This window comes from Aeromonas sp. Marseille-Q7275 (assembly GCF_965119515.1).
The window spans coordinates 1-53439 of the sequence record NZ_CBCPLW010000027.1; the positions used below are offsets into that span (position 1 = coordinate 1).

Here is a 53439-nt window from a genome sequence, read left to right on the forward strand (position 1 = left end):
TTTCACGTAATTGAATGTGGCTGAATAGCAGCCCCGATGAGTCATCGTCGGGGTGTTTTTTTATGCGAATAGTTTAGAGTAAATGCTTTAAATTGGGCGATCTTTTGTTAGAATAGGGATGTTTCTTGAGGAAAACCAATCGTCTTTGTTCTCGAGAACTCGCTTTTTCCCAATTTTTTGAACTCATTTCTTCAGGCCGGTCCGCGACAGCGAGACTGGCCTCATTTTTATCCCTTCCTATCCCATTATTGTAATAAATTTTCAGTTTCGTTGATGTTCGGCATTATTCCCGGCTTGTCTAGCGGGAGAGCTGAAAACGGTGTCAAGGAGGGGGTATGTTAATTTTCACAACAGCCTAACGTTCTATCTCTCTGATTAGAAAGACTTATAAGAAATAGAGATGAGTTGTAACAGAAGGGGGAGTGGGGGCTGGCCCGGGCAGGGGAAAACTGAAAGTCTTTCAATCAGCGGAGGGCCAACTCCGCTCATTGCAGCAAGAAGAGGAGCGATTTACTCCTCGATCTGGTGGTCTTCTTCTGTGTCGGTTGGAGTTGCCTCGGCATTGGACAGATACCAGCCGCTCAGGGTCTGGGCCAGCTTCTCGACGCCTATGTTGTTGAGGGAAGAGAAGGCTTCAACCTGGATCTGCGGACCCAGCTCGGCTACTGCTTGGCGCACCTTGATCACCTGATTGTTGCGGGGACCCGGGCTCAGTTTGTCTGCCTTGGTCAGCAGCAGCATCACAGGCAGTTCACGGTGTGAGCTCCACTCCAGCATGTTCATGTCGGTCTCTTTGAGCGGATGGCGAATGTCCATCAGGATCACCAGACCTTTCAAGGATTCGCGGCGCTGCAGGTATTCAGCCAGTGACTTTTGCCACTTGAGCTTCATTTCCAGCGGAACCTGCGCATAACCGTAGCCCGGCAAGTCGACCAGGCGCTTGCCCGGCTCCAGTTCAAACAGGTTGATCAGCTGGGTACGACCCGGTGTCTTACTGGTCCGTGCCAGGTTCTTGTGTTTGGTCAAGGTATTCAATGCAGATGATTTACCGGCGTTGGAACGCCCGGCAAACGCAATCTCGACACCCCCATCATTTGGTAGGTGGCGGATGTCGGGTGCGCTGGTCACAAAATGCACCTTATTGAAATTCAGAGTTTGTGTATCCAACGTAAATTCCCCATAGAGATAGAGGGTTATAGAGTTACTTTTTTGTGAAATCGTGTAAAATGGCGTCGCTTAAACGCGTTTATTTTAACATGCCTTCGGCGGCATGGGATCTGGAAGCCTAATAACGAGAAAGTTGGAACGCCATGAAGAACCTAGTCATTACACTTGCTCTGATGGTTGGCGTAACTGGGATGGCACAAGCCAAGGGCGATGCCGCTGCGGGACAAACCAAGGCTGCCGTCTGTGCGGCCTGTCATGGACCGGACGGCAACAGCCCAGTCGACATGTATCCCAAGATTGCTGGTCAGCACGCATCATATATCAAAAAACAATTAGTTGAACTGAAGGCTGCAGCTTCTGGCCAAACTGGTCGGGTTGCTCCCATCATGGGACCCATGGCGTTGCCTCTGTCCGATCAGGACATGGACGACCTGGCCGCCTACTTCTCCAGCCAGAAGGTGACTCCGGTTGCCGTGCCCGATGACGTGGTTGCCGCAGGCAAGGCGCTCTATATGGGAGGCGACATGGGACGTGGTCTGGCCGCTTGTACCGCCTGCCATGGTCCGCGCGGTTCCGGCGTCGAGCAGGCCAAGTATCCCAGCTTGTCGGGGCAGCACCCTGCGTATATCAAGGCGCAGCTCACCGCCTTCCGTGCGGCAGCCCGTGACAATGACCCCAATGGCATGATGCGGGATGTGGCCAAGAAGCTGACGGATCAGGACATCGAGGCGCTCTCCAAATACGTGGCGGGTCTGCACTGATAAGGTCCTGAATCTAGCTTGTTGAAAATAACAGGGAACTATCAAGGTTCCCTGTTCTCTTTTGGGGCTTCCGGTGCCATGTCTGCAAATGCCCTGTATTGTTGTAAGAGATCCCCCATTTCCGAGTCCGGTCGGGGCTGAAACAGCGTTCGGCCTTCGACGCAGAAGCTATAACTTTCAATATGTTAAAAATGAGATGGCCACTTATCTTCGTTTGAAAGCATGCCGGGTGGATTGAGCCCCGCAGCGAAATTGTTACAGTGAGCTCATGGAACGACCGGGCGAGCTGTTGGCGTCCGGGTTGGACAGGGAGTCGGCTCAGCAGGCAAGTGATGAGCAGGAGAGTCAGAGACCAGGATGGTGACCGCCAGGGATGAGCGGGGCTGCGGGAGGCAACCACCCCAGAAAGACGACCGGATGTTGTCCGCATGGGTCAGACAAGCACACGCACATTCAGGATCGAGCAACAAGGGTCAGGAAGACCTAACGATATGATGCGCAGAGGTACGCCCAGGGATAAGGCGATTTGCAGCCAGGGAATGGGACTCGCATGACAGGATCAAGGCAGCTTCGGCTGCCTTTTTTCTGCTGGGTCATTAACCCGCCAAGGCATTCTGTGTCAAAATACCAGCAACATGCCCAGAGGATGCCGATCCTGCGGTGTTCAGCGACCGAATATGGTCGAATTGGTGCGGGATCCCACTCTTGTTCCAGATTTACTGTTCCCCGCTTCAGCATCCTCCCCGGACGAAACAATCCCGGGGGTTTCAATCCAGTTATTTGTCGGAGTCATTCATGTCGGCCAAACAACCCACCCGCAAGCCTACCGGCAAGCGCAAAGAATCAGATGCCAGTGCCCTGGAAGGCCGCGAGCGCAAACGCGCCGCCAAGCGCAAGGGCTTGAAGGCGGGCTCCCGTCAGCAAGTCGAGCAGGGCAAGAAGGGCGGCAGTGGCAAGCAGGCCAAGGATCCGCGCATCGGCTCCCGCAAGCCGGTCGTGCTGATCGTGGAAGAGAAGCAGAGCAAGCCGGTGGCGCCCAAGCCGCAAAAAGAGAAGAAGTTGGTGATGACGCCCGAGCAGGAGCTGGCCTCCATCGAGAACGATGATCGCCTGAACGATCTGCTGGATCGACTGGATGCCGGTGAAACCCTGGAAGCGGCCGAGCAGGCCTGGGTCGATCAGCGCGTCGATCGCTATCAGGAGCTGATGGACGAGCTCGGCATCATAGACACCGACGAAGATGACGACGGTGATTTTGACGAGGTCGAGTATGAAGAGCCGAGACAGCCAGCCTCCGAGGAGGAGCTGTGGGAGCGTTTCAGCCAGGTTGACTATCAGCCCGAACCCAAGCCAGAGCCGAAGAAGAAGTGATGAGTGGATGGATGCTGGCCGCCCTGCTGGGGGGCCTTGTCTTGCTGGGGCTGGCTGTCTATGCCGGCACCCTGCTGGCGCGTCTCAAGCGTCAGCACGACATGCAGCGGCAGGCCATCGCGGCCCGCAACGAGCGCATCCTCGACAGCGTCAGGGTGATCGCCCATGCGGTTCGGGATGGTCAGTGCGACTACTCGGAGGGGGCCATCCGGCTGACCAACCTGCTGGATGCCTTGCAGATCAAGGGTGGACGGGCCTTCGCCAGTGAATTCCCCGGTCTCTATGGCCTCTACGAGAAGGTGAAGGAGATGCCGACTCACGAGGCGAGGCGAGCCCTCAAGCGCAACGAAGTGATGAAGATGGATCTCGAGCGCAGCGGCTACGAGGCCGAGCTGGAGGCGCAGATCCTCAAGGATGTCGCCCGACTGAAGGACTTTCAGCTAAGCCGGTGAGCCCTGGATAACAAAGAAAGAGGAAGCAAGCGTGCAAGCAGAACAGATTGTGTGGGATCAGGCCCTGATCGAGAAATATAACTACAGCGGCCCGCGTTACACCTCCTATCCCACCGCGCTGGAGTTCAACGAGGGCTTCGGTTATCCGGACTTCGTCCAGGCCGCGGGCCAGTATCCGGCGCGCAATCTGTCGCTCTACGTGCATATCCCCTTCTGCCACAAGCTCTGCTACTACTGCGGCTGCAACAAGGTGATCACCCGTCACCAGCACAAGGCCGATCAATACCTCGATTACCTCGAGCAGGAGATCAAGGCGCAAGCCCCCCTGTTCAAGAACCGGCTGGTGACCCAGCTGCACTGGGGTGGCGGCACCCCCACCTATCTGAGCGAGGGGCAGACCCGTCGCCTGATGGCCATCTTGCGGGAGCACTTCCACTTCGCCGAGGAGGGGGAGATCAGCATAGAGGTGGACCCGCGCGAGATCGAACTCTCCATGCTGGACGTGTTGCGGGAGCTGGGTTTCAACCGCATCAGCCTCGGCGTGCAGGATTTCAACAAGGCGGTGCAGGTCGCGGTCAACCGGGAGCAGGACAACGACTTCATCCGCGCCATGCTGGAGCGCGCCCGGGCATTGGGATTCCGATCCACCAACCTGGATCTCATCTACGGCCTGCCGCACCAGAACCGGGAGAGCTTCCACCACACCCTGGAGGAAGTGCTCAAGACGGATCCGGCCCGCCTCTCCATCTTCAACTATGCCCATCTGCCGAGCCGCTTCGCCGCCCAGCACAAGCTGAAGGAGGAGGACATGCCGGCCCCCCGGGAGAAGCTGGCCATGCTGCAGGACACCATCGCCTTCCTCACCGGTCAGGGTTATCAGTTCATCGGCATGGATCACTTCGCCAAGCCCGATGACGAGCTGGCGGTGGCCCAGCGCGAGGGCAAGCTGCACCGCAACTTCCAGGGCTATACCACCCAGGGGGATTGCGATCTGCTGGGGCTGGGGGTCTCTTCCATCAGCATGATGGGAGATGCCTATTCCCAGAATCAGAAGGATCTCAAAACCTATTACGCCCAGGTGGAGACGCTCGGCCACGCTCAGTGGAAGGGGTGTTCCCTCAATCGGGACGACCTGATCCGCCGCGAGGTGATCAAGCGCCTCATCTGCGACTTCGCCCTGAATTTCGCCACCGTCGAGCAGGCCCATGGCCTGGTCTTCCGGGAGTACTTCGCCGAGGATCTCAAGCTGCTGCAGACCTTCATCGACGATGGTCTGGTGCGCCTGACAGACGACGGCCTTGAGGTGGTCTCCACCGGTCAGCTGCTCATTCGCAACATCTGCATGTGCTTCGATGTCTATTTGCGCAGCAAGGCACGCCAGCAGCAGTTCTCCCGGGTGATTTGAGCCCTCGGCCAGGTTCTCTACATAAAAAAACCGCCTTTCGGCGGTTTTTTTATTGGGCTTGCCCCTGCTCAGCGTTGAGCCGCGCGGGCGCTCAGTTCGGCCTTCTCGCCATCGCTCAGGAAGGCCAGGGTCAGGCCGTTCTGCTGGGCGGTGCGGATCTCGTTCGCCGTCATGCCGGCGGCCGGGGCGGCCACCTCGTATTCGTGGGGCAGGTCGATGCCTTCCACTGCGGGATCGTCGGTGTTGAGGCAGGCCAGCACGCCGGCGGCCAGGAACTGGCGGATCGGGTGCTCAGTCAGGCTGGCGACCGTGGTGGTCTGGATGTTGGAGGTGAGGCAGGACTCGATGCCGATGCGGTGCTCCGCCAGATAGGCCATCAGGGCCGGATCCTGGATGGCCTTGACGCCGTGGCCGATGCGCTCGGCGCCGAGATCACGAATGGCCTGCCACATGCTTTCGGGGCCCGCCGCTTCACCGGCGTGCACTGTCACCCGCATGCCCGCATCCCGCACCTTGCGAAAATGTTCGGTGAAGAGTGTGCCCGGGAAGCCCAGCTCGTCACCGGCCAGATCGATGGCGACCAGCTTGTCGCGATGGGCCAGACAGGCGGCCAGCTCCTGACTGCACTGTTCGGTGCCGAAGGTGCGGCTCATGATGCCGATGAGGTTGGTCTTGATGCCGAAGTCGCGGCTGCTGGCGGCCACGCCGTCTATGATGGCTTCCACCACGCCCTGCGGGTGCAGCTTGTGGGCCATCGCCATGTAGGCGGGGCTGAAGCGCAGCTCGGCATAGTCGATACCGGCACGCAGCAGATCTTCCACGTTCTCGTAGGCGACCCGGCGGCAGGCATCGTAATCGGCCAGCACGGCCACCCCCCAATCCAGCTTCTTCAGGAAGGCCACCAGACTCGGCTCGTTCTCGACGATCTGCACGTGAGGGCGCAGGGCTTCCAGCTCATTGGCCGGCAGCTGGATGTTGTGCAGGCGACCCAGCTCGAGAATGGTCTGCGGACGGATGTTGCCATCCAGATGGCGGTGCAGGTCGGTCAGGGGGAGGGATCTGTCAATCATGGTGGCGCCTTCTGCGAGTCGGGTTGGAAAGCCTGTCATTCTAGGCGGGGATCTTGAAAAAGATACCCCGTTTGCAGGCAAACGGGGTCTGATTGGTCAGGCTTTCCCTCAAGGCGTGATGGGAATCGTTTTTCCCGCAGACTCAGGGAATGTCGAGTTCCTTGAGCTTGCGGGTCAGGGTATTGCGACCCCAGCCAAGCAGGCGGGCGGCCTCCTGCTTGTGGCCATGGGTGTGCTCCAGCGCCGTCTCCAGCATGATCCGCTCGAACTGGGGCAGGGCATCCGCCAGGATGTCGGTCTCCCCCAGCACCAGCTTGGCGGCCACCCAGTCCTGCAGTTGTTGCTGCCAGCCACCGGTCAGAGCGGGGTGGCCGGGCTCCGCCGTGCTGGTGATGGGGGTCAGCAGCTCGGTGGGCAGATCGCCGACCAGCACCTCCTGACCGGAGGCCATCACGGTCAGCCAGCGGCAGACGTTCTCCAGCTGGCGCACGTTGCCTGGCCAGGGCAGGCGGCTGATGTAGGTCTGGGTATCCGGGTGCAGGCTCTTGGCCTCCACGTTCAGCTCCTTGGCGGCTCTCAGCAGGAAGTGCTGGGCCAGCTGGGGTATGTCCTCCCGGCGCTCCTTGAGGGCGGGGATATGGATGCGGATGACGTTGAGGCGGTGGAACAGATCCTCCCGAAATTCGCCGTCGGCGACCCGTTTTTCCAGATTCTGGTGGGTGGCGGCGATGATCCGCACATCCACCTGCACCGGTTGATGGCCGCCGACCCGGTAGAACTGGCCGTCCGCCAGCACCCGCAGCAGCCGGGTCTGGACGTCCAGGGGCATGTCGCCTATTTCGTCGAGAAACAGGGTACCGCCGTCGGCCTGTTCGAAGCGGCCGTGACGTATGTTGTTGGCGCCGGTGAAGGCCCCCTTCTCATGGCCGAACAGTTCGGATTCGATGAGATCCTTGGGGATGGCCGCCATGTTGAGGGCGATGAAGTTCTTGTGGGCGCGCGGGCTGTGCTTGTGCAGGGCATGGGCGACCAGCTCCTTGCCGGTGCCGCTCTGGCCGTTGATGAGCACCGAGATGCTGGAGCGCGACAGCCGGCCTATGGCGCGAAACACCTCCTGCATGGCGGGAGCCTCACCGATGATCTCCGGGGTGGTGGTGGCCTCCTGCTGGCGCGCCTTGCGCTTGGTGCGCTGCTCTTTCAGATGATTCTCGGCGCGGCGCACCAGGGTGACCGCCTCGTCGATGTCGAACGGCTTGGGCAGGTATTCGAAGGCGCCGCGCTGGTAGGCGTTGACCGCGCTGTCGAGATCCGAGTGCGCCGTCATGATGATGATGGGCAGATCGGCCTGGCGGCGGTGGATCTGCTCCAGCAGGCTGAGGCCGTCTATGCCCGGCATGCGGATGTCGGAGAGGATCACGTCCGGTGAGCGCATCTCCAGCGAGCTCAGCAGGGCTTCGCCATCGGCAAAGCTCTCGCATTCGAAGCCTTCGCTGCCAAGGGTGCGCTCCAGGACCCACCGGATGGAGCTGTCGTCATCGACGATCCACACTTTTGCTGTCATGAGGTTCCCTTATTTGCGAAGTGGTAGGTAGATGGTGAATTCGGTGTGGCCGGGCCAGCTGATGCAATCTATGCGTCCCTTGTGCTGATCGATCAGGTTCTGGGCGATGGAGAGGCCGAGGCCTGTGCCCCCCTCCTTGCCGGTGATCATGGGGTAGAAGAGGGTGTCGCGAATGGCATCGGGAATGCCGGGACCGTTGTCGACGATCTTGATCTCGGCGGCCAGGCGGTAGCGTTGACCGTGGATGGTGATCTGGAAGGCGGTGCGGGTCTTGATGCGGATGAGCCCGGTCTGATCGCCGAGGGCTTCGGCGGCATTGCGAACTATGTTGAGAAACGCCTGCTGCAGCTGGTCCGGCTCCATCTCGAACTCGGGAATGCTGGGGTCGTAATCCCGCTCGATGCGGATCTGGGGCGGCAGCTCCAGATCCACCAGACGGCGCACCTGCTCCAGCACCGAATGCACATTGTGCATCTGATGGCGTCCCGGTCGCTGGGGGCCGAGCAGACGATCGACCAGTACCCGCAGGCGATCGGCCTGCTCTATGATGATGCCGGTATATTCACGCAGGGCTGGGTCGGGCAACTCCTTTTGCAGCAGCTGGGCGGCGCCGCGCAATCCCCCGAGGGGGTTCTTTATCTCGTGGGCCAGCCCGCGCACCAGCTCCTTGGCGGCCTGCTGCTGGGCATGTTGCTGCAGCTCCTGGCTGATCTTCTTCTGCTGATCGATCTTGCGCAGCTCCACCACCATCAGCCGCTGCTCGTGGTCGGCCATGGGGCTCACGCTGATCTCCACCAGCCTGGGCTCTCCCTCCACCACCAGGGTGACTTCGCTGTCGGTGAAGCCCTGCCCTGAAATGAGGCACTGCTTGAATCGTTGCAGGTCGAGGGAGATGTGCTCCAGCAGATGGGGCAGTTCGATCCCGATCAGTCGCCGTTCGCTGAGGGAAAGCAGCTGTTCGGCCGCCGGGTTGACGAATTGAATGCAGAGCCGCTCATCCATCAGGATGACGGCGGTCAGCAGGTTGTCCAAGAGTGTCTTGGCGTGATCCAAGCGGGTTGGCACAGGTTTCTCCCTAAAACGGTGCTTTACACCTGTTATGCACCGATATGGTGCATTGAGTTTACCCGCATCGGTGCGTCACATCACCCCTAATTGGCCTTGGGGGTGGCTTTGGGAGCCTGATTCACAGTCGTTCTATGCAGGTAAAAGGTGGCTGCTTTGGATTTAGCAAGGATCGTACCGTCTTTGGCGAGCAGCTCGAGCCGCGCCTCGTAGGCGCCGCGAGGGAGGTTCTCCACCCGGATGGCCAGGCTGTTGTGAACGAGGGGAATGGCCTTGTCGTTCAGCAGCAGGCGCACGTCATATTGCACCGGCGCCTGGGGATGGACCTGGGCCTGGAAGACGATGTTGCCCGTGTTGTCGCGCAGTGTGCTGCCCGGCTCGGGGGAGAGCAGTTCTATCTCCAGGGGGGCGGCCTCCAGGGCCTTCCTGGCATCGACGCCGGTCAGGCTGTTGAAGTCGTCGACCTGGACCGAGTGGGGCGAGGTGCCGATGAGGGGGGAGACCCGCAGGTCTATTTCCCTGGCGTTCTTGCCGGGGGGAGGGGCGTCTGTGTAATGGGTCACCCCTTGGGGATCTATCCAGGAATAGACTCTGGCCGCCTGGGCGGTGCAGGAGATCATCAGCAAGAGGCCCAGCGTCCATGTCGGGTGTACTGTTTTCATCCATCTCTCCTTGACGGGGTTCACCTTAATCCTATCAGAGAAAAAAATGTCGGGCTTATTGTCGGATCCGCGGTGAAGAATGGGCTCGACGAGCCGTATGCCCCATGCTGTGTGAGGCCATGGGTCATGATATTTCAGCCCCTTAGATAAAAAACCCGCCAGATGGCGGGTTTGTCATGATGAAGCAAGGACACCGGATTAGACGGAGTAGTACAGCTCGAACTCCAGCGGGTGCGGGGTCATGCGGACACGATCCACGTCATGCTGCTTCAGCTCCAGGTAGGAGTTGATGAAGTCGTCGCTGAAGACGCCGCCACGGGTCAGGAACTCGCGATCAGCATCCAGTGCGGACAGGGCCTCGTCCAGGGAACCGGCAACGGTCGGCACTTCTGCGGCTTCTTCCGGCGGCAGGTCATACAAGTTCTTGTCCATGGCATCGCCCGGATGGATCTTGTTGATGATGCCGTCCAGACCGGCCATCAGCTGGGCTGCGAAGGCCAGGTAGGGGTTGGCAGCCGGATCCGGGAAGCGCACTTCGATGCGGCGGGCTTTCGGGCTCGGCACAACCGGGATACGGATGGAGGCAGAGCGGTTGCGGGCGGAGTAGGCCAGCATGACAGGGGCTTCATAGCCCGGCACCAGACGCTTGTAGGAGTTGGTGGTCGGGTTGGCGAAGGCGTTGATGGCCTTGGCGTGCTTGATGATGCCGCCGATGTAGTGCAGCGCCATCTCGGACAGACCGCCGTACAGGTCGCCGGCGAACAGGTTGACGCCGTTCTTGGCCAGGGACTGGTGGCAGTGCATGCCGGAGCCGTTGTCACCGAACATGGGTTTCGGCATGAAGGTGACAGTCTTGTTGTAGGCGTGGGCCACGTTGTGGATCACGTACTTCAGCACCTGCACTTCATCAGCTTTCAGCGTGAGAGTGTTGAAGCGAGTGGCGATCTCGTTCTGACCGGCAGTGGCCACTTCGTGGTGGTGAGCTTCAACGACCTGGCCCATCTCTTCCAGCACCAGACACATGGCAGCACGGATGTCCTGGGAGGAGTCAACCGGCGCAACCGGGAAGTAACCACCCTTGACGAAGGGACGGTGACCCTTGTTGCCGTGCTCGTACTCGGTACCCGAGTTCCAGGCAGCTTCTTCGGATTCGATCTTCACGAAGCTGTGGCCCATGGTGTTGGAGAAGGTGATGTTGTCGAACATGAAGAATTCCGGCTCCGGCCCGAACAGCACGGTGTCAGCGATGCCGCTGGCTTTCAGGAAATCTTCGGCACGCTTGGCGATGGAGCGCGGATCGCGGTCATAGCCTTGCATGGTGGCAGGTTCAAGCACGTCACAGACGATGTTCAGCGTGGTCTCTTCGGTGAACGGGTCCAGTTTGGCGGAGGCCGGATCCGGCATCAGCACCATGTCAGACTCGTTGATGCCCTTCCAGCCGCCGATGGAGGAGCCATCGAACATCTTGCCGTCTTCGAAGAAGTCTTCGTCGACCTGGTGGGAAGGAATGGATACGTGCTGCTCTTTACCCTTGGTGTCGGTAAAACGCAGATCAACAAACTTGACTTCGTGTTCCTGGATCAGGGCCAAAACGTTCTGGGCTGACATGCTAAGTAACCTCCGGTGTTAAAACTCTTTGGGTGAATGCGTCATCACATTCACATAAGCCAGTATCGTGCCAAGTTTGTGACAGCTTGATTTCAGGGCATTTGCACCCTTTCAGGCTGTCGGGACACCCGCTTTCATGCTTGGCTGCGCCTCAAAGTGGTGCAACCTTGGATCGTTTTGGTGCACCATCGTGGTGCGCCAACGTGCCAAGGCCATCTAAGCAGGCTTTTGGCGCGGGGTCCATGATCCAGATCCCCTGTTGTACGCGAATGGTCTGCAATTCTGCTAGGCAGATCACAAAGGCGAGAGTACAATTAGCGCCCAATTTTACCCGGTGATTTGAGGCGAGAATGTTAGAGAATTTACGCAATATTGCGATTATTGCGCACGTTGACCACGGCAAAACGACTCTGGTTGATAAGCTGCTGCAGCAATCCGGCACTCTGGATCGCACCAGCGAAGGTCAGGAACGGATCATGGACTCCAATGATCTGGAACGGGAACGTGGCATCACCATTCTCGCCAAGAACACTGCGATCCGCTGGAACGACTACCGCATCAACATCGTGGATACCCCGGGTCACGCCGACTTCGGTGGTGAAGTTGAGCGCGTGCTCTCCATGGTTGACTCCGTGCTGCTGCTAGTTGACGCCGTTGACGGCCCGATGCCGCAAACCCGTTTCGTGACCCAGAAGGCATTCGCCCAGGGTCTGAAGCCCATCGTGGTCATCAACAAGATCGACCGTCCGGGTGCTCGTCCTGACTGGGTAATGGATCAGGTCTTCGATCTGTTCGACAACCTGGGTGCCACCGATGAGCAACTGGACTTCAAGGTTGTTTACGCCTCTGCACTGAACGGTTGGGCCACCCTGGACCAAGACGTACCGTCCGACAACATGGAACCCCTGTTCCAAGCCATCGTCGACAACGTCGAAGCCCCTGCTGCGGATACCGAAGGCGGTTTCCAGATGCAGATCTCCCAGCTGGACTACAACTCCTACGTGGGCGTCATCGGCATCGGCCGTATCACCCGTGGTCGCGTCAAGACCAACCAGCAGGTCACCATCGTGGGTGCCAACGGCAAGAACCGTACCGGCAAGGTCGGTCAGGTGCTGGGTTACCTGGGTCTGTCCCGTACCGAAGTGGCCGACGCGCAAGCGGGCGACATCATCGCCATCACCGGTCTGGGCGAGCTGAAGATCTCCGACACCATCTGTGACAACAATGCCGTCGAAGCCCTGCCGCCGCTCTCCGTTGACGAGCCGACCGTGAACATGACCTTCCAGGTCAACACCTCGCCGTTCGCCGGTAAAGAAGGCAAGTTCGTCACCTCCCGCAACATCCTGGAGCGTCTGAATCAGGAACTGGTCCACAACGTGGCCCTGCGCGTGGAAGAGACCGAAGATCCGGACAAGTTCCGCGTCTCCGGCCGTGGTGAACTGCACCTCTCCATCCTGATCGAAAACATGCGTCGCGAAGGCTACGAGCTGGCGGTATCCCGTCCGGAAGTTATCCTGCGTACCGTTGACGGCGTTCTGCAAGAACCGTTCGAAACCGTTACCGTCGACGTGGAAGAGATCCACCAGGGTTCAGTGATGGAGCAACTCGGCCTGCGTAAGGGCGAGATGACCAACATGACCCCGGATGGCAAGGGCCGTGTCCGTCTGGACTTCATGATCCCGAGCCGTGGCCTGATCGGCTTCCAGACCGAGTTCCTGACCATGACTTCAGGTACCGGCCTGCTGTACCACACCTTCGACCATTACGGTCCGCACAAGGGTGGCAGCATCGGTGAGCGTCAGAACGGCGTGCTGATCTCCAACGCTACCGGCAAGGCCCTGACCTTCGCCCTGTTCGGTCTGCAAGACCGTGGTCGTCTGTTCATCGGTCACGCGACCGAAGTGTACGAAGGCCAGGTGATCGGGATCCACTCCCGCTCCAACGACCTGACCGTCAACTGCCTGAAAGGCAAGCAGCTGACCAACATGCGTGCCTCCGGTACCGACGAAGCCCAGGTGCTGACTCCGCCGATCCGCATGACCCTGGAGCAGGCTCTCGAGTTCATCGACAACGATGAGCTGGTCGAGATCACGCCGAAGGCCATCCGTATCCGCAAGAAACTGCTGACCGAGATGGATCGCAAGCGCGCCGGTCGTGCTTGATCGATAGCTGTTCATCGACAGACCAAAGAGAGGCCTTATGGCCTCTTTTTTTATGGTCGCGCGGCGGTCTCTTGCTCCCGTATGGTCGATGCGATGGTCGCGAGCTGGCTGATGGGTGGTCAGATGGGCACCCTATCTGACACAATATCTGCATGATGACGCTTACGAGAATCAAGATGCAGCAGCAAATCCGCGGCCGCCTGGCCCACGCAGTCTCCTTCTTGCGCCACGATGGTGCCCATTTCGCCCAGTTTGTCTGGGGTCGTTTCCAGCAGGACAGGCTGACGGTCACCGCCGGCTACCTGGCCTATGTGACCCTGCTCTCCCTGGTGCCCATGGTGGCCGTGGTGTTCGGCATGATGTCGGCCTTTCCGGTGTTCCAGACCCTGAAACAGCAGATGGAACAGTTCGTCTATCACAACTTCGTGCCCACCGCCGGCGAGATGCTCAAGGAGTACATAGACGGCTTCGTGGCCAATGCCACCAACACCACTGCGGTCGGCATAGGTGCCCTGATAGTGGTGGCCCTGATGCTGATCTCGGCCATCGACAAGAACCTCAACTACATCTGGCGCTCGACCCAGAATCGACCGCTGGCCCAGGCCTTCGCCATGTACTGGATGATCCTGACCCTGGGCCCCGTGCTCATCGGGGCCAGCCTCGCCATCTCCTCCTACATACTGTCGCTGAAGCTGTTTGCCGCTGACAGCCTGTTTGGCGCCGGCTACCTGGTGTTGCGCAGTCTGCCGTTCCTGTTCTCTGTGTTCGGCTTCCTGCTTATCTATACGGTGGTGCCCAACTGCAAGGTGCGGCTGACCCACGCCTTGATCGGCGCCCTGGTGGCGGCCACCCTGTTCGAGCTGGCCAAGCGTGGCTTCTCCATCTACATCACCAACTTCCCCTCCTATCAGGCCATCTACGGTGCCCTGGCGACCATCCCCATTCTGTTCGTATGGGTCTATCTGAGCTGGTTGGTGGTCTTGTTGGGGGCAGAGACCACCGCCTGCCTGGGGGAGTACGAGAAGCCCGGCAATGAGGAGCTGGGCTGATCCCCTCGCTTATTGCTAACATCAACGACCGCCTTCGGGCGGTCGTGCGTTTCTGACAAGACAAAGGAGTTGCGGGTGATTGCATTGATCCAACGGGTATCCGAGGCCAGCGTGACCGTCGAGAGGGAGGTGACCGGGGCCATAGAGCAAGGGCTGCTGGTACTGCTCGGGGTGGAGCAGGGGGATGACGAGGCCAAGGCCGACAAGCTGCTGCACAAGGTGAGCGGCTATCGCATCTTCTCCGATGAGAACGGCAAGATGAACCTCAACGTGAGCCAGGTCGGTGGCAGTCTGCTGGTGGTCTCCCAGTTCACCCTGGCGGCGGATACCGGCAAGGGGATGCGACCCAGCTTCTCCGGTGGTGCCCACCCGAGCGATGCCGAGCGGCTCTATGACTACTTCGTTGCCCGGGCCAGGGAGAGCGGCGTGCCGACCGAGACGGGGCGCTTTGCCGCCGACATGAAGGTCAGGCTGCTCAACGACGGTCCCGTGACCTTCTGGCTGCAGGTGTAGGGCAACAGTAACAGCTCGCCAAGGGGCGTTAAGCCCCCTGGCTGATGGCGTGCAGTATGACGTTGCGATAGCCCGGCACCCCGTGGGCGCTGGTGGGGCCGATCCACTCCTCGGCCAGCCTTTTGGCCTGTGCCAGTTCGAGATGGGTCCGTGGCAGCAGGTTGACGATGAGGGTGCCGTGCAGGCATCTGGCCAGCGCCTGATAGATGGGAGCCTGGAACAGCAGCAGGGGATTGCCGTCCTGGCTGAACAGGTCCAGCAGCACCAGGTCGTACTGTTCCCGACTCTCCAGCAGGAAGTGCAGTGCATCGGCGTGGTGCAGCCGTGGCGCACCTCCAGTCGAGGGCAGGAAAAACTGCTGGAACAGGGTGAGGATCTCGGCGTCCAGATCCACGCAGTCGTGGCGGGCTTCGGGCCAGCGCGCACCCAGATGACGGGTGAGATCCCCCCCTCCCAATCCCAGCTCCAGGATCCGGCTCGCCTGTGCGGGCAGCCGCTCGGCGATGCTCTGCTGATGGGGCAGGCAGAGGTGTTCCGGTTGGCTCAGGCTCATGGCGGATTGCACCACGCCGTCCATTTCCAGCCAGCGGTGGCGGGCATTTTCCAGGATGGAGAGGCGGCGTTCGGGTTTGGCGCTGAGGTGCAATAAGTGATCGGCTTGGTACGCTTGCAGATTGAAGTCCATGAATTTGCACGGCAAGATGGCTTTCGACCAGTGTAACTCAAGGACGTCGCTATGTACCGGGTGGTCACCCCTCAAACGCCAGCGGAGCTGGATGCCAGCTACCCGCCGCGCCGGGAGGCATTGATGCGCAAGCCCTTCAATCTGGCCGTCGGCGCAAACTCAAGGATCGCTTTATGCATCGGGTAGTCACCCCAGAAACGCCAGCGGAGCTGGATGCCAGCTACCCGCTGCGCCGGGAAGCATTGGTGCGCAAGCCCTTCCATCTGCCCGTCGGCGCAAACTCAAGGATCGCTTTATGTATCGGGTAGTCACCCCCCAAACGCCAGCGGAGCTGGATGCCTACTACCAGTTGCGCTGGGAACTACTGCGCAAGCCTTTCAATCTGCCCGTGGGCTCCGAGCGTGACGAATACGATACCGTCGCCATTCATCGGCTGATGCTGGCCGAAGACGGCACCCCCATCGCCGTCGGCCGCCTCTTCATCGGGGGTGACGAGGCCCAGATCCGCTTTATGGCGCTTCGTACAGAGTACCGTGGTCAGGGGCTGGGGGCCCGCATGGTGGAGGATCTCGAACAGCTGGCCCGGGACGAGAAGGTGAAACGGCTGGTGATGAACGCACGCCAGGAGGCGGTGGAGTTCTATCGCAGGTGCGGCTTTCTCGAGGTGGGCGAGGGGCCCGTCTCCTTCGGCCGCATTCCCCATCGTCAGATGATCAAATCCATCAGTCCGCTGCAGACCATACAGTATCGCCCCGAGTGGTGTCAGGATCTCACCACCCGCTGGTCGAGGGGGATCCCCATCAGCGAGAAGATGGGGGTGCACATCACCCACTACGACGGCCAGACCTTCCACCTCAAGGCCAACCTGGCGGCCAACCTCAACGTCCACGACACGATGTTCGCCGGCAGCATTTACAGCCAGTGCGTGCTGGCGGGCTGGGGCCTCATCTGGCTGCAACTCAAGGAGGCCGGTCTGGGCGGGGATACTGTGCTGGCGGAGGGCAACATCAAATACTACAGACCCGTGAGCGAGGAGCCTGAGGCCAGGGTCGCCCGGGAGGGGATGCCCGCCGTGCTGGCGCCGCTCAAGAGCGGGGAGTCCGCCAAGTTCAGCCTGCGGGTGCAGCTGTTCAGCGGCCGCAAGCTGGCGGTGGAGTTTGTCGGCCAGTACGTGGTGCTGCCCATCAAGCGGGCGGGACACTGACCCCCTCGTCGGGCATCCGATAGCAATAAGGCCTCATGATGAGGCCTTGTTCGTCATTGCGCCGCGGTGGCGGGGGGCGTCTGGGGTCGCCGGAGCGTGCCGCTGCGCCCCTGGGCCGGGTAGCGTACGCCAGTCTCCCAGTCGCAAGTGGCTTCCCCGCTCGGGAAGCGCCATTCAAGGGTCGGGCTCTCAAGGGGGCCGCGCCAGCGCGCCAGCAGCTCGGCGCAGCGCCGCTTGTTCAGCACGCCGAGATCCAGCTGCCACTGGTCGCTGGCGAGATCGACCCCGCCCTGCAACCCGAGCAGGTGGGTGATGGTGGAAGCCCCGCCCTGCTCGATCTGCAGCTTGCCCTGCTCAGCCCTGGCCTTCAGCCTGATGTGGTAGAAGGGGGTATCCCCCTGCTGCAACGCCTGCCACAGGGTCTCGGGGGTCAGGGTGGGCGGGGTCGCTTCCTTGAACCAGTTGTCCAGCAGCGGGTCTATCCCGACCTTGTCCCAGAAGGGATCCCTGGCCTCCAGGCTCAGGCTGCCCTGCAGGGTGCGGCGCCAGTTGCCGGGGGCCTGCTCCGGCTGCGGGGCCAGATCGGCTTGCAGATCCGTCTCCAGATCCACCTTGCCCGCCAGCGAGACGGGGGCATGGAGCAGTTCGCCCCACTTCTCCAGATCCAGCTGCTTGCCCTGCAGTTGCAGGCGGCTCTCCTGCCCGGGCACCTTGCCCCATTGGCCGCTGAGGCTGAGGGAGCCCTCATCCGGCAGCTCGCTGCTGAGCCTGTTGAGCTGCCAGGCGCTCGGGGTCAGCTCCCCGTCCAGCACGCCGTTGCGGGCACTCAGGCCATCCCACACCAACTCGAACCACTTGCTCTCGATGCGGGCACGGCCGAGCAGCGGACCCGGCTGGTTGTTCCTCAGGCTGAGATCGCTCAGATAGAGCTGCCAGCCAGTCAGGGAGAGGGGCAGGGCGTCGTCGAAGGAGAGCACCTTGAGCCTGTCGAAGGCCAGCTTGCGCACCTCGATCTGCTGCGGGCGCCAGCCCTGCCACTCCTGCCACCACCTTTCCGGCAGGCTGATGTCCATGCCGCTCAGGGCCATGTCCTTGAGGGTCAGCTTTTGCAGTTGGGTGTCGAGGGCAAGCTCGACATTGAACTCCCCTTCGTATGCCTTGCCCTGCAGCTCGGCCTCGATCTGCCGGGGGGAGAAGGCGAGCTTGCCCTCGATGGCTTCCAGCTGGAACAGGCCGCGGCCCAGATCCGCCAGGGTGCCGGAGAGATAGCCGCTTGGCTGGCTGCCCGCCTGCCAGTCGAAGGCGGTGAGCTGACCGCTGAAGTTGTTGAGGGAGAGCTCCTGCTCTATGGCATTGACGCTGACCCGATCGAGCTGGCCCCGATCCAGGGTGATGCGGCGCAGGGGGAGCTCGCCAGGGGGGATGTCCCCCAGCTCGACCCGCATGCCACGGGCCTTGAGAGCGTGCAGTTGCAGGCTGCGATCCGGCCAGTTCAGCACCATGCCGGTCTCCAGCAGACCCTCGAACAGGTTGGTGGTCAGCTTGTCCGTGCTCAGCACCTGTCCCTCCAGTCGCCCCTTGAGGCTGAGGCGGGCCAGGGTGAGTTGCGGCGTCTCCAGCTGGTTGATGCCCAGGGTCAGGTTGGCCTGGGGCTGGCGTTTCGGATCGATCAGCTCCCAGTCGCTCAGGGTGGCGCTCAGGCCGCGCAGGGTCAGGGCCTCGCTGTACAGGCTCAGGTTGTCTATGGTGCTGTCGCTGATGGTGAGGGAGTGCACCGGCAGGGTCGGCAGCTGGTTCGGCAGCGGCAGCTTGATGACGGGGCGGATGAGATCCAGGTGGGCGATGCGCACGTCCCGGTTCAGCCAGTCGATGTTGTCTATCTCCAGATAGATCTTCTCCAGCTGCACCGCATCCCCGTATTGCACCTGCTCCGCCAGCAGGGTGTAGGGGTGAAGCGGGTTGAACACCAGCCGGCCTATGGTGACAGGCACGCCGGTCTGCTGGCTGATCCAGTTGGCGATGGGGCCCTTGGCCCGTTCGGCATCGAACAGGCCGAGGCCGACCCAGACGAATAGCAGCAGGAAGGCAAACAGATAGAGCAGGGCGCGTAGCCAGGAATTCATGGATGCTTTCCTCCTGTTTTGGGGTGTGTTGTCAGGCGTTTGAGTAGTGGTCCCGCAGGCCGAGCCAGCGGCGGATCAGTGGTTCGACATGGTTGGGATGACGGTCCATGAGGACATGTGCCCATCTTCTGCATCTACCTCGATCAGGCATTGGAATAGTGATCCCGTAAGCCGAGCCAGCGTCGTATCAAGGGTTCGACATGACTCGGATGCCTATCCATGAGGAAGCGCGCCATCTTCTGCACCTGGGGAATAAGCGGCTGATCCCGCACCAGATCGGCGATCTTGAGATCCGCCAACCCGGTCTGGCGGGTGCCGAGCAGTTCCCCCGGGCCGCGCAGCTCGAGATCGCGCTGGGCGATCAGGAAGCCGTCGTTGGTCTCCCGCAGCACCCCGAGCCGGCTCTGGGCCGTCTTGGAGAGGGGGGCATGGTAGAGCAGCACGCAGTGGGAGGCCACCGAGCCCCGGCCGACCCGGCCGCGCAGCTGGTGCAACTGGGCCAGCCCCAGCCGCTCCGGGTTCTCGATGATCATCAGGCTGGCATTGGGCACGTCCACCCCCACCTCGATGACGGTGGTGGCGACCAGCAGTTGCAATATGCCTGCCTTGAACTCCTCCATCACCCGCTGCTTCTCGATGGGGCGCATCCGGCCATGGACCAGGCCTATGTGCAGGCCGGGCAGCCGGGCTTGCAGCTCGGCTGCCGTGTCCTCGGCGGCCTGGCACTCCAGCACTTCGGACTCCTCGATCAGGGTGCAGACCCAGTAGGCCTGCTTGCCCTCCTCGCAGGCGAGTTTGACCCGCTCGATCACATCCTGACGGCGGCTGTCCGGCAGGGCGACCGTGGTGATGGGGGTACGGCCGGGCGGCAGCTCGTCGATGACGGAGGTGTCGAGATCCGCATAGGCGGTCATCGCCAGGGTACGGGGAATGGGGGTGGCAGTCATGATGAGCTGGTGGGGATGCACCCCCTCCCGCTCCCCCTTCTCGCGCAGGGCGAGGCGCTGGTGCACCCCGAACCTGTGCTGCTCGTCGATGATCACCAGGGCCAGGCGCTGGAACACCACCTGCTCCTGGAAGATGGCGTGGGTGCCCACCACCATCTTGACGCTGCCGTCGGCAATGGCGGCCAGCGCCTCCTCCCGCGCCTTTCCCTTCTGCTTGCCCGCCAGCCAGCCCACCTTGATGCCGAGGGGGTCCAGCCAGTGGGCGAAGTTGATGGCGTGCTGTTCGGCCAAGAGTTCGGTCGGCGCCATCAGCCCCACCTGGCAGCCGTTGCCTATGGCTTGCAGCGCCGCCAAGGCCGCCACCAGCGTCTTGCCGGAGCCCACGTCCCCCTGCACCAGCCGCATCATGGGGTGGCTGCGTTGCAGATCCTGGCTTATCTCCGCCACCACCCGGTTCTGGGCGCCGGTGGGGGTGAAGGGCAGGGCGCTTAGCAGCTTTTCCACCAGAGCCGGGGCCGGCTTGAGGGTGCGGGCCAGCTGGGTCTGTGCCTGGGCGCGGACCTTGAGGACGGAGAGGTTGTGGGCCAGCAGCTCTTCCAGCACCAGTCGCTGCTGGGCCGGATGCTGGCCGCTCTCCAGCAGGGCCAGCGCCACCGAGGGGGGCGGGCGGTGGAGCAGACGCAGGGCGGCGGCCAGCTCGATCTGCTGGGGGTAGAGACCGGCGGGCAGCAGCTCCTCGACGCCATAGAGGTCGAGCTGGGCCAGCGCCTGATCCGTGAGGCTGCGCAGGCTGAGCTGGCGCAGGCCTTCGGTGGTCGGGTAGACGGGGGTGAGCGCCTCTTCGGTCTGGCCGGCCTGCTCCTCGCCGAGCAGCTTGTACTCGGGGTGGGCCATCTCCAGCCCGTACTTGCCGGGGCGAGCCTCGCCGAAGCAGCGGATCAGGCGGCCCTGGGCCATGCTGTTTTTCTGGGCGGCGGTGAAATTGAAGAAACGCAGGGTCAGGCTGCCGGTGCCGTCGCTGATGCGGCACACCAGCATGCGGCGGCGCCCCATGACCAGCTGGGTGTCCTGGATTTCGCCCTCGACGGCGCCGTGCAGCCCGGGGGGCAGATCGCCGATGGGCCACACCTGGGTGCGGTCCTCGTAGCGCAGGGGTAGGTGGAACAGCAGATCCTGTACCGTGGCCAGCCCCAGCCGCTCGAGCTTCTCCAGCATCTTGCTGCCGACGCCCTTGAGGCTATCGAGAGGAATTTTATCCAATTTCATCAATTAGATGCCCGAAAACACTGTAAATATGTCCAGATGATAGGGGTTGTTGCTGCCTCGATGCAAGCCGCGTTGCAGCGGCAGGGGCTCCCTGGGCGGGGCGAGAGGGCGCATACGACAAAGGCCTGCCGAACACGGGAGGCCTTTGGAGGGGCAGAGAGGGGAGGCGGACAGGGCTTAGATGATCCGCTTGAGCAGGATATGGGCCCTGACCCTGTGGATCCTGGCAAGCAGCTTGCGCACCTGCTCGGGGTAATCCTTGATCTGCTCGATCTGATCGAAATGGCTGATGCGACGGGTGTGGGCCAGGATGCAGTCGCGCTCCTCCTGGAAGCGCTCGCGCAGATGGTGGTGGCGGTCATGGACCAGCAGGCCGTTCTCCAGATCCAGCGCCCAGGCGCGGGGATTGAGGTTGTTGCCGGTGAGCAGGGCCCACTCCTGGTCCACGAAGATCCCCTTGAGGTGATAGGAGTTCTTGTCGCAGCACCAGAGCATCAGATTGAGACGGCCGCTGTCGATGTGGTGCTGGTTGCGCTCGGCAAACTTGCGCAGGTTGGTCTCGTAGAGATAGGGCAGGCCGCCTATGGTGGAGAATTTCTCCTCCGGCGGGATGAAGAAGTCGTTGGCTGTCTTGTCGCCCACCACTATGGTCACCTTGCAGCCGCGCTTGAGCAGGGCTTCCACGTCCTTGTTCAACTCCTTGGGGGGGTTGAAGTAAGGGGTGCAGATGAAGATCTCCCGCTCGGTGGCCCGCACCAGGTTGCGGATCATCCGGTTGAGCTGGTTGCCGCGCTTGCCCAGGCCCACCATGGGGGTGATGGCGATCTCCTGGCTGTTGGCCGGTATGCTCTCGAATCGGTACTGGCTGGTGCGCAGGTTGTGCTTGAAGCGGCGGATCTGCCCCTTGAGCTGCTTGGTGCCCGGGATGCCGGGGCGATCCAGCCGCTGCACGGCCTCGCTCTTGAGGAAGACGTCATCCACGTAGTTGACCATGCTGCGGGTCAGGGCCTGGCTGTGGATCTGATGATAGCGATCGAAGCGGTAGCGCTCCTGCTGGTGCAGGTAGATGTCGTTGAGGCTGGCACCTGAATAGAGCAGGATGTCGTCGAAGATGAAGCCCTTGAGGTGCAGGACGCCGAGCAGCTCGCGGCCCTTGACCGGCACGCCGTAGATCTCGATCTGGTGTTCATGGCGGGCGGCCATGGTCTGATACATCAGGTGGTTGCCCCCCTGTTTGCCCTTGCCGATCAGGCCGCGCTGGGCGCGGTGGAAGTCGACGAAGACCTTGATGTCGAGGGCGGGGTTGCGCTGCTTGGCGGCGTAGAGGGCGGAGAGGATCTCCCGTCCCGCCTCGTCATCCTGCAGGTAGAGGGCGATCAGATAGATACGCTGGGTCGCGCCCGCGATGAGCGAGAGGATACGGCTCTTGAAATCCTTGGCGCTGTTGAGTACCTGGAACTGATCTGCGGCAACCGCGATCTGGGGTAAACGTGCCAGCAACTGTCGATAATGTGCCGATGAATGCATAGAGAAGCCTGAAATCACGGGATGAAGCGTTCCACTCGGGGCGATGAATAGGCAATTCTAGCAATCTGTGGCGACGGGCCCAAGCAAGAATCCGTAAAAATGTCGATGGAACGCCATATCGGGGCCGCCGGATGGGGCCCCGATATGGGGGAGTTAGAAGACGATGCTTGCCATGGCAACGATGAGGAAGGCGATGGTACCGAGCAGTGTCTCCATCACGGTCCAGGTCTTGAGGGTGGTCTTCTCGTCCATGTTGAGGAAGCGGCTGACCAGCCAGAAACCGGAGTCGTTGAAGTGGGAGAGCACGGTCGCCCCACCGGCGATGGCGATGACGATGAAGGTCAGGTCCAGATCGCTCAGCCCGGCCGTGGCCGCGACCGTCGGCGCCATCAGGGCGGCCGTGGTGGTCAGGGCCACGGTGGCAGACCCCTGGGCCACCCGCAGAGCGGTGGAGACCAGGAAGGCGGCCAGGATCACCGGCATGCCGGTGTCGGAGAGCACGTCGGCCAGGGCCGTGCCGATGCCGCTGGCGCGCAGCACGCCGCCGAACATGCCACCGGCACCCGTCACCAGGATGACGGCGCAGACCGGGGCCAGGGCGTCGTTGCAGAACTTCTCGAGCTGCACCTTGCCCTGGGTCTGACGGAACAGCCAGAGGGCATAGAGCACTGTGATGAGCAGGGCCACCGGGGTCTTGCCGACCATGCGCAGCACGTTGACCCAGTCCGCACCCTTGTCGATGACACCCATGACGCCCAGGGTATTGAGGCCGGTATCCATGAAGATGAGCACCAGCGGCAGCAGCAGGATGGAGATCACCTGGCCAAAGCTCGGCGCCTTGTCGGAGAGTCGCTCTGCGGTCTCGGTGACGCTCGGGGGCAGGGGCAGCTCAAACTTCTTGCCGGACCAGAGCCCGAACAGATAGGCACCCAGGTACCAGGTCGGCAGCGCGACCAGCAGACCCACGACGGTGAGCAGCCCTATGTTGGCACCCAGCAGTTCGCTGGCGGCCACCGGGCCCGGGTGCGGCGGCAGGAAGGCGTGCATCACCGCGAAGGCACCGGCGGAGGGCAGGGCATATTTGAGGACTGAGCCGCCGAACTGCTTGGCCACGCTGAAGATGATGGGCAGCATGACGATGAGGCCGGCATCGAAGAAGATAGGGAAGCCGAACAGCAGGGAGGCGATCCCCAGCGCGAAGGGGGCGCGGTGGGAGCCGAAGCGGTTGATCAGGGTGTCGGCAAGCACCTTGGCGCCCCCCGTCATCTCCAGGATCCTGCCTATCATGGCCCCCAGGCCGACCAGCAGCGCGACCGAGGCCAGGGTGCCGCCGAAACCGGTCAGCATGGTGGGGATCACCTGGTCATAGGTGACCCCGGTGGCCAGGGCCGTCAGCATGCTGACCAGGGTCAATGCCACGAAGGCATGTACCTTGAATCGCATGATCAGCACCAGCAGCATGACGATAGCGCCAGCGGCTACCGAGAGCAGGTAGGCGACATCGGGTGTGTTCATCGCTCCGTCCATAAAATGTCCTCAAATGGTTCTAGTAGTTGTTCTGCACATTTCTGTGCTCCACTTCACATTGCGCAACGTTACCGGTAACATGTTACCGGTAACGTGCTAACTTAGAACCCATCAGGTAAACGTTTTTTGAAAAGTGAGAGAGAGGTCAAATAATGGCGGGCAAGAGCATTATCGTGATGGGTGTGTGTGGCAGTGGCAAGTCCAGCATAGGCCTCAAGGTGGCCAGCGCCCTGGGCGCCAAGTTCATCGACGGTGATGATCTGCACCCCCGCGCCAACATCCAGAAGATGGCGGGCGGCAACCCTCTCAACGACGAAGACAGGGCGCCCTGGCTGGAGCGGATCCGCGATGCGGCCTACAGCCTGGAGCAGAAGAACGAGCTCGGCGTCATCGTCTGCTCGGCCCTCAAGAAGCAGTACCGCGATCAGATCCGCGAGGGCAACGAATCGGTGCACTTCCTGTTTCTGGACGGCAGCCAGTCCCTCATTCTCGACCGGATGCGGGCACGGCAGGGCCACTTCATGCGGGAAGGCATGGTAAAGAGTCAGTTTGAGACCCTGGAGCGGCCGGATGGCGAGGCCGGTGTGTTTCGCGTCGACATAGATGGCACCTTCGAACAGGTGGTCGACCGCGCCGTCACCGCCCTGGCGCAGGTGCAATGAGCCATTTCGCGCGCCCGGCCCCGGTCGATCGCGTCCGTATTTCCGTGCTGGAGACAATCCTATGACCCATCCCGTGATCACCGAAGTGACCAACCGCATCCGTGAGCGCAGTGTCGCCCGCCGCCAGGCCTTCCTGGCCCGCATCCAGCGCCAGGCCGAGCAGGGCAAGACCCGCGCCTCCCTCTCCTGCGGCAACCTGGCCCACGCCGTGGCCGCCTCCAGCTGTGACGACAAGGGGCGCATCCTCGACATGACCCGCGCCAACGTGGCCATAGTCACCGCCTACAACGACATGCTGAGCGCCCATCAGCCCTATCAGGGCTACCCGGACATCATCAAGGGGGCGCTGGCCGGGCTCGGCCACAGCGCCCAGGTCGCCGGCGGCGTGCCCGCCATGTGCGACGGCGTGACCCAGGGCCAGCCGGGGATGGACATGTCCCTGTTCTCCCGGGATCTCATCGCCCAGGCCACCGCGGTCTCCCTCTCCCACAACACCTTCGACGCCACCCTGCTGCTCGGCATCTGTGACAAGATAGCCCCGGGCCAGATCATGGGGGCCCTCTCCCACGCCCACCTGCCCACCGCCTTCGTGCCCGCCGGCCCCATGGCGAGCGGTATAGGCAACGACGAGAAGGTCAAGGTGCGCCAGCAGTACGCCGCCGGCGAAGTGGGCCGCGATGCCCTGCTGAAGATGGAGTGCGGCGCCTACCATTCGGCCGGCACCTGCACCTTCTACGGCACCGCCAACACCAACCAGCTGGTGTTCGAGGCCATGGGGCTGATGCTGCCGGGCTCCGCCTTCGTCCACCCCCACAGCGAGCTGCGCCACGCCCTCACCGAGGAGGCGGCCCGTCGCATCAGCGCCATGATCCCGGGCTCCCCGGCCTACCGCCCCCTGAGCCAGGTGCTGGACGAGCGCGCCCTGGTCAACGGCCTGGTGGCCCTGCTCGCCTCCGGCGGCAGCACCAACCACAGCATCCACATGGTGGCGCTGGCCCGCGCCGCCGGCCTGGAGCTGACCTGGGACGACTTGAGCGATCTCTCCGACGTGGTGCCGCTCTTGGTACGCATGTACCCGAACGGCCCGGCGGACGTGAACGCCTTCGAGCAGGCGGGGGCCGTGCCCGGCCTGATGCGCCGCCTGGCCGAGGCGGACCTGATCCACCTGGATGCCACCCCGGTGTTTGGCGAGATGCAGGATTACCTCAGTCGCCCCGCGCTGGTGGAGGGCAAGCTGGTGTGGCAGCCGGTGGGGGAGAGCACGGATCCGAGCGTGTTGTCCGTCGCTGGCAGCGTGTTCCAGGCCACCGGCGGCACCAAGCTGCTATCCGGCAACCTGGGCCGCGCCGTGGTCAAGGTCTCGGCGGTCGCCCCCGAATACCGGGTGATTGAAGCGCCGGCCCGGGTCTTCTCCTCCCAGCACGCGGTGGAGGCGGCCTACAAGGCCGGTGAGCTGAACCAGGACGCCGTCATCGTGGTGCGCCACAACGGTCCGGCGGCCAACGGTATGCCGGAGCTGCACAAGCTGATGCCGGTGCTCGGCAACCTGCAGAAGGCGGGTCACAAGGTGGCTCTGGTCACCGACGGCCGTCTCTCCGGCGCCTCCGGCAAGATCCCGGCCGCCATCCACGTCACCCCGGAAGCGCTGCACGGCGGGGCCATAGGCCTGCTTGCCGATGGCGATCTGCTGCGGGTGGACGCGGTGACCGGCAGCCTCGACTGCCTGACCGATTTGAGCGGCCGCACCCAGGCCGAGATCGACCTCACTCTGGAACAACAGGGGTGGGGCCGTGAACTGTTCAGCGTGATGCGTCGCGCGGTATCGAGCGCCGAGTGCGGCGCCACCATCTTTGACTGAGGAAGAGCTATGCAGAACTGGAAAGTGACCCCTGCCGAGGTGTTTGCCGCCTCCCCCCTGGTGCCCGTGATGGTCATCAACGACCTGGAGCAGGCCCTGCCGATGGCCAAGGCCCTGCTCGATGGCGGCATCTCTGTGTTCGAGATCACCCTGCGCACCCCGGTGGCCCTCGATGCCATTGCCCTGATCGCCAAGGCGATGCCGGATGCCATGGTCGGTGCCGGTACCGTGCTCAACTGCGCGCAGTTTGACGCCGCCGTGGCCGCCGGTGCCCGCTTCGTCATCTCCCCGGGGATGACCCCGGCCCTGCTGGCCCATGCGGCCAACAGCACGGCGCCGTTGATCCCGGGGGTGGCGACGCCGTCCGAGGTGATGCAGGCGCTGGAAGCGGGCTACGACCACCTGAAATTCTTCCCGGCCGAGGCGAACGGCGGCACCAAGGCGCTCTCCGCCATTGCCGCCCCCCTGCCCCAGGTACGGTTCTGCCCCACCGGCGGTATAGGCCCGAAGAACGTCGCCGACTACCTGGCGCTCAAATGCGTGGCCACGGTCGGCGGCTCCTGGATGCTGCCCGCCGATGCGGTCAAGAGCGGCAACTGGGAGGAGGTGACCCGCCTCTCCCGGGAAGCGGTTGAAATGGTTAAACGCTAAGCGCCCATCGTCTAGATAAATTGAACAGGCCACCCTTGGGTGGCCTGTTGTTTTTCCGCCTCCGGAAGGCCATTTACACTGAGCCGCCGGCTGGCTTAAGGTCGGGGGCCTGTCCTCCACGCTGCCGCCCCTTATGAGCTTTCTTCATCACGCCTACCCGCTAGGGCACCTCACCGCGCTGCACAGCCACCCCCAGGCCCAGTACTGCTAACCTGCACCAGGGCGGTGGCGTCATCACAGGCTGCGACGGCGGCGGCTTGCTGGTGGCCGGCCAGCTCTGCCTGATCCCCGCCGGCTGGGCACACGAGTTTCGCGTGCTGCGCCACTCCCGGCTCTCGCTGCTCTACACCCCGCAACCGGCATCTACCACTTTCAGCCAGTTGCAGGTGAGCCCCATGCTGGTGGACCTCTTCGCCCGTCTGCCCGAGCTGGAGGAGGGGGAGGCGCGGGACGCCTATCTGAAGGTGCTGCGCCACGAGCTGGCACTCGCCGCTCCGCTCGCGGGGCAGCTCCCCCTGGCCGCGGATCTGGATCCGCGCCTGCTGCGGGTGCTGGAGAGGCTGTGTCAGGCCCCCTCCGTCAAGGTGACGCTGGAGGCGCTGGCGGTCGATTGCGGCGCCTCGGTGCGCACCCTCAATCGCCTCTTTGCCCGGCAGCTGGGGTGCAGTTTTCGCCAGTGGCGGGAGCGGGTGCTGATGGGGCGGGCCCGTCAGTTGCAGCACCAGGGGATGGTGCCTGCCGAGATTGCCGGGATCCTCGGCTATGAGGATCCCGACGCCTTCTCGGCGGCCCTGGCGCGGGTGATGGGCCGCGGCTCAGCGCCGTGAGCCTATGTCTGCGTCCCCCTTGCCCCCCGCCAGCAGGCAAGTGACCTCCTCGGTGTGACAGAGCCGGCCCTCGCGAAAGGTGAAGAGGCCGCTCACCTTGCAGGCCAGGGTGCCGCCATCCTGGCGGGTGGCTCGAACCAGGTGGGTGGAGTGGACCCGCTCCCCCAGCTCCAGGGTGGCGACAAACTCGATGGTGGCCTCGGCCAGATGGTTTCTCAAGGCGGCGATATGCTGGCGAAAGGCGGCGTAGTCGAGGGTCTCGCCATTCACCTGCTGGCAGTAGTCCGGGCTGAACCAGGCGTCGAGCTCGGCCAGGGTGAAGTCGGGATCGCAGATGACGCGCTGCAGGCAGGTCTTCAATCGTTCGGTGTGGTTCATCTTCTGCTCCTGAATGTGGGACAAGCTGCCCCAGCATAAGTCAGTGAACAGGGAGGATCCCGGGAGGACGCGCCATCATGGCGGCCACAGGCGCCAAGGTGGCGCCGGGGGGATGAAGGGGCGGGATCAGCCCAGGCTCTCCCCCTCATAGAGGGAGAAGCCCATGTCCTTGCGGTGCTCGGCCTGGGGTTGCCCATTGAGCCTGGCCAGCAGCATGGCGGCCGCTTCGCGGCCGATGGCCTCGCGCGGGGTGCTGATGCTGGCGAGCTTGGGGGTCATGGCGTGACCGATGTCGAGGGCGTTGCAGCCGGCGATGGCGATCTGCTGGGGCACGGGTATCCACCTGGCCTGGCACTGCAGCAGGGCACCGACCGCCACGTCGTCGTTGGTGCAGAACAGGCCGTCCAGATCGGGATAGCGGGCCATGGCCTGCTCCAGCAACTGGCCCCCCAGGGTGAAGCTGGAGGACTGCTCGGTCAGCAGGTGCTGGCCATCCAGGCCGAAGTCCGCCATCGCCTGGTAGTAGCCCTCCATCCGCAGTTGGGTACGCACGTCGAGGCGCGCCCCCAGGTAGACCACCTTGCGCCGTCCCCGGCGCAGCATCTCTGTTACCATGGCCCGGGCGGCGGCCCGGTGATCCATGCCCACCACCATGTCGATGGGGGAGAGCGGCAAGTCCATGGTCTCCACCACCGGAATGCCGGCGGTGGCGATCATCTTGCGGGTGCGATCCGTGTGCTGGGTATCGGCGAGGATGAGACCATCCACGTTGTAGGAGAGCAGGGAGGCGACCTGCTCCTCCTCTCGCTCCGGGCTGTAGCCGTAGTGGGCGAGCAGGGTCTGGTAGCCGGCGGGCCGGGTCACCGCCTCTATGCCGTGGATCACCGCCGAGAAGACCTGGTTGGAGAGGGAGGGGATCAGTATGCCGATCGCCTTGCTGGTGGCGTTGGAGAGCATGTCCGGCGCCCGGTTCGGGATGTAGCCGAGCTCCTCCACCGCCGCGGCGATCCGTTCACGGGTGCCTTCGGCCACGGCGGACGGGTCACGCAGGTAGCGGCTGACGGTCATCTTGGTGACCCCGGTCAGGTCGGCGATGTCCTGCAGGGTGGGGCGGCGCTTGCGGGTGTCGTTCATCTCGGGGTCCGGCAAAGAATGTTACAGGTAACATTACCGTTTTCGCGCAACAAAGTCAGCATATGACGCCATCACAGGAGAGGCTGGGGATGATCAAGGGCAAGTGCTTCGAGGGGAAAAGGTTCGAGCAGCAGGAGGTGGCCGAGCAGCAGTTCGAGGGTTGCCGCTTTATCGACTGCAACTTCTCCTGGCTGGATCTGGGGGAGAGCCGCTTCGTCGACTGCAGCTTCTTTGATCGGGAGCGCGAGCTCGGCTGCCAGTTGCAGGGCTGCGATTTGCGGGAGGCGAGCTTCCTGCGCTGCGATCTCACCCTGGCTGACCTCAGCCGCAGCCAGTGCCTGGGGCTGGAGATGCGCGACTGCCAGGCCATGGGCATCAACTTCGCCCACGCCAGTTTTGCCAACCAGATCACCGTCAAGAGCTACTTCTGCGAGGCCCATCTTACGGGAAACAATTTCAGCTACGCCAACTTCGACGGCTGCCTGCTGGAGAAGTGCGAGCTCGGCGGCAACCGCTGGCAGGGGGCCAGCCTGCTGGGGGCCTCATTGGCGGGATCCGATCTCAGCGGCTCCGAGTTTGGCCAGATCGACTGGACCAGCTTCAACCTGCAGGGCTGCGATCTGCGTCAGTGCGATCTGCCCGGGCTGGATCTGCGCCGGGTCAACCTGGACGGCGTGCTGATAAACGAGGAGCAGCAGCAGGGGCTGCTGGAACAGATAGGGCTGGTGGTCTTCCCCTGAGCGGGGTGGAAAAGAGGTAAGTTTTCATCAACGGGGGAGCGGTTGACCTGAGGGTATGCCGCCATTCGCTCCCTTCTCCCCTCGCGGGAGAAGGGCTGGGGATGAGGGGGCGCTGGCTCAGCGTCTGGCCAGCCACTTGGTCGGGTTGATCGCCTCGCCCTGATAGCGGATCTCGAAGTAGAGGCCGGAGCGCTCTTGTCCGCCGCTGTCGCCGACCAGGGCCACGGGTTCGCCCTGCTCCACCTTCTGGCCCACCTGACGCAGCAGCGACTGGTTGTGGCCGTAGAGGCTCATGTAGCCGCGGCCGTGGTCGATCACCAGCAGCATGCCGAAGCCGTCCAGCCAGTCCGCATAGACCACCTGGCCCGGTGCCACCGCCTTGACCTGGGTTCCCTCGCTTGCGCCTATCAGGGTGCCCTTCCACTTGAGCTCGGCGGTGCGCGGCGAGCCGTAGGAGATGAGGATGGGGCCCTGTACCGGCCAGCGCAGGTTGCCACCCGTGCTCAGACCGCCGTAGCCGTTGCTGCTCGCCTTGGCGCTGCTGCGGGCGGCGGCTTGCTGCTTCGCCACCCGGTTCTGCTGTTCGGTGACTCTCTGCTGCTCGGCGGCGAGCCTTTGCTGTTCGCCGGCCTGGCGCTGCTGGGCCGCGATCCGTTGCTGCTCGGCAATCCGCTTCTGCTCCGCGGCCAGGCGCTGGGCCTCCAGGCGACGCTGGCGCTCCTGCTCGGCCTTGATCTTGGCGAGGCGCTCCCGCTCGGCCCGTTCGCGCCGTTCCTGCTCTTCCCGCTGGCGGCGCAGCTCTTCCAGCCGGGCCTTCAGGGCCTTCTCCGCCTTGACCAGCTTGGTGAGCTTCTGCTCGTCGTTTTGCACCGATTGCTGCAACTGGTTGCGCACCTTGGCCCGGCTCTGCTGGCTGGCCAGCAGGCTCTGGTGATGCTGCTGCTGTTCGCCGAGCAGGGTCTGCAGCCGGGTCTCGGTCTCTTTGGTGGCCAGCTGGTTTTTCGCCAGCTTGTTGCGGGTGGCGCGCAGGGCGTCTATGGCCTCGATACGGGCCTTGTTGAGATAGTCGTAGTAATCGAGAGAGCGGCTCAGCTTGGCCGGATCCTGCTGGTTGAGCAGCAGCTTGAGGTAGTCGTGGTTGCCCGCCTGGAAGGCGCTTTCCGCCTGCTTGGCCAGCAACTGTTTCTGGTGTTTCGCTTGTTGTTCCAGCGCCAGCTTGTCCTGCTGCAGCTCGGCCAGCTTCTGCTGGTTCTGCTTCAGTTGCAGTCTGGTCTGATCCAGCTTGGCGGCGGCGGCCGAGATGGCCTGCTCGTCAGCCTTGAGCTGGGTGTTGAGCTTGGCAAGCTCCTGCTTGCTGAGCTTGAGGGTCTTCTGCTGTTCCTTGATCTCGGACTGCATGGCCCCCAGCTGCTGGTTCGCAGCCTGGGCCGTGCCGGCACCGCCGACCAGGCAAAAAAACAGCGCGCCGGCCAACAGGCCGACGCGACTGGTTTTCTGTGAAATAACTTCGCATCCCCGCATGGGGCAGGATTATTTCAGAATCATCAGGGGCTTGCCAGTCATTTCCGGCGGGACGGGCAGACCCATAAGAGTCAGCATGGTCGGGGCCAGATCGGACAGTTTGCCCCCTTCCAGCACCTCGGCCTTGCGACCGAAATAGATGAGGGGAACCGGCAGATTGGTGTGGGCGGTGTGCGCCTGACCAGTCTCTTCGTCCAGCATCTTCTCGGCGTTGCCGTGGTCGGCGGTGATCAGGCATTCGCCACCCACTTCGGCCAGGGCCTCGGTGACGCGACCGATGCAGTGGTCAACGGCTTCGCAGGCCTTGACGGCCGCATCGAACACACCGGTGTGGCCAACCATGTCGCCGTTCGGGTAGTTGCAGATGATGACGTCGTACTTGCCGCTCTTGATGGCACCGACCAGCTTGTCGGTCAGCTCTTCGGAGCTCATTTCCGGCTGCAGGTCATAGGTGGCCACTTTCGGGCTGGCGACGATCTCGCGGTCTTCGCCGGTGAAGCAGGACTCTTCGCCACCGTTGAAGAAGAAGGTGACGTGAGCGTACTTCTCGGTCTCGGAGATGCGCAGCTGGGTCTTGCCCTGCTTGGCCAGCCATTCACCCAGGGTGTTGACCAGGGCTGTGGGCGGGTAGGCGCAGGCAGTCTTGATGTCGGCCGCGTACTCGGTCAGCATCACGAAGTTCAGCGCCGGGGTGGCGGCACGGGCGAAGCCGGTGAAGTCGCTGTCGACGAAGGCGCGGGTGATCTCGCGGGCGCGGTCGGCACGGAAGTTCATGAAGATCAGCGCATCGCCATCTTCCATCGGTGCAGCGTCGCCGATGCGGGTCGCCTTGACGAACTCGTCGTTCTCGTCGCGGGCATAGGCGGCAGCCAGGGCTTCGCTGGCGCTCTCGGCGGTGAACTCGCCCTTGCCCTGGGTCATCAGGTCATAGGCCTGCTGCACGCGATCCCAGCGGTTGTCACGGTCCATGGCGAAGTAGCGGCCGATCATGGAGGCGAAACGACCCTTGCCCAGACGGGCGAACAGGGCGTCGAACAGCTCGATGGAGGACTGGGCGGAGCGCGGCGGTACGTCGCGGCCATCCAGGAAGGCGTGGAAGTAGATCTTCTCGGCGCCACGTTTGGCGGCCATCTCGATCATGCCCATGATGTGCTCTTCGTGGCTGTGTACGCCACCCGGGGACATCAGGCCCATGATGTGCACGGCCTTGCCCTTGCTCACGGCGGCGTCAACAGCCTTGCCCAGCTCGACGTTCTGGAAGAAGTCGCCGTCCTGGATGTCCTTGGAGATGCGGGTCAGCTCCTGATAGACGATGCGACCGGCGCCGATGTTGACGTGGCCCACTTCGGAGTTGCCCATCTGGCCGTCCGGCAGACCCACATCCAGGCCGGAGCCGGAGATCAGGGTGCTGGTGTAGTCGCGGGCCAGGCGGTCCAGGTTCGGGGTCTTGGCGGCGGCAACGGCGTTGTGCTCTTGCTTGGTGCTGTAGCCCCAACCGTCCATGATGACCAGAACCAAAGGTTTCTTAGCTGTTGACATAAGACTATGTCCTCTCGGATAGGAATGAATTGCGGGAAGTGAAACTAGCGTAATATTACTACATCTGCCGAAATAGTCACCTGATAGCCAAGTCCTTCTCTAGCCTCGTTTTTTAACTGTTATCCCACTGTTTTCGGCATGTTACCGGCTTGTCTTTGTGCACGATTCTCCCCCTGGCGCCTCTCTCCCGAGGCGGGTGGCGGCCCCTTCCCCAAGGCGGTCTGGGGACGGGCAATCCCTGATGGGAGCTTGCTCTCGCTTTGCCGCCAAGATGGCTGATCTTATCAAGGGCCCCATGTATACTCGGGCCCTTGTCTTGGTCCCTGGATAGTAGAAGATGCAAGAGTATTTGGATTTTGCGGCCCGCAACCCGCTGCTGACCGCAGCCTGGTTGGGCCTGGCAGGCACCCTGGTGTATACCACTGTGCGTGCTCGTTTTTCTCCGGTGAAGGCGGTGAACAATCACGGCGCCACCCTGCTGATCAACCGTGAAAATGCCACTGTGGTGGACATTCGCAGTCAGGATGAGTTTGCCAAGGGTCATCTGGCCGGCGCCCATCACCTGCCCCTCACCCAGATCCAGGCGAACAATCTGGGGCCGGTTGAAAAGCACAAAGATGCCCCCATCATAGTGGTGTGCGAGTCGGGGATGACCGCTGGTGGCGCGGGTCGCCAACTGAGCAAAGCCGGTTTCAAACAGGTATATGTGCTCAGCGGTGGCATGGCCCAATGGCGTGCAGATAATCTGCCGGTGACCAAAAAACGCTGATTTAAGGGCCTGCGCCCACTCATTTTCTTAAAAAGGAATCAAACGAAATGGCTGACGAAATCAACAACCAGGAAGTGCAACCGGAATTCCACATCCAGCGTGTCTACACCAAGGATGTCTCCTTCGAAGCCCCGAATACTCCGCACATCTTCCAGAAAGAGTGGCAGCCGGACGTCAAGCTGGACATGGACACCAAGACCAATGTCCTGGCTGACGGCGTGTACGAGGTCGTGCTGACCCTGACCGTGACCTGCAAGCTGGAAACCGAGACCGCCTTCCTGTGTGAAGTGCAGCAGGCCGGTATCTTCACCATCGGCAACCTGCCGGAGCCGCAGCTGGCACACTGCCTGGCCGCCTTCTGCCCGAACATCCTGTTCCCCTATGCCCGCGAAGCCGTGGCCAATCTGGTGAGCAAGGGTTCCTTCCCGCAGCTGAACCTGGCACCGGTCAACTTCGACGCCCTGTTTGCCCAGCACATGGCACAGGTTCAGGCCCAGCAGGCGACTGCGGAAGCCTGATAATGGCCGACCAGATCGCAATCTCGGTCTTGGGGGCGGGGTCTTATGGCTCCGCCCTTGCCATTTCTTTGGCGCGCAACGGCCATCCGACCCTGCTGTGGGGTCACGATCCCGCCCATGTCGCCGAGCTGGAACAGGATCGCTGCAACAAGGCGTTTCTGCCTGATGTCCCTTTCCCCGCCGATCTGCAGCTGACTGCGGATCTGCAGGCGGCGGTGCAGGCCGCACCCGTGCTGCTGCTGGTGGTGCCGAGCCATGTGTTCGGTCAGGTGCTGGCCCGGGTCAAACCCTTCCTGCGTCCCGATACCCGTATCGCCTGGGCCACCAAGGGGCTGGAGCCGGACAGCGGCCGCCTGCTGCAGGACGTGGCCCGTGACGTGCTGGGGGAAACTATCCCGCTGGCGGTGATCTCGGGTCCGACCTTCGCGAGGGAGCTGGCCGCCGGCCTGCCGACCGCCATCTCGGTGGCGTCGACCCACGACGACTTCGCCGACGATCTCTCGCAGCTGCTCCACTGCGGCCGCTCGTTCCGGGTCTATACCAATCCGGACTTCATCGGTCTGCAGCTGGGGGGGGCGGTCAAGAACGTCATCGCCATCGGCGCCGGTCTCTCCGACGGGCTGGGCTTTGGCGCCAATGCCAGGACTGCGCTCATCACCCGGGGTCTGGTGGAGATGCAGCGCCTCGGTGCCGCCCTCGGGGCCGATGCCAAGACCTTCATGGGGATGGCAGGGCTCGGAGATCTGGTGCTGACCTGTACCGACAACCAGTCCCGCAACCGTCGCTTCGGTCTGGCCCTCGGGGCCGGCAAGTCGGTAGACACCGCCATGACCGAGATAGGTCAGGTGGTGGAAGGCTATCGCAACACCAAGGAGGTGCATCTGCTGGCGGCCCGTTGCGGCGTCGAGATGCCCATCTGCGAGCAGATCTTCAAGGTGCTGTACGAAGGCAAGAACCCGAAAGAGGCGGCCATCGCCCTGCTGTCGCGAGACAAGAAGGACGAGTGATCTGCCCGCCGCAGCATGCAAAAGGCCCCGCCAGTTGGCGGGGCCTTTTCTTTGCCGCAGGGCAGCAAATCAATAGTAGGAGTGATCGCCACGCTGGTGCTCGGTGGCATCCTTCACGCCGTTGAGCTCACCGGGGAACTTCTCCAGCAGCTGCTTCTCGATCCCCTCTTTCAGGGTGTAATCCACCTGAGAACAGCCGTTGCAACCACCACCAAACTGCAAAATCGCCAGCTTGTCGTCGGTAATGTCAATCAAGGTCACCTTGCCACCGTGACCGGCCAGCATGGGGTTCACTTCAGACATCAGCACGTACTCGATGCGGTCGGCCAGGGGCGCATCGTCGGCCACCTTGCGCATCTTGGCATTCGGCGCCTTGAGGGTGAGCTGGGAGCCCATCTGATCGGTAACGAAGTCGATGGTGGCATCGACCAGGTAAGGGGCGCTCAGGGGATCGACCAGGCAGTCGAAGCCGCTGAAGGGCAGGTGTTGATCTTCCGGATCGACCGCGTCGGGTGGGCAATAGGATACGCCGCACTCGGCATTCTGGGTTCCCGGATTGACCACAAACACCCGGATGTTGGTGCCATCAGGCTGCTTTTCCAGCAACTTGCGGAAGTGGGCCTGGGCGGTGTCGGAAATGCTGATCATCACTATCCTCATAAACCTGAGTGTACGACTAGGGTATTCATGATAACTCGCTTGGCGGGGCTTGGGTAGCGTGTCGATGGCGAGCTTGTGAGCCCGGGCGTATCGGAATCATGCCGCCATCGGCCTGCTTGGCCGGATCCCTGCCCGGTCATTTGAGGTGTCTGAGGGTACGGCAGATGGCCCACACCTCCACCTCTGTTATGCCACTCTCATGAAGCAGGCGGGTGAGCTGACCTGCGGTGGCTCCCGTGGTGACCACGTCGTCGAGCAGGGCCACGTGGCGGTAATGGTGGGGGGCTATCTGGAAGGCGCCGCGCAGGTTGCGCCGCCGCTGGCTGGCACTGAGCCGGGTTTGCTGCGGAGTGGCCCTGATCCTGCGCAGCAGCCGGGTGTCGCAGGGGATGCCGGTGAGCTCGCCGAGGGCGGTTCCTATCTCCTCTGCCTGATTGAACCCGCGCCACCACTGGCGCCACCAGTGCAGGGGGACGGGGATGATGGCCTCGGGAGGATCGTCTCCCTCCAGATGGTCGGCCAGCAGGCGAGCGAGCAGCGGCGCCAGCAGGATCTGGCCCGAGTATTTCAGCCGGGGAATAAGCAGGGAGTAGGGGATCTGATAGTCACCTATCACCTGCAGCCGCTCCCAGGGAGGGGGCCTGCGCTGGCAGCGTCCGCACAGCAGCTCGTTTCCTGCCTGGTGCTCTGGCAAGGGGGTCGCGCACAGCCTGCATTTGCGGCAAGGCTGGTACAGGGACTGCTGACACCAGCGGCACAGCAGAGGCTGATCATCACAGGGCTGGCGACAGAGCAGGCAGAGGCCGAGCCAGTCGGACCGGCTGCCGAGGATCGGACTTGCTTTGGCGAGCAGCCGCTTTAACATGCAGGCTCCAAGCAGATGAACAGGGATCTTGAGTCTAGATGAGCGTATCGGTTGAGCGGTTTGGCCAGGGTCAGGACCTGGTGTTGTTGCATGGCTGGGGCATGAATGGTGCTGTCTGGCACGGTATTGCCCAGCAGTTGGCGGCCCACTATCGGTTGCACCTGGTGGACTTGCCCGGGTTTGGCAACAGCCCCCTGCAGGAGGGGAGTGACTACTCCCTGCCCTGGCTGGCGGAGCAGGTCGCCACCGTCCTGCCGGAAAAATGCCATCTGCTTGGCTGGTCCCTCGGCGGCCTGGTGGCGAGCCAGCTGGCCCTGACCCGGCCCGAGCGCCTCCACTCCCTCATCACGGTCGCCAGCTCCCCCTGCTTCATGGCCCGGGATGAGTGGCCGGGGATAGCCCCCAAGGTACTGACCGGCTTCAACCAGATGCTGGCGGGGGACTTCATGCAGACCATAGAGCGCTTCCTGGCGATCCAGGCCATGGGCAGCGAACATGCCAGAAACGACATTCGCCAGCTGCGCCACTGGCTGGCGGAGCGTCCGGCCCCCCGGCTTGCGGCGCTGGAGGCGGGTCTCGGCCTGCTGGCCGACGTGGATCTGCGGGATGCGCTGGTCGGCCTGGATCTGCCCTGGCTGCGCATCTATGGCCGGCTGGATTCCCTGGTGCCCAAGGCGGCCATACCGCTGCTGGACGAGCGCTACCCCGCGAGCCGCAGCCTGGTGCTGGAGAAGGCCTCCCACGCCCCCTTTATCTCCCATCCAGAGCCCTTCATCACCCTGTTGCGGCAGTTCATTGGCTGATCCTTGAGCGACATGCTTCAATAACGCTTCGAGGTGGTGGATAATCAGCCAACCATGAAAGGAGTGAGCCGATGCGTATCGATTCTGCCATGACCACGGGCGTACAGGGATTCCAGCGGGCCGAGCAACTGGCCGGCCAGGCATCCGGCCAGCTTGCCCGCCTCAACACCCCGTCGGGCGACCAGGTACAGGTGACGGACGAGCTGGTGAATCTCAAGGTGGCCGAGCTGCATGCCGGCGCCTCCGCCAAGGTGATCCAGACCGCCAGCGACATGCTGGGCACCCTGATCGACATCAAGGTGTGAGATGAACGTCAACGTCGCTCTGCCGTCCTTCATCCTCCATCGTCTGCAACCGCAGGCTGACATGGTTGGGGAGCTTGATCGACATCAGGGTATGAGATGAACATCAACGTCGCTCTGCCGTTCTTCATCCTCCATCGTCTGCAACCGCAGGCTGACATGGTTGGGGACCTTGATCGACATCAGGGTGTGAGATGAACATCAACGTCAGTCTACCGCCCATCATTCCGAATCAACTGCAGCCGCAGACGGAATCGGCGCAGACTGACAACCGCCGCGCAGAGCTGGTGCCTCCCAGCCGCCAGAGCGAGGCGTCCAACGCCGAGTCCGGCGTCGCCTCCCAGAAAGACAAGTCCAGAGCCGCCCAGGCCAATTCCAATCCGCCTGCCGCTTCGACCCGGGATAACGCGCAGGCCGGCCCGACGACCCCGTCCCATCGCTTCGTCGAGGCCACGGGGGAGGAGAGCCAGCGCCGGCAGCAGCAGGATCCCGAACAGCAGGAGCAACAGAGGCAGCAACGCCAGCTGGCCGCGCTGGTGGAGCGGGATCTCGAGGTGCGCAAGCACGAGCAGGCGCACCAGATGGCAGGCGGCGAGCATGCGGGCAGCCCCAGCTACCAGTTTTCCCAGGGGCCGGATGGCAAGCGTTACGCCACCGGGGGTGAGGTGGCCATCGATATCGGCACCATCCCGGGCGATCCGGCTGCCACCCTCGCCAAGATGCAGCAGGTGCGTGCCGCCGCCCTGGCACCGGCAGAACCCTCGTCACAGGATCTGAGCGTGGCCCGCGCCGCCTCTGCCAAGGAAGCCCAGGCCCGCAAGGAGCTGATGACCCTCAGGCAGGAAACCACAGGTCCGCTCGGTGCCTATATGGACAACCGAAATCAGGTGATTGCCAGGCACTATCAGCAAGCGGTGAGGCCGGCTTCCCCACATAGCCTGAGTCAGGACGTCTGATCCCGTCCCGTGCCAACGCGGTGCAGACAAGAAAAAGCCCCTTTCGGGGCTTTTTGCATTGTCGGGATCTTATTTCTTCAGCTTGGAGAGGGCGGCGGCGAAGGCGTTGCCCATGGCACCACCGGCAGGGGCGCCCTGTTTCGGCTCCTGTCTGGATCTGGCGCTGCCTGTACCCGATGGGCGGGATTCCGCCAGCTTGCGGGCGGGTTGTCCCGCTTTCTCGTCGAGGCGCATGGTCAGGCTGATGCGCTTGCGCGGTGCATCCACCTCCAGCACCTTGACCCTCACTATGTCTCCCGCCTTGACCACCTCGCGGGGATCCTTGACGAAGCGGTCGGTCAGGGAGGAGATGTGCACCAGGCCGTCCTGATGGACGCCGATATCGACGAAGGCGCCGAAGTTGGTGACATTGGTGACCACCCCTTCCAGCACCATCTCGGGCACCAGGTCGCTGATTTTCTCCACCCCTTCCTTGAAGGTCGCGGTCTTGAACTCGGGGCGCGGGTCGCGGCCCGGCTTGTCCAGCTCGCCGATGATGTCGGTGACGGTAGGCACGCCGAACTGCTCGTCCGTGTAGTCGGCCGGTTTCAGGCTGCGCAGCAGGCTGCTGTTGCCGAGCAGGCTCTCCACTGTCTGTTCCAGCTTGGCGAGGATCCGCTCCACCACCGGATAGGACTCCGGGTGTACCGCCGAGCCGTCGAGGGGATTGCTGCCGCCGCGAATGCGCAGGAAGCCGGCGCACTGCTCGAACGCCTTGGGCCCGAGCCGGCTCACCTTCAGCAACTGCTGACGGCTCTTGAAGGCGCCGTTCTCATCCCGGTAGGCGACTATGTTCTGAGCCAGGGTCTGGGAGAGGCCGGAGACCCGGTTGAGCAGGGCGACCGAGGCGGTATTCACATCCACACCGACCGCGTTCACGCAATCCTCGACCACGGCATCCAGTCGGCGGGCCAGCTGGCTCTGGCCGACGTCGTGCTGATACTGGCCCACCCCGATGCTCTTGGGATCGATCTTGACCAGCTCGGCCAGGGGGTCCTGCAGGCGACGGGCGATGGAGACGGCGCCACGGATCGAGACGTCGAGATCCGGGAACTCCTGAGAGGCGAGCTCGGAGGCGGAGTAGACAGAGGCCCCCGCTTCGCTCACCACTATTTTCTGCGCCTTGGCGGCGGGGTAGCGCTCGAACAGATCGCTCACCAGTCGGTCGGTCTCCCGGGAGGCGGTGCCGTTGCCTATGCTGATGAGCTCGACCTTGTGCTTCTGACACAGCTCGCTCAGGGTCTTGAGGCTCTGATCAACCTGGCGCTTGGGTTCGAACGGATAGATGGTGGCGTGATCGACCAGCTTGCCGGTGGCATCCACCACGGCCACCTTGACCCCGGTGCGGATGCCCGGGTCCAGCCCCATGGTGCAGCGCATGCCGGCCGGAGCCGCCATCAGCAGATCCTTGAGGTTCATGGCGAACACCTTGATCGCCTCGTCCTCTGCCGATTCGCGGATGCGGCCGATAAGCTCGGTCTCCATCTGGAGCGACAACTTGATCTTCCAGGTCCAGCTCACCACCCCTTGCAGCCATTTGTCGGCCGGGCGGTTCTGCAGATTGAGCCTGAGGTGGTGGGCGATGATCCCTTCGCAGGGACTGGCACTCTCATCGTCACCGGCAACCAGCGCCAGGTTAAGGATCCCCTCGTTGCGGCCGCGCAGCATGGCCAGCACCCGGTGGGAGGGAGCCTTGTGCAGGGGCTCGTCGTGCTCGAAGTAGTCCTTGAACTTGGCCCCTTCCTGCTCCTTGCCCGCCACCACCCGGGCGCGCAGGGTGGCGTTCTGCCACAGGTAGTCCCGCAGCTTCTCAAGGAGATCCGCCTGCTCGGCGAAGCGCTCCATCAGGATGTAGCGGGCGCCGTCGAGGGCCGCCTTGCTGTCGGTGATCCCCTGTTCGGCATTGAGGAAGCGGGTCGCCGCTTGCTCCGGATCCTGCATGGGGTCGGTGAGCAGCAGGTTGGCCAGCGGCTCCAGCCCGGCTTCGATGGCCATCTGCCCCTTGGTGCGACGCTTGGGCTTGTAGGGGAGGTAGAGGTCTTCCAGCCGGGTCTTGCTGTCGGCGCCGTTCAGCTCGCGGGCCAGCTCGGGAGTCAGCTTGCCCTGCTCCTCGATGGAGCGAATGATCACCTGGCGGCGATCTTCCAGCTCACGCAGATAGCCGAGGCGGCTCTCCAGGGTACGCAGCTGACTGTCGTCCAGACCGCCGGTCACCTCCTTGCGATAACGGGCGATAAAGGGAACGGTCGAGCCTTCATCCAGCAGGCGCACGGCGGCCTGCACCTGTTCCGGACGGGCATTCAGCTCACCGGCAATCTGTCTCTCAATTACATGGCTGTGCATCTGGGGTCTCTGTGGTCGGGTCTGTCCAACGGGCCGGCAGTGGCTGGGAATGGTCGCGGCGGGCTCGCCAGCTGACTCCCGGTGTGCCTCTGCGGCCGGTGTGCGCCTTGCGGCGCCGGGTGTGAGCACTATATGAGGTCGATGCTGGGGATGCCACCCCGGGCAAGGGAGTCAGTCTGGACTCTAGGGTACAGGCTGGCCCGCTCTCCCCGGCAGGATCACTTGGGGTAGCTGATGTCGTTGACATACCAGCAGGCGTCACCCACTGGCGTACGCACTATGGCCTCGTCGCCGACCTCTTTCTTGAGCAGGGCGCGGGCCATGGGGGAGTCGATGGAGATGTAATCCTTGCGACCGAAGATCTCGTCATAGCCGACGATGCGAAAGCGCTTGGTCTTTCCCTCTTCACTCTCCACCTCGACCCAGGCGCCGAAGAACACCTTGCCCTCCTGGGAGGGGGAGTAATCGACTATGGTCAGCTCCTCCAGGCACTTGCGCAGGTAGCGGACCCGGCGATCTATCTCCCGCAGCCGCTTCTTGTTGTACTGGTAGTCGGCGTTCTCGCTGCGATCCCCGAGGCTCGCCGCCCAGGCCACCTTCTTGGTGACCTCGGGTCTCTCCTCGCGCCACAGGGTGTCGTGTTCCTGCCGGAGCTGGTTGTAGCCTTCACGGGTGATGAGTTTGGTTTTCATGGGCTTATCAGTCCCTGCTGCCTGCGTGGCGGGTTGCGTCGTCTTGCTCGGGATCTTAGCCATTGGCGTCTGAGTGTCGAGCAGAAATGCATGACAAGCGGTTCGTTCGGCACCGCACCATCCCCGGGATCCCCAGGCCAAGGGTAATAACCGGTAACATATTTATGCTTTGTGGTTGCCAGAGCGGGCCCTAGTATTGGGAGGAGACAGAGAGGAGAGGCGGCAATGAGTCAGCAATACAAGGTCCTGGTGGTCGACGACGACCTGAAACTACGCTCCCTGCTGGAGCGTTACCTCACCGAACAGGGATTTGTGGTGCGAGGCGTTGCCAACGGGGAACAGGCGGATCGTCTGCTGACCCGCGAGAACTTCAGCCTGATGGTGCTCGACCTGATGCTGCCGGGGGAGGACGGGCTCTCCATCTGCCGCCGTCTGCGGGAGGCGGGCAACCAGATCCCGGTGCTGATGCTCACCGCCAAGGGAGACGAAGTGGATCGCATCGTCGGGCTGGAGATGGGGGCCGATGACTATCTGCCCAAGCCGTTCAACCCCCGTGAGCTGCTGGCCCGGATCCGCGCCGTGCTGCGCCGTCATACCGTCGAGCTGCCCGGTGCGCCGTCCACCGCCGAGAAGATGGTGAGCTTTGGCGCCTATCAACTCAACCTGGCGACCCGCGAGCTGAGCCGCGACGGGGATCCGGTCGCCCTGACCAGCGGCGAGTTTGCCGTCCTCAAGGTATTGGTGAGCCACCCTCGCGAGCCGCTCTCCCGGGACAAGCTGATGAACCTGGCCCGGGGGCGGGAGTACACAGCCACAGAGCGCAGCATAGATGTGCAGGTTTCCCGCCTGCGCCGCCTGCTGGAACAGGACCCGGCCCAGCCCCGTTACCTGCAGACGGTGTGGGGCCTGGGCTATGTCTTCGTGCCGGACGGTGACGGGGAATGAAAAAAGTGGGCAGCATGTTCTCCCGCATGCTCTGGTTCCTGGCCGCCGTGCTGGTGGTCTATCAGGTCGTCTCCTACGCCACCTTCTACAACTATCTGCTGGCGCCCACCGTCAAGCAGATCAGTCACCTGCTGGCCAATCAGGTCAAGCTCATCTTCCCGGTCGACAGCAACCAGCTTGCCCTGAGCGAGGATGCCGAGGCGCTGGTCTATGTGACCACGGGCAGCGACATCTACACCCAGAGCGAGGCGGAGCAGCACGGACTCAAGGAGTCCAAGCCCTACCCCTATCTGGAGGAGAACATCAGTCGGGAGCTGAAGGGGGAAACCAGGGTCAGGGTCGAGATCCAGGACCACTACATCATCTGGATCCAGCCGCCCCAGGCTAGCCAGATGTGGGTGCGCATCCCCCTGACCGAGATAGAGGATGACGACATAGAGCCCCTCATCATCTACATGAGCGTGCTGCTGGTGGTGACCCTGTTTGCCGCCTGGCGTTTCGCCCGCCAGCTGGTGCGGCCGCTGGAGGATCTGGAGGCGGGGGCCGTGGCGGTGGCGCGAGGCAACTTCCCCGATGCCCTGGGAGAGCACGGTTCGCGGGAGGTGCGCCGCCTGACCCGCACCTTCAACCACATGTCGCACTCCATCAAGGGCCTTATCGAAGAGCGTAACCTGATGATGGCCGGGGTCTCCCACGATCTGCGCACCCCTCTGACCCGTATCCGGCTGGCGACCGAGATGATGTCCTCCGGGGATGAGTATCTCAAGGAGAGCATCAATGCGGACATCGACGAGTCCAACGGCATCATAGACCAGTTCATCGACTATATCCGGCCGAACGAGGGGCTGGATGCCCAGCCCATCGATCTGACCCAGCTCATCCACGATGCGCTGCTGATGCAGACCGATCAGGGGCTGGAGGTGGAGCTGCTCCTGCCGGAGCAGGCGGTGCGGGTGGCCTGCCATCCCATCAGCATACGGCGCATCCTCAACAACCTGTCGGGCAATGCGGTGCGCTACGGCGCGACCCGGCTGCAGGCCGAGCTGAAGGACGATGGTCACTGGGTCAGGTTGCGGCTCTCCGACAATGGCCCCGGGATAGCAGAGCAGGACTATTCCCGGGTGCTCAAGCCCTTTACCCAGGGCAATGTGGCGCGCACCGGCGGCGGCAGTGGCCTGGGGCTGGCCATAGTCGCCAAGATAGTCTCCCAGCACCACGGCACCATCAGGCTGGGCCGCTCCGAGCTGGGAGGCTTGCTGGTGGAGATCCGGCTACCCAAGCACCAGCCGCTGGAGTGGATGGATTGAACGAAGGGCGCATCTGTGGATGCGCCCTTCTGCATTGTCAGGCTTGTGGCTCGGCTGTCTTGCGGTAGCGCTTGCCGTATTTGAGTTGCTGGATCAGCAGGGCGGCGACGATCAGCGCCAGCCCTATGGGAGTAGCCGGGTGGATGCTCTCGCCGATCAACAGGTTGAGCAGCACCAGCGAAGCAAACGGCGAGATGAAGATAAGGTTGCTGATGGGGGCGGTGTTGGTTGCGTGGCGCAGGGCCATCAGCCAGAGCACGAAGCCGAAGCCCATCTCGAACAGCCCCACATAGATGGCACCGAGCCAGCCCTGCCAGGCGGTCATGGCAAAGTCGGCGAGCAGCCAGGTCGCCACCACGATGAAAGGCAGGCTGATGAGGAAGCCGAGCAGCAGGCTGACGATGGGATCCCCCTGATTGCGGGTATTGAGGATCCAGTAGCCCGCCCAGATGAGGGTCGAGACCAGGGCCAGCGTCACGCCGAGCGGGCTGTCGAATTGCAGGCCGAACACATCCCCCCTGGTGGCGATCACCAGGGCGCCGAAGTAGCCCAGCACTATGGCCACGCCGTCACGGCGACGGAGCTTCTGGCCGAGGAAGGGGACGGCCAGCAAGCTCAAGGTGATGGCCCAGGTGTAGTTGAGGGTCTGGGCCTGCTGGGCCGGCAGCAGATCATAGGCCTTGAACAGCAGCAGATAGTAGAGGAAGGGGTTCAACACTCCCAGGGCCAGATAATAGAAAGGGCGGGCCCTGAGATAGCTCAGCAGCAGGGGCAGCTTGCCCTGGATCGCCACGATGGACCCCAGGGTCAGGGTCGAGGTGATGGCGGCGACCAGCAGCAGCTGCACCGGCTCGAAATAGGTGAGGGAGATCTTGAAGGCGGTGGCCACCGTCGACCAGAGGGCGACGGCGCAGAGTCCGTATTGATAGGCTTTCTTCTGATTCTTGAGCATCGGGGTCGTTCCGCTGACTGAGGCAAGGGGGCAGTCTATCAGCCTGTTTGCAACATTGTCGTTACCGCTTTGTGGCGGGCAGGGGAGCTATCGCCGGCGAGATCCATCCGCCACACAAAATTGCGCACAATCTGTCCGCCTTCTCTTGCGCGAATTGAAAAAATCCGTATAATCCCCTCCGCTTGCCCATGAGGCATGCCAGACGATATGTCTGCTTGCTGAGCTTCCCGTTTACGAGTCGCCAGCCATACAGTCCTCCCGATATGGGGGGAAACGTGAAAAATCGCACCTCTGGCGGGAGTATTCCCGGTCGGGCGGTGTTGATTTATGTTCTTTTATCTATTGGAGCTCTGTCAATGCAGAACCAAAGAATCCGTATCCGCCTGAAGGCTTTTGATCATCGCCTGATCGATCAATCCACTGCGGAAATCGTTGAAACTGCAAAGCGCACCGGCGCGCAGGTTCGCGGTCCTATTCCGCTGCCGACTCGCAAAGAGCGCTTCACCGTCCTGATCTCCCCGCACGTCAACAAAGATGCGCGTGATCAGTACGAGATCCGCACTCACAAGCGTCTGGTAGACATCGTTGAGCCGACTGACAAGACCGTAGACGCCCTGATGCGTCTGGATCTGGCAGCTGGTGTAGACGTCCAGATCAGCCTGGGTTAATTACGGAAAGAGGTTGATAACAATGACAATCGGTCTTGTAGGTCGCAAAGTGGGTATGACTCGCATCTTCACTGAAGATGGCGTTTCTATCCCGGTGACTGTTATCGAAGTTGAAGCTAACCGTGTAACTCAGGTCAAATCTGTAGAAACCGACGGCTACAACGCTATTCAGGTTACCACTGGCGCCAAAAAAGCCAGCCGTGTGACCAAGCCGGAAGCTGGCCACTTCGCCAAAGCTGGTGTAGAAGCCGGTCGCGGTCTGTGGGAATTCCGCCTGAACAACGGTGAAACTTTCACTGTTGGTAGCGAGCTGAAAGTAGATCTTCTCGCTGACGTTAAGCTGGTAGACGTTACCGGCACATCCAAGGGTAAAGGTTTTGCCGGTACTGTTAAGCGCTGGAACTTCCGCACCCAGGATATGACCCACGGTAACTCCCTGTCCCACCGTGTACCTGGCTCCATCGGTCAAAACCAGACCCCGGGCCGTGTATTCAAGGGCAAAAAGATGGCTGGTCACATGGGTGCTGAGCGTGTAACGACTCAGAACCTGGAACTGGTTCGTGTTGACGCTGAACGCAACCTGCTGCTCATCAAAGGCGCAGTACCGGGTGCAACCAACGGCAACGTGATCGTCAAACCTGCCGTCAAAGCGTAACGTCTGAGGAGATAGTAATGGAATTGGTAATGAAAGACGCCAAGAGCGCTCTTGAAGTTTCCGAGACTACCTTCGGGCGCGAATTCAACGAAGCTCTGGTTCACCAGGTCGTCGTTGCATATGCCGCTGGTGCCCGTCAGGGTACTCGTGCGCAGCTGACTCGCTCTGAAGTGTCTGGTGGCGGCAAAAAGCCGTGGCGTCAGAAGGGTACTGGTCGTGCCCGTGCTGGCTCCATCCGTTCGCCCATCTGGCGTTCCGGTGGTGTGACCTTTGCTGCTAAGCCGCAAGATCACAGCCAGAAAGTAAACAAGAAGATGTACCGCGGCGCTATCCGTAGCATCCTGTCCGAGCTGGTACGTCAAGAGCGCCTGATCGTTGTCGAGAAATTCGGCATCGAAGCGCCGAAGACCAAAGAACTGATCGCCAAGCTGAAAGAAATGGAACTGACTGACGTTCTGATCGTGACTGCTGAAGTCGATGAGAACCTGTTCCTGGCTGCTCGCAACCTGTACAAGGTCGACGTGCGTGATGTTGCCGGTATCGACCCGGTCAGCCTGATCGCTTTCGACAAGATTCTGATGACTGCTGACGCAGTTAAGCAAATCGAGGAGATGCTGGCATGATCCGCGAAGAACGTCTGTTGAAAGTTCTGAAGGCTCCGCACATCTCTGAAAAGAGCACCATGGTCGCAGAAAAGCAGAACACTATCGTGTTCAAAGTTGCTGTTGATGCCACCAAGGCGGAAGTCAAAGCTGCAGTTGCGAAACTGTTCGAGGTCGAAGTTGAGACCGTCCGTACCCTGAACATGAAGGGTAAGACCAAGCGCTCAGGTGCGCGTGTAGGCCGTCGTTCCGATTGGAAAAAGGCTTATGTGACCCTGAAAGCTGGTCAGGACATCGACTTCATGGGCGCAGCCGAGTAAGAGGAGTTCTCAAAAATGGCAATCGTTAAGTGCAAGCCTACTTCTCCGGGCCGCCGCCACGTCGTCAAGATCGTCAACCAAGAGCTGTACAAGGGCAAGCCCTTCGCCGCTCTGCTGGACAGCAAAAGCAAGTCCGGTGGTCGTAACAACAACGGCCGTATCACTACCCGTCATATCGGTGGTGGTCACAAGCAACACTACCGTATCGTCGACTTCAAACGCGACAAAGACGGCATTCCGGCCAAAGTAGAGCGTCTGGAATACGATCCTAACCGTACCGCAAACATCGCCCTGGTGCTGTATGCAGACGGTGAGCGTCGTTACATCCTGGCTCCGAAAGGCCTGAAAGCAGGTGATGCTATCGCTTCTGGTGCTGATGCTGCGATCAAGGTAGGTAACTCCCTGCCGATGCGTAACATCCCGGTTGGTTCTACCGTTCACGCCGTAGAAATGAAGCCTGGTAAAGGTGCTCAGCTGGCTCGTTCCGCTGGTACTTTCATCCAGATTCTGGCTCGTGAAGGTAACTATGTAACTCTGCGTCTGCGTTCCGGCGAAGTACGTAAAGTTCTGGCCGAGTGCCGCGCCACCATTGGTGAAGTGGGTAACTCCGAGCACATGCTGCGTCAACTGGGTAAAGCCGGTGCAAACCGCTGGCGTGGTATTCGTCCGACCGTTCGCGGTATGGCGATGAACCCGGTTGATCACCCGCACGGTGGTGGTGAGGGTCGTAACAAGGGCATGCAGCCTGTGTCCCCATGGGGCCAGAAGGCTAAGGGCTTCAAGACCCGTAAGAACAAGCGTACCGACAAGTACATCGTACGTCGTCGTAACAAGTAATTGTTAACATAGAGGAATCACCATGCCACGTTCTCTCAAGAAGGGTCCATTTATTGACCTGCACTTGCTGAAGAAGGTAGAGAAAGCGGTGGAAAGCGGGGATAAAAAGCCGGTTAAGACCTGGTCCCGTCGTTCAATGATCATCCCGAACATGATCGGTTTGACCATCGCTGTCCATAATGGTCGTCAGCACGTTCCGGTTTTCGTTACCGAAGAAATGATCGGTCACAAACTGGGTGAATTCGCACCGACTCGTACTTATCGCGGCCATGCTGCTGATAAGAAGGCTAAGAAGCGCTAAGGGATAAATGATGGAAGCTATCGCTAAACACCGTTATGCCCGTACTTCTGCCCAGAAAGCTCGTCTGGTAGCCGATCAAGTACGTGGTCTGTCCGTAGACAAGGCTCTGAACATCCTGACCTTCAGCCCGAAAAAGGCTGCGGTTCTGGTGAAGAAAGTGCTGGAATCTGCCATTGCAAACGCTGAGCACAACGAAGGCGCCGACATCGACGCCCTGCGTGTTGCCACCATCATGGTAGACGAAGGTCCCTCCATGAAGCGCATCCGCCCGCGTGCCAAAGGTCGCGCGGATCGTATCCTCAAGCGTACCGCTCACATCACTGTAGTGGTATCCGACGCTAAGGCTGGGAGATAAGCAATGGGTCAGAAAGTACATCCTAATGGCATTCGCCTGGGTATTACCAAGCCTTGGAATTCTACCTGGTTCGCGAACACCAAAGACTTCGCTGACAACCTGTACAGCGATTTCCAAGTACGCCAGTTCCTGACCAAGGAGCTGAAAAACGCTTCCTTGTCCAAGATCACCATCGAGCGTCCGGCCAAGAGCATCCGTGTGACCATTCACACCGCTCGTCCGGGTGTCGTGATCGGCAAGAAAGGCGAAGACGTTGAGAAACTGCGCAAAGCTGTAGCCGCTATTGCTGGCGTGCCTGCTCAGATCAACATTTCCGAAGTCCGCAAGCCGGAGCTGGATGGCAAACTCGTTGCCGACAGCATCACTTCTCAGCTGGAACGTCGCGTAATGTTCCGTCGCGCTATGAAGCGCGCCGTACAGAACGCCATGCGCCTGGGTGCCAAGGGCATCAAAGTAGAAGTGTCCGGTCGTCTGGGCGGCGCTGAAATCGCGCGTACCGAATGGTACCGTGAAGGTCGTGTGCCTTTGCACACCCTGCGTGCCGACATCGACTACGCAACTTCTGAAGCCCACACCACTTACGGTGTGATCGGCGTCAAAGTTTGGATCTTCAAGGGCGAAGTTCTGGGCGGTCTGGCTGCTGTTAACGCTGCCGCTGCTCAAGAGCAAGCTCCTGCAAAGCCCAAGCGTGACAACAAGCGCCGCGCTGCTAAGTAAGGAGATTCGGTAAATGTTGCAACCTAAGCGTACTAAATTCCGCAAGACCCATAAGGGTCGTAACCGCGGTCTGGCCAACTCTGGTAACGAAGTATCCTTCGGTACCTTTGGCCTGAAGGCGACATCTCGTGGTCAACTGACTGCTCGTCAAATCGAAGCAGCCCGTCGTGCCATGACCCGTCACGTAAAGCGTCAAGGTAAGATCTGGATCCGTGTGTTCCCGGACAAGCCCATCACCGAAAAGCCCCTCGAAGTTCGTATGGGTAAAGGTAAGGGTAACGTGGAATATTGGGTCTGCCCGATCCAGCCTGGCAAGGTTCTGTACGAGATGGATGGTGTACCTGAGGCTCTGGCGCGTGAAGCGTTTGCCCTGGCCGCAGCTAAGCTGTCCGTTCAGACCACTTTCGTAATTAAGACGGTGATGTGATGAAAGCCCAAGATCTGCGTCAAAAGAGCGTCGAAGAACTGAACCAGGAGCTGCTGGGTCTGCTGCGTGAGCAATTCAACATGCGCATGCAAGCTTCCACCGGCCAACTGGCTCAGACTCACACTCTGAAACAAGTGCGTCGTGACGTCGCACGTATCAAGACTGTACTGACTGAGAAGGCAGGTGCGTAATGACTGACAAGATCCGTACTCTGCAAGGTCGTGTAATCAGCGACAAGATGGACAAGTCCATCACCGTCGCTATCGAGCGCAAGGTAAAGCACCCGATCTACGGTAAGATCATCAAGCGCACTACCAAGCTGCACGTACATGACGAGAACAACGAGTGTAAAGCTGGCGACCTCGTGGAAATCCGCGAATGCCGCCCGCTGTCCAAGACCAAGTCCTGGACCCTGGTTGCTGTCGTAGAAAAGGCCTAATTCGGTACTTTCTAGCCCAAACGGCCCCCCATAGGGGCCGTTTGTTTTTTAGGCTACCTTTTCAAAAATACCTGTGTTATAGTTTCGCGCCTTTTGAAGGCAGCCAGATCCCATCAGGGATAAGAAGTAAACAAAGCGGAGCACTAAGATGATCCAGATGCAAAGTATGCTGGGTGTTGCCGACAACTCCGGCGCTCGCAGTGTAATGTGTATTAAGGTTCTGGGTGGTTCGCACCGCCGTTATGCCGGCATCGGCGACATCATCAAGGTTTCCATCAAGGAAGCTATTCCTCGCGGTAAAGTGAAGAAAGGTGATGTGTATAACGCGGTGGTCGTACGCACCCGTAAAGGCGTTCGTCGTCCGGACGGCTCTGTCATCCGTTTCGACAACAATGCGGCTGTGTTGCTTAACAACAACCAACAGCCAATCGGTACTCGTATTTTTGGCCCGGTGACCCGTGAACTCCGTAATGAGAAGTTCATGAAGATTGTGTCCCTGGCACCCGAAGTACTGTAAGGAGTCGAACGATGGCAGCTAAAATCCGTCGCGAAGACGAAGTAATTGTTCTTACCGGCAAAGACAAGGGCAAGCGTGGCAAAGTCACTCAAGTCCTGATTGCAAAAGGTAAGGTAATCGTGGAAGGCATCAACCAGGTGAAGAAACACCAGAAGCCGGTACCCGCACTGGGTCAGGCTGGCGGTATCGTCACCAAAGAAGCCCCCATCGATGTATCTAACATCGCGCTGTTCAACTCTGCCACTGGCAAGGCTGACCGCGTTGGTTTCCGGATTGAAGACGGCAAGAAAGTCCGTTTCTTCAAATCCACCGGCGAACTTGTGAAGTAATTGGAGTTTAACGATGGCGAAACTGCATGATTACTACAAATCCGATGTAGTAAATGAACTGTCCAAGCAGTTCGGTTACAAGACTATCATGCAAGTCCCTCGGATCGAGAAAATCACCCTGAACATGGGTGTTGGTGAAGCGATCTCTGACAAGAAGTTGCTGGAAAATGCTGCTGCCGATATGGCTGCCATTTCCGGTCAGAAACCGCTGATCACCAAAGCACGCAAATCTGTTGCGGGCTTCAAGATTCGTGAAGGCTACCCGATAGGTTGTAAAGTAACCCTGCGTGGCGAGCGTATGTGGGAGTTCCTGGAACGGCTGATTTGCATCTCCGTACCGCGTATCCGTGACTTCCGTGGTCTGAACGCCAAGGCGTTCGATGGCCGTGGTAACTACTCCATGGGCGTGCGTGAGCAAATCATCTTCCCGGAAATCGACTATGACAAGGTCGATCGCGTCCGTGGTCTGGATATCACCATCACCACTTCCGCGAATACCGACGAAGAAGGCCGTGCTCTGCTGGCTGCCTTTAACTTCCCATTCCGCAAGTAAGGTTAGGGTTATGGCTAAAACATCCATGAAAGCACGTGAAGCAAAGCGTGCGAAGCTGGCAGCCAAGTTCGCGACCAAGCGTACCGAGCTGAAAGCTATCATCGTTGATATGAACGCTTCTGAAGAAGCGCGTTGGGATGCTGTCTTGCAACTGCAACAGCTGCCCCGTGATTCCAGTCCGTCCCGCCAGCGTAACCGTTGCAACATCACTGGTCGTCCGCACGGTTTCCTGCGGAAGTTTGGCCTCTCTCGCATCAAGGTGCGTGAGCATGCCATGAAGGGCGAAATTCCGGGCCTCAAAAAGGCCTCTTGGTAAGAATCTCGGGAGTTAGACTATGAGCATGCAAGATCCGATCGCGGATATGCTGACCCGCATCCGTAACGGTCAGGCGGCGAGCAAAGTTGCGGTTTCCATGCCTTCTTCCAAGCTGAAAGTGGCTATCGCCAAAGTGCTGAAGGAAGAAGGTTACATCGCTGGCTACAACGTAGCTGGTGACGTGAAGCCGGAACTGGAAATTGAATTGAAATATTTCCAGGGCAAGCCGGTTGTAGAACTGATCCAACGCGTGAGCCGTCCCGGCCTGCGTATTTACAAGCGCACTACTGATCTGCCGAAAGTCATGGGCGGTCTCGGTGTTGCTATCGTGTCCACGTCTAAAGGTGTGATGACCGACCGTGCTGCTCGCAAGGCAAGCATGGGTGGTGAGATCATCTGCTACGTCGCTTAATAGGAGGTCGGAAATGTCTCGCGTTGCTAAGGCACCCGTCACTATTCCTGCTGGCGTAGAGGTGACTCTGAACGGTCAGGAACTGTCCATCAAAGGTGGTAAAGGTTCTCTGGTTCGTTCCATCCACGCCGGTGTAGAAGTGACCAAAGAAGACAATGTACTGAAGTTCGCCCCGCGCGACGGCATCGCTGGTGCTGACGCTCAGGCCGGTACTGCCCGTGCATTGGTCAACAACATGGTAGTCGGTGTTACCCAAGGCTTCGAGCGCAAGCTGCAGCTGGTTGGTGTAGGTTACAAAGCCTCCATCAAGGGCAATGCTGTCGCGCTGGCTCTGGGCTTCTCTCACCCGGTTGAGCATGCGCTGCCGGCTGGTGTCACCGCTGAATGTCCGTCCGCCA

58 protein-coding genes and 1 pseudogene (1 of these 59 only partly in view) are annotated in these 53439 nt (G+C 61.5%); 39 read left to right on the forward strand and 20 right to left on the reverse strand.

The window, feature by feature from the left end:
- Positions 1-510: 510 nt before the first annotated feature.
- Complete coding sequence (gene yihA, locus ACWPWQ_RS19345) at positions 511-1167, reverse strand: ribosome biogenesis GTP-binding protein YihA/YsxC (RefSeq protein ID WP_202047937.1); 657 nt, start codon at positions 1165-1167, stop codon at positions 511-513.
- A 143-nt stretch (positions 1168-1310) separates the two neighbouring features.
- On the opposite strand from yihA, the gene ACWPWQ_RS19350 reads away from it, so the two are divergent.
- The 4 genes from ACWPWQ_RS19350 to hemN all read left to right on the forward strand — a co-directional run bounded on the left by ACWPWQ_RS19350 (position 1311) and on the right by hemN (position 5156).
- Positions 1311-1928, forward strand: a complete 618-nt coding sequence (locus tag ACWPWQ_RS19350; RefSeq protein WP_139437652.1) for a c-type cytochrome — start codon at positions 1311-1313, stop codon at positions 1926-1928.
- Between the two features lie 795 nt (positions 1929-2723).
- On the forward strand, positions 2724-3299 hold the full coding sequence (yihI, locus tag ACWPWQ_RS19355; RefSeq protein ID WP_139437654.1) for a Der GTPase-activating protein YihI: 576 nt from the start codon (positions 2724-2726) through the stop codon (positions 3297-3299).
- Positions 3300-3310: 11 nt separating this feature from the next.
- Positions 3311-3751, forward strand: a complete 441-nt coding sequence (locus ACWPWQ_RS19360; RefSeq protein ID WP_043133237.1) for a DUF2489 domain-containing protein — start codon at positions 3311-3313, stop codon at positions 3749-3751.
- A gap of 31 nt (positions 3752-3782) precedes the next feature.
- Positions 3783-5156, forward strand: a complete 1374-nt coding sequence (gene hemN / locus ACWPWQ_RS19365) for an oxygen-independent coproporphyrinogen III oxidase (protein ID WP_454010557.1) — start codon at positions 3783-3785, stop codon at positions 5154-5156.
- 68 nt (positions 5157-5224) lie between these two features.
- Here hemN and add read toward each other — a convergent pair whose 3' ends face one another.
- The 5 genes from add to glnA all read right to left on the reverse strand — a co-directional run bounded on the left by add (position 5225) and on the right by glnA (position 11122).
- On the reverse strand, positions 5225-6226 hold the full coding sequence (add, locus tag ACWPWQ_RS19370; protein ID WP_454010558.1) for an adenosine deaminase: 1002 nt from the start codon (positions 6224-6226) through the stop codon (positions 5225-5227).
- Positions 6227-6368: 142 nt separating this feature from the next.
- Positions 6369-7787, reverse strand: a complete 1419-nt coding sequence (gene glnG / locus ACWPWQ_RS19375; RefSeq protein WP_454010559.1) for a nitrogen regulation protein NR(I) — start codon at positions 7785-7787, stop codon at positions 6369-6371.
- 9 nt (positions 7788-7796) lie between these two features.
- The gene (gene glnL / locus ACWPWQ_RS19380; protein ID WP_139437660.1) at positions 7797-8852 is read right to left on the reverse strand and encodes a nitrogen regulation protein NR(II); all 1056 of its coding nucleotides are present in this window, start codon (positions 8850-8852) and stop codon (positions 7797-7799) included.
- Positions 8853-8938: 86 nt separating this feature from the next.
- Positions 8939-9514, reverse strand: a complete 576-nt coding sequence (locus tag ACWPWQ_RS19385; RefSeq protein WP_139437662.1) for a DUF4124 domain-containing protein — start codon at positions 9512-9514, stop codon at positions 8939-8941.
- A gap of 198 nt (positions 9515-9712) precedes the next feature.
- The gene (glnA, locus tag ACWPWQ_RS19390; RefSeq protein ID WP_025325354.1) at positions 9713-11122 is read right to left on the reverse strand and encodes a glutamate--ammonia ligase; all 1410 of its coding nucleotides are present in this window, start codon (positions 11120-11122) and stop codon (positions 9713-9715) included.
- A gap of 350 nt (positions 11123-11472) precedes the next feature.
- Here glnA and typA point away from each other — a divergent pair, with 350 nt between their 5' ends.
- The 3 genes from typA to dtd all read left to right on the forward strand — a co-directional run bounded on the left by typA (position 11473) and on the right by dtd (position 14846).
- Positions 11473-13284 carry a translational GTPase TypA gene (gene typA, locus ACWPWQ_RS19395; RefSeq protein WP_139437664.1) on the forward strand — a complete coding sequence of 604 codons (1812 nt, stop codon included), beginning with the start codon at positions 11473-11475 and terminating at the stop codon, positions 13282-13284.
- Between the two features lie 176 nt (positions 13285-13460).
- Positions 13461-14333 carry a virulence factor BrkB family protein gene (locus tag ACWPWQ_RS19400; RefSeq protein WP_247627704.1) on the forward strand — a complete coding sequence of 291 codons (873 nt, stop codon included), beginning with the start codon at positions 13461-13463 and terminating at the stop codon, positions 14331-14333.
- 75 nt (positions 14334-14408) lie between these two features.
- On the forward strand, positions 14409-14846 hold the full coding sequence (gene dtd / locus ACWPWQ_RS19405) for a D-aminoacyl-tRNA deacylase (RefSeq protein ID WP_454010560.1): 438 nt from the start codon (positions 14409-14411) through the stop codon (positions 14844-14846).
- Between the two features lie 28 nt (positions 14847-14874).
- On the opposite strand, the gene ACWPWQ_RS19410 is transcribed toward dtd, so the two are convergent.
- On the reverse strand, positions 14875-15531 hold the full coding sequence (locus ACWPWQ_RS19410; protein WP_139437669.1) for a spermidine synthase: 657 nt from the start codon (positions 15529-15531) through the stop codon (positions 14875-14877).
- Between the two features lie 51 nt (positions 15532-15582).
- Between ACWPWQ_RS19410 and ACWPWQ_RS19415 the strand changes: the two are divergent.
- Positions 15583-15687: pseudogene (locus tag ACWPWQ_RS19415) on the forward strand (GNAT family N-acetyltransferase); the annotation flags it as partial.
- Between the two features lie 139 nt (positions 15688-15826).
- Positions 15827-16735, forward strand: a complete 909-nt coding sequence (locus ACWPWQ_RS19420) for a bifunctional GNAT family N-acetyltransferase/hotdog fold thioesterase (RefSeq protein WP_454010561.1) — start codon at positions 15827-15829, stop codon at positions 16733-16735.
- Between the two features lie 53 nt (positions 16736-16788).
- Here the strand turns inward: ACWPWQ_RS19420 and ACWPWQ_RS19425 are convergent, their stop codons facing one another.
- The 4 genes from ACWPWQ_RS19425 to ACWPWQ_RS19440 form a co-directional block, all read right to left on the reverse strand.
- Positions 16789-18858 carry a membrane assembly protein AsmA gene (locus ACWPWQ_RS19425; RefSeq protein ID WP_454010562.1) on the reverse strand — a complete coding sequence of 690 codons (2070 nt, stop codon included), beginning with the start codon at positions 18856-18858 and terminating at the stop codon, positions 16789-16791.
- A 143-nt stretch (positions 18859-19001) separates the two neighbouring features.
- The gene (gene recG, locus ACWPWQ_RS19430) at positions 19002-21071 is read right to left on the reverse strand and encodes an ATP-dependent DNA helicase RecG (protein ID WP_454010563.1); all 2070 of its coding nucleotides are present in this window, start codon (positions 21069-21071) and stop codon (positions 19002-19004) included.
- A 177-nt stretch (positions 21072-21248) separates the two neighbouring features.
- A complete protein-coding gene (gene pssA / locus ACWPWQ_RS19435; RefSeq protein ID WP_454010564.1) occupies positions 21249-22598 on the reverse strand; it encodes a CDP-diacylglycerol--serine O-phosphatidyltransferase in 1350 nt (449 codons plus the stop codon).
- A gap of 153 nt (positions 22599-22751) precedes the next feature.
- The gene (locus ACWPWQ_RS19440) at positions 22752-24113 is read right to left on the reverse strand and encodes a GntP family permease (protein WP_454010565.1); all 1362 of its coding nucleotides are present in this window, start codon (positions 24111-24113) and stop codon (positions 22752-22754) included.
- Between the two features lie 164 nt (positions 24114-24277).
- On the opposite strand from ACWPWQ_RS19440, the gene ACWPWQ_RS19445 reads away from it, so the two are divergent.
- From ACWPWQ_RS19445 to ACWPWQ_RS19460, 4 genes are all read left to right on the forward strand, one after another.
- On the forward strand, positions 24278-24787 hold the full coding sequence (locus tag ACWPWQ_RS19445) for a gluconokinase (protein WP_005328545.1): 510 nt from the start codon (positions 24278-24280) through the stop codon (positions 24785-24787).
- A 61-nt stretch (positions 24788-24848) separates the two neighbouring features.
- Positions 24849-26645 (forward strand): phosphogluconate dehydratase, encoded by a 1797-nt coding sequence (edd, locus tag ACWPWQ_RS19450; RefSeq protein WP_454010566.1) that lies wholly within the window; start codon positions 24849-24851, stop codon positions 26643-26645.
- 9 nt (positions 26646-26654) lie between these two features.
- Positions 26655-27296, forward strand: coding sequence for a bifunctional 4-hydroxy-2-oxoglutarate aldolase/2-dehydro-3-deoxy-phosphogluconate aldolase (locus ACWPWQ_RS19455; protein ID WP_265435577.1), 642 nt, complete (start codon positions 26655-26657; stop codon positions 27294-27296).
- Between the two features lie 263 nt (positions 27297-27559).
- Entirely contained in the window at positions 27560-28123 is a 564-nt protein-coding gene (locus ACWPWQ_RS19460; protein ID WP_454010577.1) for a helix-turn-helix domain-containing protein, read from the forward strand.
- Here the strand turns inward: ACWPWQ_RS19460 and ACWPWQ_RS19465 are convergent.
- Positions 28112-28501, reverse strand: a complete 390-nt coding sequence (locus ACWPWQ_RS19465; RefSeq protein WP_454010567.1) for a nuclear transport factor 2 family protein — start codon at positions 28499-28501, stop codon at positions 28112-28114. The genes ACWPWQ_RS19460 and ACWPWQ_RS19465 overlap by 12 nt on opposite strands.
- A gap of 126 nt (positions 28502-28627) precedes the next feature.
- A complete protein-coding gene (locus ACWPWQ_RS19470; RefSeq protein WP_202047949.1) occupies positions 28628-29635 on the reverse strand; it encodes a substrate-binding domain-containing protein in 1008 nt (335 codons plus the stop codon).
- Positions 29636-29724: 89 nt separating this feature from the next.
- Between ACWPWQ_RS19470 and ACWPWQ_RS19475 the strand changes: the two genes are divergently transcribed.
- A complete protein-coding gene (locus ACWPWQ_RS19475) occupies positions 29725-30375 on the forward strand; it encodes a Qnr family pentapeptide repeat protein (protein WP_454010568.1) in 651 nt (216 codons plus the stop codon).
- A gap of 117 nt (positions 30376-30492) precedes the next feature.
- On the opposite strand, the gene ACWPWQ_RS19480 is transcribed toward ACWPWQ_RS19475, so the two are convergent.
- Positions 30493-31896 (reverse strand): peptidoglycan DD-metalloendopeptidase family protein, encoded by a 1404-nt coding sequence (locus ACWPWQ_RS19480; protein WP_202047951.1) that lies wholly within the window; start codon positions 31894-31896, stop codon positions 30493-30495.
- A 9-nt stretch (positions 31897-31905) separates the two neighbouring features.
- On the reverse strand, positions 31906-33435 hold the full coding sequence (gene gpmM, locus ACWPWQ_RS19485) for a 2,3-bisphosphoglycerate-independent phosphoglycerate mutase (RefSeq protein WP_454010569.1): 1530 nt from the start codon (positions 33433-33435) through the stop codon (positions 31906-31908).
- Positions 33436-33772: 337 nt separating this feature from the next.
- On the opposite strand from gpmM, the gene ACWPWQ_RS19490 reads away from it, so the two are divergent.
- From ACWPWQ_RS19490 to gpsA, 3 genes are read left to right on the forward strand one after another with little or no spacing between them, the layout of a single operon-like run.
- Positions 33773-34204 (forward strand): rhodanese-like domain-containing protein, encoded by a 432-nt coding sequence (locus ACWPWQ_RS19490; protein WP_025325373.1) that lies wholly within the window; start codon positions 33773-33775, stop codon positions 34202-34204.
- Positions 34205-34251: 47 nt separating this feature from the next.
- A complete protein-coding gene (gene secB, locus ACWPWQ_RS19495) occupies positions 34252-34722 on the forward strand; it encodes a protein-export chaperone SecB (protein WP_005328525.1) in 471 nt (156 codons plus the stop codon).
- Positions 34723-34724: 2 nt separating this feature from the next.
- Positions 34725-35729, forward strand: coding sequence for an NAD(P)H-dependent glycerol-3-phosphate dehydrogenase (gene gpsA, locus ACWPWQ_RS19500; RefSeq protein WP_319917439.1), 1005 nt, complete (start codon positions 34725-34727; stop codon positions 35727-35729).
- A 69-nt stretch (positions 35730-35798) separates the two neighbouring features.
- Here the strand turns inward: gpsA and nfuA are convergent, their stop codons facing one another.
- On the reverse strand, positions 35799-36377 hold the full coding sequence (gene nfuA, locus ACWPWQ_RS19505) for a Fe-S biogenesis protein NfuA (RefSeq protein WP_033129997.1): 579 nt from the start codon (positions 36375-36377) through the stop codon (positions 35799-35801).
- Between the two features lie 148 nt (positions 36378-36525).
- A complete protein-coding gene (locus ACWPWQ_RS19510) occupies positions 36526-37254 on the reverse strand; it encodes a ComF family protein (RefSeq protein ID WP_454010570.1) in 729 nt (242 codons plus the stop codon).
- A 38-nt stretch (positions 37255-37292) separates the two neighbouring features.
- Between ACWPWQ_RS19510 and bioH the strand changes: the two genes are divergently transcribed.
- From bioH to ACWPWQ_RS19525, 3 genes are all read left to right on the forward strand, one after another.
- Positions 37293-38057 (forward strand): pimeloyl-ACP methyl ester esterase BioH, encoded by a 765-nt coding sequence (gene bioH / locus ACWPWQ_RS19515; protein ID WP_454010571.1) that lies wholly within the window; start codon positions 37293-37295, stop codon positions 38055-38057.
- Between the two features lie 71 nt (positions 38058-38128).
- Positions 38129-38362 (forward strand): flagellar hook protein FlgE, encoded by a 234-nt coding sequence (locus ACWPWQ_RS19520; protein WP_042648867.1) that lies wholly within the window; start codon positions 38129-38131, stop codon positions 38360-38362.
- A gap of 191 nt (positions 38363-38553) precedes the next feature.
- Positions 38554-39315, forward strand: coding sequence for a putative metalloprotease CJM1_0395 family protein (locus ACWPWQ_RS19525; protein ID WP_454010572.1), 762 nt, complete (start codon positions 38554-38556; stop codon positions 39313-39315).
- 69 nt (positions 39316-39384) lie between these two features.
- Here ACWPWQ_RS19525 and ACWPWQ_RS19530 read toward each other — a convergent pair whose 3' ends face one another.
- Both ACWPWQ_RS19530 and greB read right to left on the reverse strand, forming a co-directional pair.
- Complete coding sequence (locus tag ACWPWQ_RS19530; protein WP_454010573.1) at positions 39385-41697, reverse strand: Tex family protein; 2313 nt, start codon at positions 41695-41697, stop codon at positions 39385-39387.
- A 218-nt stretch (positions 41698-41915) separates the two neighbouring features.
- On the reverse strand, positions 41916-42389 hold the full coding sequence (greB, locus tag ACWPWQ_RS19535; RefSeq protein ID WP_454010574.1) for a transcription elongation factor GreB: 474 nt from the start codon (positions 42387-42389) through the stop codon (positions 41916-41918).
- A 225-nt stretch (positions 42390-42614) separates the two neighbouring features.
- Between greB and ompR the strand changes: the two genes are divergently transcribed.
- Together ompR and envZ are read left to right on the forward strand one after the other, a co-directional pair.
- The gene (ompR, locus tag ACWPWQ_RS19540) at positions 42615-43334 is read left to right on the forward strand and encodes an osmolarity response regulator transcription factor OmpR (protein ID WP_111911588.1); all 720 of its coding nucleotides are present in this window, start codon (positions 42615-42617) and stop codon (positions 43332-43334) included.
- Positions 43331-44641: a two-component system sensor histidine kinase EnvZ gene (envZ, locus tag ACWPWQ_RS19545; protein WP_202047958.1), complete on the forward strand. Its 1311-nt coding sequence runs from the start codon at positions 43331-43333 to the stop codon at positions 44639-44641. The genes ompR and envZ overlap by 4 nt, the downstream gene beginning before the upstream one ends.
- Before the next feature lie 37 nt (positions 44642-44678).
- Here envZ and ACWPWQ_RS19550 read toward each other — a convergent pair whose 3' ends face one another.
- On the reverse strand, positions 44679-45593 hold the full coding sequence (locus ACWPWQ_RS19550) for a DMT family transporter (RefSeq protein WP_454010575.1): 915 nt from the start codon (positions 45591-45593) through the stop codon (positions 44679-44681).
- A 356-nt stretch (positions 45594-45949) separates the two neighbouring features.
- Between ACWPWQ_RS19550 and rpsJ the strand changes: the two genes are divergently transcribed.
- The 17 genes from rpsJ to rplF all read left to right on the forward strand — a co-directional run.
- Positions 45950-46261 (forward strand): 30S ribosomal protein S10, encoded by a 312-nt coding sequence (rpsJ, locus tag ACWPWQ_RS19555; protein ID WP_005307944.1) that lies wholly within the window; start codon positions 45950-45952, stop codon positions 46259-46261.
- Between the two features lie 22 nt (positions 46262-46283).
- Positions 46284-46916, forward strand: a complete 633-nt coding sequence (gene rplC, locus ACWPWQ_RS19560) for a 50S ribosomal protein L3 (protein WP_010672559.1) — start codon at positions 46284-46286, stop codon at positions 46914-46916.
- A gap of 17 nt (positions 46917-46933) precedes the next feature.
- Entirely contained in the window at positions 46934-47539 is a 606-nt protein-coding gene (gene rplD, locus ACWPWQ_RS19565) for a 50S ribosomal protein L4 (protein ID WP_025325386.1), read from the forward strand.
- Positions 47536-47838, forward strand: coding sequence for a 50S ribosomal protein L23 (gene rplW / locus ACWPWQ_RS19570; protein WP_005331199.1), 303 nt, complete (start codon positions 47536-47538; stop codon positions 47836-47838). The genes rplD and rplW overlap by 4 nt, the downstream gene beginning before the upstream one ends.
- Before the next feature lie 15 nt (positions 47839-47853).
- Complete coding sequence (gene rplB, locus ACWPWQ_RS19575) at positions 47854-48675, forward strand: 50S ribosomal protein L2 (RefSeq protein ID WP_005331177.1); 822 nt, start codon at positions 47854-47856, stop codon at positions 48673-48675.
- A gap of 22 nt (positions 48676-48697) precedes the next feature.
- Positions 48698-48976, forward strand: coding sequence for a 30S ribosomal protein S19 (rpsS, locus tag ACWPWQ_RS19580; RefSeq protein WP_005307960.1), 279 nt, complete (start codon positions 48698-48700; stop codon positions 48974-48976).
- A 10-nt stretch (positions 48977-48986) separates the two neighbouring features.
- Complete coding sequence (gene rplV, locus ACWPWQ_RS19585) at positions 48987-49331, forward strand: 50S ribosomal protein L22 (protein ID WP_005319741.1); 345 nt, start codon at positions 48987-48989, stop codon at positions 49329-49331.
- Between the two features lie 3 nt (positions 49332-49334).
- Positions 49335-50048: a 30S ribosomal protein S3 gene (rpsC, locus tag ACWPWQ_RS19590; RefSeq protein WP_005331168.1), complete on the forward strand. Its 714-nt coding sequence runs from the start codon at positions 49335-49337 to the stop codon at positions 50046-50048.
- A gap of 13 nt (positions 50049-50061) precedes the next feature.
- The gene (gene rplP / locus ACWPWQ_RS19595) at positions 50062-50475 is read left to right on the forward strand and encodes a 50S ribosomal protein L16 (protein WP_005307963.1); all 414 of its coding nucleotides are present in this window, start codon (positions 50062-50064) and stop codon (positions 50473-50475) included.
- Positions 50475-50666: a 50S ribosomal protein L29 gene (rpmC, locus tag ACWPWQ_RS19600; RefSeq protein ID WP_005307965.1), complete on the forward strand. Its 192-nt coding sequence runs from the start codon at positions 50475-50477 to the stop codon at positions 50664-50666. The genes rplP and rpmC overlap by 1 nt, the downstream gene beginning before the upstream one ends.
- On the forward strand, positions 50666-50914 hold the full coding sequence (gene rpsQ, locus ACWPWQ_RS19605; RefSeq protein WP_005307966.1) for a 30S ribosomal protein S17: 249 nt from the start codon (positions 50666-50668) through the stop codon (positions 50912-50914). The genes rpmC and rpsQ overlap by 1 nt, the downstream gene beginning before the upstream one ends.
- 148 nt (positions 50915-51062) lie before the next feature.
- On the forward strand, positions 51063-51431 hold the full coding sequence (gene rplN, locus ACWPWQ_RS19610; RefSeq protein ID WP_005307975.1) for a 50S ribosomal protein L14: 369 nt from the start codon (positions 51063-51065) through the stop codon (positions 51429-51431).
- An 11-nt stretch (positions 51432-51442) separates the two neighbouring features.
- Positions 51443-51760 carry a 50S ribosomal protein L24 gene (rplX, locus tag ACWPWQ_RS19615; protein WP_025325387.1) on the forward strand — a complete coding sequence of 106 codons (318 nt, stop codon included), beginning with the start codon at positions 51443-51445 and terminating at the stop codon, positions 51758-51760.
- A gap of 13 nt (positions 51761-51773) precedes the next feature.
- Entirely contained in the window at positions 51774-52313 is a 540-nt protein-coding gene (rplE, locus tag ACWPWQ_RS19620; RefSeq protein WP_005331162.1) for a 50S ribosomal protein L5, read from the forward strand.
- Positions 52314-52323: 10 nt separating this feature from the next.
- Positions 52324-52629, forward strand: coding sequence for a 30S ribosomal protein S14 (rpsN, locus tag ACWPWQ_RS19625; protein ID WP_005331161.1), 306 nt, complete (start codon positions 52324-52326; stop codon positions 52627-52629).
- Between the two features lie 19 nt (positions 52630-52648).
- Positions 52649-53041: a 30S ribosomal protein S8 gene (rpsH, locus tag ACWPWQ_RS19630; protein WP_010672564.1), complete on the forward strand. Its 393-nt coding sequence runs from the start codon at positions 52649-52651 to the stop codon at positions 53039-53041.
- Positions 53042-53054: 13 nt separating this feature from the next.
- Positions 53055-53439: the 5' portion of a 50S ribosomal protein L6 gene (gene rplF / locus ACWPWQ_RS19635; RefSeq protein ID WP_139437709.1), read on the forward strand. It continues 149 nt past the right edge of the window; the window shows 385 of its 534 coding nt (coding positions 1-385); it begins with the start codon at positions 53055-53057; its stop codon lies off the right edge, out of view.

Excerpts from the sequence above, each read along its gene's own strand:
- ACWPWQ_RS19350 (WP_139437652.1), top strand. The coding sequence starts at position 1,311 with ATGAAGAACCTAGTCATTACACTTGCTCTGATGGTTGGCGTAACTGGG.
- envZ (WP_202047958.1), top strand. The coding sequence starts at position 43,331 with ATGAAAAAAGTGGGCAGCATGTTCTCCCGCATGCTCTGGTTCCTGGCC.
- rpsH (WP_010672564.1), top strand. The coding sequence starts at position 52,649 with ATGAGCATGCAAGATCCGATCGCGGATATGCTGACCCGCATCCGTAAC.
- ACWPWQ_RS19385 (WP_139437662.1), bottom strand. The coding sequence starts at position 9,514 with ATGAAAACAGTACACCCGACATGGACGCTGGGCCTCTTGCTGATGATC.
- add (WP_454010558.1), bottom strand. The coding sequence starts at position 6,226 with ATGATTGACAGATCCCTCCCCCTGACCGACCTGCACCGCCATCTGGAT.
- rplN (WP_005307975.1), top strand. The coding sequence starts at position 51,063 with ATGATCCAGATGCAAAGTATGCTGGGTGTTGCCGACAACTCCGGCGCT.
- rplD (WP_025325386.1), top strand. The coding sequence starts at position 46,934 with ATGGAATTGGTAATGAAAGACGCCAAGAGCGCTCTTGAAGTTTCCGAG.
- rpsJ (WP_005307944.1), top strand. The coding sequence starts at position 45,950 with ATGCAGAACCAAAGAATCCGTATCCGCCTGAAGGCTTTTGATCATCGC.
- ACWPWQ_RS19455 (WP_265435577.1), top strand. The coding sequence starts at position 26,655 with ATGCAGAACTGGAAAGTGACCCCTGCCGAGGTGTTTGCCGCCTCCCCC.
- rpsQ (WP_005307966.1), top strand. The coding sequence starts at position 50,666 with ATGACTGACAAGATCCGTACTCTGCAAGGTCGTGTAATCAGCGACAAG.
- gpsA (WP_319917439.1), top strand. The coding sequence starts at position 34,725 with ATGGCCGACCAGATCGCAATCTCGGTCTTGGGGGCGGGGTCTTATGGC.
- ACWPWQ_RS19425 (WP_454010562.1), bottom strand. The coding sequence starts at position 18,858 with ATGAATTCCTGGCTACGCGCCCTGCTCTATCTGTTTGCCTTCCTGCTG.
- pssA (WP_454010564.1), bottom strand. The coding sequence starts at position 22,598 with ATGCATTCATCGGCACATTATCGACAGTTGCTGGCACGTTTACCCCAG.
- rpsN (WP_005331161.1), top strand. The coding sequence starts at position 52,324 with ATGGCTAAAACATCCATGAAAGCACGTGAAGCAAAGCGTGCGAAGCTG.
- ACWPWQ_RS19550 (WP_454010575.1), bottom strand. The coding sequence starts at position 45,593 with ATGCTCAAGAATCAGAAGAAAGCCTATCAATACGGACTCTGCGCCGTC.
- rplE (WP_005331162.1), top strand. The coding sequence starts at position 51,774 with ATGGCGAAACTGCATGATTACTACAAATCCGATGTAGTAAATGAACTG.
- ACWPWQ_RS19470 (WP_202047949.1), bottom strand. The coding sequence starts at position 29,635 with ATGAACGACACCCGCAAGCGCCGCCCCACCCTGCAGGACATCGCCGAC.
- ACWPWQ_RS19480 (WP_202047951.1), bottom strand. The coding sequence starts at position 31,896 with ATGCGGGGATGCGAAGTTATTTCACAGAAAACCAGTCGCGTCGGCCTG.
- ompR (WP_111911588.1), top strand. The coding sequence starts at position 42,615 with ATGAGTCAGCAATACAAGGTCCTGGTGGTCGACGACGACCTGAAACTA.
- ACWPWQ_RS19475 (WP_454010568.1), top strand. The coding sequence starts at position 29,725 with ATGATCAAGGGCAAGTGCTTCGAGGGGAAAAGGTTCGAGCAGCAGGAG.
- glnG (WP_454010559.1), bottom strand. The coding sequence starts at position 7,787 with ATGACAGCAAAAGTGTGGATCGTCGATGACGACAGCTCCATCCGGTGG.
- secB (WP_005328525.1), top strand. The coding sequence starts at position 34,252 with ATGGCTGACGAAATCAACAACCAGGAAGTGCAACCGGAATTCCACATC.
- glnA (WP_025325354.1), bottom strand. The coding sequence starts at position 11,122 with ATGTCAGCCCAGAACGTTTTGGCCCTGATCCAGGAACACGAAGTCAAG.
- ACWPWQ_RS19400 (WP_247627704.1), top strand. The coding sequence starts at position 13,461 with ATGCAGCAGCAAATCCGCGGCCGCCTGGCCCACGCAGTCTCCTTCTTG.
- nfuA (WP_033129997.1), bottom strand. The coding sequence starts at position 36,377 with ATGATCAGCATTTCCGACACCGCCCAGGCCCACTTCCGCAAGTTGCTG.
- rplP (WP_005307963.1), top strand. The coding sequence starts at position 50,062 with ATGTTGCAACCTAAGCGTACTAAATTCCGCAAGACCCATAAGGGTCGT.
- bioH (WP_454010571.1), top strand. The coding sequence starts at position 37,293 with ATGAGCGTATCGGTTGAGCGGTTTGGCCAGGGTCAGGACCTGGTGTTG.
- yihI (WP_139437654.1), top strand. The coding sequence starts at position 2,724 with ATGTCGGCCAAACAACCCACCCGCAAGCCTACCGGCAAGCGCAAAGAA.
- ACWPWQ_RS19445 (WP_005328545.1), top strand. The coding sequence starts at position 24,278 with ATGGCGGGCAAGAGCATTATCGTGATGGGTGTGTGTGGCAGTGGCAAG.
- ACWPWQ_RS19490 (WP_025325373.1), top strand. The coding sequence starts at position 33,773 with ATGCAAGAGTATTTGGATTTTGCGGCCCGCAACCCGCTGCTGACCGCA.
- typA (WP_139437664.1), top strand. The coding sequence starts at position 11,473 with ATGTTAGAGAATTTACGCAATATTGCGATTATTGCGCACGTTGACCAC.
- ACWPWQ_RS19420 (WP_454010561.1), top strand. The coding sequence starts at position 15,827 with ATGTATCGGGTAGTCACCCCCCAAACGCCAGCGGAGCTGGATGCCTAC.
- rplB (WP_005331177.1), top strand. The coding sequence starts at position 47,854 with ATGGCAATCGTTAAGTGCAAGCCTACTTCTCCGGGCCGCCGCCACGTC.
- ACWPWQ_RS19530 (WP_454010573.1), bottom strand. The coding sequence starts at position 41,697 with ATGCACAGCCATGTAATTGAGAGACAGATTGCCGGTGAGCTGAATGCC.
- ACWPWQ_RS19520 (WP_042648867.1), top strand. The coding sequence starts at position 38,129 with ATGCGTATCGATTCTGCCATGACCACGGGCGTACAGGGATTCCAGCGG.
- rpsC (WP_005331168.1), top strand. The coding sequence starts at position 49,335 with ATGGGTCAGAAAGTACATCCTAATGGCATTCGCCTGGGTATTACCAAG.
- recG (WP_454010563.1), bottom strand. The coding sequence starts at position 21,071 with ATGAAATTGGATAAAATTCCTCTCGATAGCCTCAAGGGCGTCGGCAGC.
- edd (WP_454010566.1), top strand. The coding sequence starts at position 24,849 with ATGACCCATCCCGTGATCACCGAAGTGACCAACCGCATCCGTGAGCGC.
- rpsS (WP_005307960.1), top strand. The coding sequence starts at position 48,698 with ATGCCACGTTCTCTCAAGAAGGGTCCATTTATTGACCTGCACTTGCTG.
- rpmC (WP_005307965.1), top strand. The coding sequence starts at position 50,475 with ATGAAAGCCCAAGATCTGCGTCAAAAGAGCGTCGAAGAACTGAACCAG.
- ACWPWQ_RS19525 (WP_454010572.1), top strand. The coding sequence starts at position 38,554 with ATGAACATCAACGTCAGTCTACCGCCCATCATTCCGAATCAACTGCAG.
- greB (WP_454010574.1), bottom strand. The coding sequence starts at position 42,389 with ATGAAAACCAAACTCATCACCCGTGAAGGCTACAACCAGCTCCGGCAG.
- gpmM (WP_454010569.1), bottom strand. The coding sequence starts at position 33,435 with ATGTCAACAGCTAAGAAACCTTTGGTTCTGGTCATCATGGACGGTTGG.
- ACWPWQ_RS19360 (WP_043133237.1), top strand. The coding sequence starts at position 3,311 with ATGCTGGCCGCCCTGCTGGGGGGCCTTGTCTTGCTGGGGCTGGCTGTC.
- rplX (WP_025325387.1), top strand. The coding sequence starts at position 51,443 with ATGGCAGCTAAAATCCGTCGCGAAGACGAAGTAATTGTTCTTACCGGC.
- ACWPWQ_RS19465 (WP_454010567.1), bottom strand. The coding sequence starts at position 28,501 with ATGAACCACACCGAACGATTGAAGACCTGCCTGCAGCGCGTCATCTGC.
- rplW (WP_005331199.1), top strand. The coding sequence starts at position 47,536 with ATGATCCGCGAAGAACGTCTGTTGAAAGTTCTGAAGGCTCCGCACATC.
- rplV (WP_005319741.1), top strand. The coding sequence starts at position 48,987 with ATGGAAGCTATCGCTAAACACCGTTATGCCCGTACTTCTGCCCAGAAA.
- rplC (WP_010672559.1), top strand. The coding sequence starts at position 46,284 with ATGACAATCGGTCTTGTAGGTCGCAAAGTGGGTATGACTCGCATCTTC.
- ACWPWQ_RS19410 (WP_139437669.1), bottom strand. The coding sequence starts at position 15,531 with ATGGACTTCAATCTGCAAGCGTACCAAGCCGATCACTTATTGCACCTC.
- ACWPWQ_RS19510 (WP_454010570.1), bottom strand. The coding sequence starts at position 37,254 with ATGTTAAAGCGGCTGCTCGCCAAAGCAAGTCCGATCCTCGGCAGCCGG.
- ACWPWQ_RS19440 (WP_454010565.1), bottom strand. The coding sequence starts at position 24,113 with ATGAACACACCCGATGTCGCCTACCTGCTCTCGGTAGCCGCTGGCGCT.